This is a genomic window from Bradyrhizobium denitrificans, from assembly GCF_013179005.1.
Lineage (GTDB): Bacteria > Pseudomonadota > Alphaproteobacteria > Rhizobiales > Xanthobacteraceae > Bradyrhizobium > Bradyrhizobium denitrificans.
On sequence record NZ_JABFDP010000011.1, the window covers coordinates 168,394 to 226,064 of the forward strand.

General features: G+C 66.3%; 41 protein-coding genes (1 of these 41 running past the window's edge). 23 read left to right on the forward strand and 18 right to left on the reverse strand.

Annotated elements, in window-relative coordinates; translation table 11 throughout:
• The 9 genes from HL671_RS14105 to HL671_RS14145 all read right to left on the reverse strand — a co-directional run.
• Positions 1–308: the 5' portion of a GNAT family N-acetyltransferase gene (locus HL671_RS14105; RefSeq protein WP_172236741.1), read on the reverse strand. Its footprint begins 211 nt before the window's first position; the window shows 308 of its 519 coding nt (coding positions 1–308); it begins with the start codon at positions 306–308; its stop codon lies beyond the left edge, outside the window.
• A 209-nt stretch (positions 309–517) separates the two neighbouring features.
• Entirely contained in the window at positions 518–1,723 is a 1,206-nt protein-coding gene (locus HL671_RS14110; protein WP_172236742.1) for a M20/M25/M40 family metallo-hydrolase, read from the reverse strand.
• A gap of 241 nt (positions 1,724–1,964) precedes the next feature.
• Entirely contained in the window at positions 1,965–2,513 is a 549-nt protein-coding gene (locus HL671_RS14115) for a YcjF family protein (protein ID WP_148221462.1), read from the reverse strand.
• Positions 2,506–3,597, reverse strand: coding sequence for an iron-containing redox enzyme family protein (locus HL671_RS14120; RefSeq protein ID WP_172236743.1), 1,092 nt, complete (start codon positions 3,595–3,597; stop codon positions 2,506–2,508). Before HL671_RS14120 ends, HL671_RS14115 begins: the two co-directional genes overlap by 8 nt.
• Positions 3,594–15,443, reverse strand: a complete 11,850-nt coding sequence (locus HL671_RS14125; RefSeq protein WP_210263892.1) for an amino acid adenylation domain-containing protein — start codon at positions 15,441–15,443, stop codon at positions 3,594–3,596. The genes HL671_RS14120 and HL671_RS14125 overlap by 4 nt, the downstream gene beginning before the upstream one ends.
• Complete coding sequence (locus tag HL671_RS14130) at positions 15,443–18,847, reverse strand: amino acid adenylation domain-containing protein (RefSeq protein ID WP_172236745.1); 3,405 nt, start codon at positions 18,845–18,847, stop codon at positions 15,443–15,445. The genes HL671_RS14125 and HL671_RS14130 overlap by 1 nt, the downstream gene beginning before the upstream one ends.
• A 72-nt stretch (positions 18,848–18,919) precedes the next feature.
• Complete coding sequence (locus tag HL671_RS14135) at positions 18,920–19,885, reverse strand: diiron oxygenase (RefSeq protein ID WP_172236746.1); 966 nt, start codon at positions 19,883–19,885, stop codon at positions 18,920–18,922.
• 438 nt (positions 19,886–20,323) lie between these two features.
• Positions 20,324–22,267 carry an asparagine synthase (glutamine-hydrolyzing) gene (asnB, locus tag HL671_RS14140; RefSeq protein ID WP_172236747.1) on the reverse strand — a complete coding sequence of 648 codons (1,944 nt, stop codon included), beginning with the start codon at positions 22,265–22,267 and terminating at the stop codon, positions 20,324–20,326.
• Positions 22,268–22,273: 6 nt separating this feature from the next.
• Positions 22,274–22,453 carry a hypothetical protein gene (locus tag HL671_RS14145; protein ID WP_012043793.1) on the reverse strand — a complete coding sequence of 60 codons (180 nt, stop codon included), beginning with the start codon at positions 22,451–22,453 and terminating at the stop codon, positions 22,274–22,276.
• A gap of 325 nt (positions 22,454–22,778) precedes the next feature.
• On the opposite strand from HL671_RS14145, the gene HL671_RS14150 reads away from it, so the two are divergent.
• The 4 genes from HL671_RS14150 (at position 22,779) to HL671_RS14165 (ending at position 27,923) form a co-directional block, all read left to right on the forward strand.
• Positions 22,779–24,092, forward strand: a complete 1,314-nt coding sequence (locus tag HL671_RS14150; protein ID WP_172236748.1) for a KamA family radical SAM protein — start codon at positions 22,779–22,781, stop codon at positions 24,090–24,092.
• A gap of 30 nt (positions 24,093–24,122) precedes the next feature.
• Entirely contained in the window at positions 24,123–25,763 is a 1,641-nt protein-coding gene (locus tag HL671_RS14155) for a cyclic peptide export ABC transporter (protein ID WP_172236749.1), read from the forward strand.
• Complete coding sequence (locus HL671_RS14160; protein ID WP_172236750.1) at positions 25,760–27,070, forward strand: prohibitin family protein; 1,311 nt, start codon at positions 25,760–25,762, stop codon at positions 27,068–27,070. Before HL671_RS14155 ends, HL671_RS14160 begins: the two co-directional genes overlap by 4 nt.
• Positions 27,071–27,260: 190 nt before the next feature.
• A complete protein-coding gene (locus HL671_RS14165) occupies positions 27,261–27,923 on the forward strand; it encodes a 4'-phosphopantetheinyl transferase family protein (protein WP_246579707.1) in 663 nt (220 codons plus the stop codon).
• Positions 27,924–28,018: 95 nt separating this feature from the next.
• On the opposite strand, the gene HL671_RS14170 is transcribed toward HL671_RS14165, so the two are convergent.
• The gene (locus tag HL671_RS14170) at positions 28,019–28,795 is read right to left on the reverse strand and encodes a GntR family transcriptional regulator (RefSeq protein ID WP_168167899.1); all 777 of its coding nucleotides are present in this window, start codon (positions 28,793–28,795) and stop codon (positions 28,019–28,021) included.
• Positions 28,796–28,861: 66 nt separating this feature from the next.
• Here HL671_RS14170 and HL671_RS14175 point away from each other — a divergent pair, with 66 nt between their 5' ends.
• From HL671_RS14175 to HL671_RS14200, 6 genes are read left to right on the forward strand one after another with little or no spacing between them, the layout of a single operon-like run.
• Positions 28,862–30,163 carry a M20 family metallopeptidase gene (locus HL671_RS14175; RefSeq protein WP_172236752.1) on the forward strand — a complete coding sequence of 434 codons (1,302 nt, stop codon included), beginning with the start codon at positions 28,862–28,864 and terminating at the stop codon, positions 30,161–30,163.
• 15 nt (positions 30,164–30,178) lie between these two features.
• Positions 30,179–31,729, forward strand: a complete 1,551-nt coding sequence (locus HL671_RS14180) for an ABC transporter substrate-binding protein (protein WP_012043800.1) — start codon at positions 30,179–30,181, stop codon at positions 31,727–31,729.
• A 14-nt stretch (positions 31,730–31,743) separates the two neighbouring features.
• Entirely contained in the window at positions 31,744–32,691 is a 948-nt protein-coding gene (locus HL671_RS14185; RefSeq protein ID WP_172236753.1) for an ABC transporter permease, read from the forward strand.
• Entirely contained in the window at positions 32,684–33,514 is an 831-nt protein-coding gene (locus HL671_RS14190) for an ABC transporter permease (RefSeq protein WP_041750726.1), read from the forward strand. The genes HL671_RS14185 and HL671_RS14190 overlap by 8 nt, the downstream gene beginning before the upstream one ends.
• The gene (gene nikE / locus HL671_RS14195; RefSeq protein WP_172236754.1) at positions 33,511–35,085 is read left to right on the forward strand and encodes a nickel ABC transporter ATP-binding protein NikE; all 1,575 of its coding nucleotides are present in this window, start codon (positions 33,511–33,513) and stop codon (positions 35,083–35,085) included. Before HL671_RS14190 ends, nikE begins: the two co-directional genes overlap by 4 nt.
• 18 nt (positions 35,086–35,103) lie before the next feature.
• On the forward strand, positions 35,104–36,318 hold the full coding sequence (locus HL671_RS14200) for a M20 family metallopeptidase (RefSeq protein WP_172236755.1): 1,215 nt from the start codon (positions 35,104–35,106) through the stop codon (positions 36,316–36,318).
• A gap of 7 nt (positions 36,319–36,325) precedes the next feature.
• Here the strand turns inward: HL671_RS14200 and HL671_RS14205 are convergent, their stop codons facing one another.
• From HL671_RS14205 to HL671_RS14220, 4 genes are all read right to left on the reverse strand, one after another.
• The gene (locus HL671_RS14205; RefSeq protein ID WP_012043805.1) at positions 36,326–36,682 is read right to left on the reverse strand and encodes a carboxymuconolactone decarboxylase family protein; all 357 of its coding nucleotides are present in this window, start codon (positions 36,680–36,682) and stop codon (positions 36,326–36,328) included.
• A 9-nt stretch (positions 36,683–36,691) separates the two neighbouring features.
• Positions 36,692–39,916, reverse strand: coding sequence for an efflux RND transporter permease subunit (locus HL671_RS14210; RefSeq protein ID WP_172236756.1), 3,225 nt, complete (start codon positions 39,914–39,916; stop codon positions 36,692–36,694).
• Positions 39,913–40,914: an efflux RND transporter periplasmic adaptor subunit gene (locus HL671_RS14215; protein WP_172236757.1), complete on the reverse strand. Its 1,002-nt coding sequence runs from the start codon at positions 40,912–40,914 to the stop codon at positions 39,913–39,915. The genes HL671_RS14210 and HL671_RS14215 overlap by 4 nt, the downstream gene beginning before the upstream one ends.
• A 124-nt stretch (positions 40,915–41,038) precedes the next feature.
• Positions 41,039–41,374, reverse strand: coding sequence for an ArsR/SmtB family transcription factor (locus HL671_RS14220; protein WP_041750728.1), 336 nt, complete (start codon positions 41,372–41,374; stop codon positions 41,039–41,041).
• 96 nt (positions 41,375–41,470) lie between these two features.
• Here HL671_RS14220 and HL671_RS14225 point away from each other — a divergent pair, with 96 nt between their 5' ends.
• The 5 genes from HL671_RS14225 to HL671_RS14245 all read left to right on the forward strand — a co-directional run bounded on the left by HL671_RS14225 (position 41,471) and on the right by HL671_RS14245 (position 45,356).
• A complete protein-coding gene (locus tag HL671_RS14225; RefSeq protein ID WP_012043809.1) occupies positions 41,471–42,757 on the forward strand; it encodes an NAD(P)/FAD-dependent oxidoreductase in 1,287 nt (428 codons plus the stop codon).
• Positions 42,754–43,194 (forward strand): thioredoxin TrxC, encoded by a 441-nt coding sequence (gene trxC / locus HL671_RS14230; protein WP_012043810.1) that lies wholly within the window; start codon positions 42,754–42,756, stop codon positions 43,192–43,194. The genes HL671_RS14225 and trxC overlap by 4 nt, the downstream gene beginning before the upstream one ends.
• Positions 43,195–43,246: 52 nt before the next feature.
• Complete coding sequence (locus tag HL671_RS14235; protein ID WP_012043811.1) at positions 43,247–43,450, forward strand: YgaP family membrane protein; 204 nt, start codon at positions 43,247–43,249, stop codon at positions 43,448–43,450.
• A gap of 45 nt (positions 43,451–43,495) precedes the next feature.
• A complete protein-coding gene (ccoG, locus tag HL671_RS14240) occupies positions 43,496–44,941 on the forward strand; it encodes a cytochrome c oxidase accessory protein CcoG (RefSeq protein ID WP_012043812.1) in 1,446 nt (481 codons plus the stop codon).
• Positions 44,942–45,146: 205 nt separating this feature from the next.
• Positions 45,147–45,356, forward strand: coding sequence for a hypothetical protein (locus tag HL671_RS14245; RefSeq protein WP_012043813.1), 210 nt, complete (start codon positions 45,147–45,149; stop codon positions 45,354–45,356).
• A gap of 380 nt (positions 45,357–45,736) precedes the next feature.
• On the opposite strand, the gene HL671_RS14250 is transcribed toward HL671_RS14245, so the two are convergent.
• Both HL671_RS14250 and HL671_RS14255 read right to left on the reverse strand, forming a co-directional pair.
• Positions 45,737–45,994: a hypothetical protein gene (locus tag HL671_RS14250; RefSeq protein WP_041750729.1), complete on the reverse strand. Its 258-nt coding sequence runs from the start codon at positions 45,992–45,994 to the stop codon at positions 45,737–45,739.
• Positions 45,995–46,018: 24 nt separating this feature from the next.
• On the reverse strand, positions 46,019–46,657 hold the full coding sequence (locus HL671_RS14255) for a TetR/AcrR family transcriptional regulator (protein ID WP_012043815.1): 639 nt from the start codon (positions 46,655–46,657) through the stop codon (positions 46,019–46,021).
• Positions 46,658–46,925: 268 nt separating this feature from the next.
• Here HL671_RS14255 and HL671_RS14260 point away from each other — a divergent pair, with 268 nt between their 5' ends.
• The 8 genes from HL671_RS14260 to HL671_RS14295 are packed head-to-tail and all read left to right on the forward strand — an operon-like array spanning position 46,926 to position 55,314.
• On the forward strand, positions 46,926–47,786 hold the full coding sequence (locus HL671_RS14260) for an FAD binding domain-containing protein (RefSeq protein WP_012043817.1): 861 nt from the start codon (positions 46,926–46,928) through the stop codon (positions 47,784–47,786).
• A gap of 8 nt (positions 47,787–47,794) precedes the next feature.
• A complete protein-coding gene (locus HL671_RS14265) occupies positions 47,795–48,322 on the forward strand; it encodes a (2Fe-2S)-binding protein (protein WP_012043818.1) in 528 nt (175 codons plus the stop codon).
• Positions 48,319–50,694, forward strand: coding sequence for a xanthine dehydrogenase family protein molybdopterin-binding subunit (locus HL671_RS14270; RefSeq protein ID WP_172236758.1), 2,376 nt, complete (start codon positions 48,319–48,321; stop codon positions 50,692–50,694). Before HL671_RS14265 ends, HL671_RS14270 begins: the two co-directional genes overlap by 4 nt.
• A 24-nt stretch (positions 50,695–50,718) precedes the next feature.
• A complete protein-coding gene (locus HL671_RS14275; RefSeq protein ID WP_172236759.1) occupies positions 50,719–51,966 on the forward strand; it encodes an ABC transporter substrate-binding protein in 1,248 nt (415 codons plus the stop codon).
• Between the two features lie 10 nt (positions 51,967–51,976).
• Complete coding sequence (locus HL671_RS14280) at positions 51,977–52,849, forward strand: branched-chain amino acid ABC transporter permease (RefSeq protein ID WP_012043821.1); 873 nt, start codon at positions 51,977–51,979, stop codon at positions 52,847–52,849.
• On the forward strand, positions 52,849–53,850 hold the full coding sequence (locus HL671_RS14285) for a branched-chain amino acid ABC transporter permease (protein ID WP_172236760.1): 1,002 nt from the start codon (positions 52,849–52,851) through the stop codon (positions 53,848–53,850). The genes HL671_RS14280 and HL671_RS14285 overlap by 1 nt, the downstream gene beginning before the upstream one ends.
• Positions 53,847–54,602: an ABC transporter ATP-binding protein gene (locus HL671_RS14290; RefSeq protein ID WP_172236761.1), complete on the forward strand. Its 756-nt coding sequence runs from the start codon at positions 53,847–53,849 to the stop codon at positions 54,600–54,602. The genes HL671_RS14285 and HL671_RS14290 overlap by 4 nt, the downstream gene beginning before the upstream one ends.
• Positions 54,595–55,314, forward strand: a complete 720-nt coding sequence (locus HL671_RS14295) for an ABC transporter ATP-binding protein (protein WP_083780672.1) — start codon at positions 54,595–54,597, stop codon at positions 55,312–55,314. The genes HL671_RS14290 and HL671_RS14295 overlap by 8 nt, the downstream gene beginning before the upstream one ends.
• A 21-nt stretch (positions 55,315–55,335) precedes the next feature.
• Here HL671_RS14295 and eutC read toward each other — a convergent pair whose 3' ends face one another.
• Both eutC and HL671_RS14305 read right to left on the reverse strand, forming a co-directional pair.
• On the reverse strand, positions 55,336–56,115 hold the full coding sequence (gene eutC, locus HL671_RS14300; RefSeq protein ID WP_172236762.1) for an ethanolamine ammonia-lyase subunit EutC: 780 nt from the start codon (positions 56,113–56,115) through the stop codon (positions 55,336–55,338).
• On the reverse strand, positions 56,112–57,500 hold the full coding sequence (locus HL671_RS14305) for an ethanolamine ammonia-lyase subunit EutB (protein ID WP_172236763.1): 1,389 nt from the start codon (positions 57,498–57,500) through the stop codon (positions 56,112–56,114). The genes eutC and HL671_RS14305 overlap by 4 nt, the downstream gene beginning before the upstream one ends.
• Positions 57,501–57,671: the final 171 nt, after the last annotated feature.

Below are 57,671 nucleotides of genomic sequence, written 5' to 3' on the forward strand. Positions count from 1 at the left end.
ATGGCTCGCCATGCCGCGTGGCCGAGGCCGCACCCCTGGTGCCTGGGCGCGATGTAGAACAGGTCGAGCGCATTGCGCTGCGAGACGGGGTCGATCGACAAGACGGCGCCGCCGATGGCTTCCCCGTTCAGCAGGACGCGATGAGTCGCGCTCTCCGAGGCATTGACGGAGTCCTGAATGTCCGAATCGGAGGGAATGGGCAGGTCCCGGCTCGCGCCAGAGGCGTCGAGGATGGCGAAGGAGAACGCCTCCTGCAGCTCCCGCGCAAACTCCAGCACATCGATCTGTCCAGCCGGCGCGAGTGTCACGCCGCGCGCTCTGCTGTTCCTTGGCAAGGTTCGCCCCTTTGGCCCGATGACCCCAAACGCGGCGATATGGACAGCGCCAAGATTACCGTCGTGTGACCCCATGGGGCCGACGGTCGATCATCGATGGCCGGAGATCGGTCGCCGAAGCGAACGACCCCGGCCATCGCAGGGGAGAGAGAGGGAGACGAACTCGATGCGTCAGAGAGCTCTCATCCCATCGTTGCCAGCCGCAGCGCCAGCGCGCAGGCGCGGTCATATTCGTCCAGGCTGATCCATTCGTCGATCGTGTGCGGCTCGTTCTGGCCGGTGCCGAAGGTGACGGTGGGGATGCCGTGGCGGACCATCCAATTGGCGTCGAGGCCGCCATTGCCGGCGCGCAAGGTTGGCGTGGCGCCGATGTCGGCGACGGCGGCGGTGGCGCGCTTGACGACCGGCAGGGTCTCCTTGATCCGGAACGGCGGAAACTCCGTCACTGCCTTGAACTTGACGCGGCCGGACTTGCCATCGCTGTTGGTGACCTGCTTGGCGGCCTTCTCGAACGCGGCTTTGTAGGCGTTGCTGATCTCGCGAACGAATTTGGCGTCATGGCTGCGGCATTCGCCGCGCACATGGACGTAGTCGGTGACGACATTGGTGGCGTCGCCCGCAGGGCGGCCGTCGCCGCCGGTGACCGGGCCGACATTGCTGGTGCCCTGCCTGGCGTCCTTGCCCTTGCCCTTCACCACCTTGCCGAACCAGCCGCCGGCTCTGACGTCGGCGAGCGCGAGCGCCAGGATCATGGTGGCGCTGATGCCCCGCTCTGGCGCGACGCCGGCATGGGAGGCGCGGCCGAAGATCTCCGCCTCCCAATGGTCGGCGCCCACAGCGGCAATGGTGATGCTGGAAGCGGAGCTGCCGTCGAAATTGAAGGCCATTGCAGGCGCGCCGAGCGCGTTGAGGTCGACGTGGCGCGCGCCGTGCAGGCCGCTCTCCTCGCGTACGCAGAACAGCAGCGTGATCGGCGGATGATCGAGCTTTTGCCGGCTCAGCTCGGCCGCGAGCGACACCAGGATGCCGCAGCCGCAGCGGTTGTCGCCGCCGAGCGCGGTCTTCGCCTGGTTGACGATCTTCCGGCCGGAGATCTTCGGCTGCGCCCCGGCGCAGAGCGGCACCGTGTCCATGTGGGTCATGAACATCAGGCGCGGCTGATCGCGCATCGTGCCGCGGCCGGGCAGCTCCACGATGAGATTGCCGGTCTCGGTCGGCAGCGCAATGCGCGTATTGGCATCGTCGAAGCGCATCGCCTTGGCCGGCACGCCGGCCTGCTTCAGCGCCGCCATGATCTCACGCCCGATCGCCTTCTCCTGTCCGGTCACCCCCGGCACGGCGAGAAAACGCATCAGGCGATCGGTGGCGGCGGCGGTGTCGACGGACATGACGAATCCTTGATGAGCGCGATGCAGCAGCATCGCTTCCCGGACGTCGATGTGCAAGGTGAGCCCGTGCAGGACGGCAATGTGTCCCGATCCGGGCCCCCGGCGTCATCCGCCGGGACCATGTCCAGCCGATACCATGTCCACGTCGATCACGACCGCCGAACCCGTCGCGCGCGATTCCGCGAGACGGTCTGTCGACCGCAAAGGCTGCTCTGCAGGCCTGGCGTGATCGCGGCGCGTCTCAGCTCGCCTTCGGCGCGGCGGTGGCGGCCTGGTCCTTCATCGATGCCGCCTCCGTCTTGCCGCGCTTCAGCATCTTGTGCCAGAGGTCGCGATAGCGATCGGCGTTGAAGGTGAGGAGCGTGCCATTGTCCTCGAAATGCGCCTCGAACACCTTGCCGAGCGCGTAGGTGTAGGCGCCGAGCACGGTCGGCATCGCGATGACGCCGCAGGCCGTGCCGATGAAGGGAACGAATTTGACCAGCGTCAGCGACAGCGCCCCGCCGGCGAAGGTGCCGCCGGAGCTCGCCATCAGGCTGCCGACGACCGATTTTCCGAGGTTTTCGCTGTACGGCACGCCGTACAATTTGGTCAGCCGCGCCAGCAGCGCGAGCTGATTGGCCAGCGCAGCGCCGAGATCGATGCCCGGCGCGGGAATGAGCCCCGCCGCCATCGAGATCAGCACGTGGTCGCGGATGATCTCGTGCGCCCGCACCTGGCGCGCCTCCGGCGACAAAGCGGGATCGGCGATCGCGCTTTTGCCGTCGTCATTCTTCGGTTGGTCAAGCATGGCCGGCTCCTCCAGAGACATCGCTCAGCAAGCGGTCGAGATAACGTTGGGACGAATTGAGACGATACAGCGCGCCGCGCGCGATCAATGCCGCCGTGTCCGGCTGCGCATCGACGATCGGGGCAATCACGTGATCGAACCACGCATTGCCGTGCTCGGCGTCGATCTGATAGTGCACGTGATAATAGTCGAGGCCCGACGGATCGAGCCCGAGCCGTTCCCAGGCCTCGACCACATGGCCGAAGCGGAACGGCACCACATATTCTGTGACGCCGTAATAGCCGATCGCCTTATGGAAGTGGCAGCGCTGCAGCACCATGGTCATCGACAGGTTGCCGCAGGCGATCGACTCGGTGCGCAGCTGCGCGCGCACCGCCGAGGCCGTGATACCGAGCACGTCGAGCACCCGCTGGAACAGCTTGGTATGGATGCGCGGGATCTCGCCATTGCCCATCTCGTCCCAGTAGTTCTTGGCGATTTCCATCTTGGCGACGTCGGGCGTGCCGAGCTGCAGCAGCGCCATCGCGTCGTCGAAGCGGGGATCCAGCGTGGTTTCCTGGATCGAGTAATATTCAAGGTCGCGCTTGGTCGCGCGGCGCATGAAGTCGGTGTAGAACGGATGCGCCGTCGCCGGATGCTGCTCGACCAGCTCGCGCAGCCAGCTCGCCAGCGCTGCGCCGGTGCGCGGAGCGCTCGCCACCAGCCCGTGATCGATGGCGCGCTCCTCGAAGCCGAGCAGATAGGTCTCGATCAGCTCGGCGATGTCGTCGGCCTCCGCGCTCGGGCGCCGCTCGTCGCCGCTCGGCAGCCGCAGCCGCTCCGCATAGATCTGCGCCAGCAATCGATGCGCCGCGCGCAGCGCCTCGGCGTCGTCCTCGCGAAAGCCGCGACGACAGACCGCGTCGATGGTGTCGAGCCGGTGGGCGCGGTCCGCGAGCCGGCTGTAGATCGTGCCGGTCGCCGGTGTGGCGGGAAAACCGCCACCGCGCTCGATCAGATCGATGAGAGCAAGGACCTGGTTCTGGTCCTGGACGCGCTGATCGGCGCGGGCCGCAGCGGGCGTGGCAAGCGAAAGCTGGTTCATGGCGCTGATCCCATGATGGACGAATCCTCTATGTTTGATGGTTCAAGACAGGTCTGCGAAAGGATCGCGGCGATCTCGGCCACGGCAGCGCCGCTCATCAGCCCGCCATGCGTGCCGGCGACCGGCCGCACGATGAGCCGGCTGGCCACGCGTCCCCAGAAATTGTCGGGCGCCGCCTGAGTGGCTTGCAGCATGTCGAGAAAGCCGGAGGGATACGCCGCGACGCACGGCTCCGGCGGCGTCTCGGCTTCGTTGGCCTTCAGCAGCAGCACCGGGCCGTCATATCGCTGCGGGCGGAAGTCGGCGAGCATGGCGTTCTCCATGCGGATCACGCGCGCCATGCGGTCGCGAATCTCGTCCGGCATGTCGCGATAAAACGGCACGTCGAGAAAGGCCGCACGCGCGGCTGCGTCGAACGCGGCCACGAAGGCCTGGCGTCCGTCATGCGGGCCGAAGGAGTCGAGCAGGATCAATTGCTCGACGCGCTCGCCGGCGGCGGCGAGCTGGCAGCTGATCTCATAGGCGACGCTGCCGCCGAACGACCAGCCGCCGAGCAGATAAGGTCCCGTCGGCTGCACGGTCCTGATCGCTGCGAGATAGCGCCGCGCCAGCGCGGGAATGCCGGTGACGGGCTGATCGTTGCCATACAGGTTCCAGGACTCGACCGCGCAGATCGCAAGATCATCCTGCAGCAGCGGCGCCAGCGCCGAATAGGCCTCGGCGCCGGCATGCCCAGGATGGACGAGGAACAGGATGCGGCGGCCGCGCTTGAGCATTACGGTGGGCTCGAAATCGGCGCCGGCGCCGTCCTTGCGCAGCGCCGCGGCCTGCGCGGCGATGGTGCGCGTGCTGAATATCCACGCGACGGGGAAGCTGCGACGGAACGTCGTGTTGATGTGCGTAGCAAGGCGGACGGCGAGCAGGGAGTGACCGCCGACGGCGAAGAAGTCGTCCTCGACCCCGAAATGGTCGATGCCGATGACCTGGGCCCAGAGGTCATGCAGCCGGCGCTCGGTCGCGTCGCGTGGCAGCAGCGCATCGCTGTCGAGCGGGCCGATCTCGAGGTCGCGCGCGACCAGCGATTTGCGATCGACCTTGCCGTTGATGGTCAGCGGCAGCGCCGCGAGTTTCACGAACAGCGACGGCACCATGTAGGCCGGCAATTGCCCGGCCAAGTGGTTGCGCAATGCCTGCGGGCTCAGTGCGGTCCCGGCGTCGTCGGCCTCGGCGTAGAAGGCGACGAGCTGGCGGCTGCCGCCGATGTCGCGCACCACGGCTACGCAGTCGCGGATGCCGGCGAGGCGGCCGAGCGCGGTCTCGATCTCGCCCGGCTCGATGCGGTAGCCATGGATCGACAGCTGATTGTCGTCGCGGCCGAGCACCTCGATGCTGCCGTCGGCGCGCTGACGGGCGAGGTCGCCGGTGTAGTAGGCTCTCACCTCCTGCGTGATCAGCGGCAGCGTGACAAAGCGCTCAGCGGTGAGATCAGGACGGCCATGATAGCCGCGCGCGACGGCATCGCCGTAGACATAGAGCGATCCCGCGATGCCATGCGGCAGCGGCCGCCGTCGGCGGTCGAGGATGCAGATGCCGACGTTCTGCACCGGATGGCCGACCGGCACGTTGGCGCCATAGGCCTCGGTGTTCACGACCTCCTGCCACAGCACCGAGGTCGCCTCGGTCGAACCGTACCGGTTGAACAGCCGCACCGCAGGCATGGTCGCACGGAAGCGCCGGGCGAGCTCGACTGGCAGGATCTCGCCGGAGCAGATGCAATAGCGCAGATGCGGCAGCCGCTCGGCGATGTCAGGCACGTTGTCGAGCAGCGAGGCCAGCAGCGACGGCACCGGCTCGAGCCGGGTCACGCGATGGCGAGCGAGCGCGTCGACCATGCGCTGGGGATCGCGGACCACCTCGTCGGAGCACACGACGAAGGGAATGCCGCGCGCGAGCCGGCTGAAGACCTCCCAGACCGCGTCGACGAAGTTGATCGAGCTGATCTGCGAGCCGACCTCGTCGTCGGCGAGCGGCAAGGACCGCCACAGCCAGTGAAAGCGGTTGAGCACCGTCGATTGCTGGACCATCACGCCCTTCGGCCGTCCGGTCGAGCCGGACGTATAGGCGATGTAGAGCAGGGGATCCGCGACGGCCTCCCGCGTGGGATCGCATGCCGTCTCGCTGTCGAGCATGGGATCGTCGAGCGCGATCACCTCGCCCGTGAACTGCGGAAACTTGTTGGCCAGGGCCGCCGTGGTGACCAGCACCGGCGCCTGCGAATCCGCGAGCATGAATTGCAGCCGGTCATCGGGCACGTCGGGTTCGAGCGGCACATAGGCGCCCCCGGCCTTGAGGATGCCCATCAGGCCGACGATCAGCGGGATCGAGCGTTCGATGCTGATGCCGACCGCGGTCTCCGCGCGCACGCCGAGCTTGCGGAGACGGTGCGCGAGCCGATTGGCCTGGACGTTGAGTTCGCCGAACGCGATGGCGCTGTCGCCGTGCATCACGGCCGCGCGTTGCGGCTGGCGGCGCGCGACGGCCTCGAACATGTCCGCAAGCGAGATGTCGCGCGGATAGGGCACCGCCGTCACGGCCGCCGCAAGGGCCGCGCGCCGTTCCGCTTCGGTCAGCAGGGCGGCGTCCGCGAGCGGCCGCTCGGGATTGGCGGCCAGCCATCGCAGCGTCTCGGAGAGATGGCCGAGCAGTCGCGCGATCACCGTTTCGTCGAAACAGGCCGCGTCGTAGGAGGCCTGCACCAGAAGCTCGGCAGCGGGCACGACCACCAGCGTCAGCGGGAAGCTGGTCTTGATGTCGCCGCGCATGTCGAGATAGCCGCCGGCCGGCGCGGCGCCGATGCCGTCGTCGGGATAGTTTTCGAACACCAGCAATTGCTGGAACAACGGCGTGCCGTTCGGCACCGCGCTCTGCGCCTGGATCTCGGTCAGCGACAGATAGCCGTGCTGGATCACGCTGCGCGTGGCGGCTTGGACCGCATGCAGGTTCTCGAGCACGCTGCGTTCGGCATCGAGCGACAGCCGCAGCGGGACGGTGTTGATGAACAGGCCGATCATGCGCTCGACCTGCGGCAGCTCGCCTGGTCGCCCGGCGACGGCGATGCCGAGCACGACCTCATCCTGGCCGCTGTAACGGGACAACACGGCGGCCAGAGCGAGCTCGACCAGCGTGTTGAGCGTAACCTTGTGCTGCCGTGCGAATGTTGCAAGCGCCGCGCTGTCCGTGCGATCGAGCAGCAGCCGGCGTCGCTCCATGCGCTCGATCGGGCGTCGCATGTCGAGCGGCCGGTGATTGATCGCGAGCGGAGTCGGCGCCTCGATGCCGGCGAGATGGGCGCGCCAGAACGCCTGCGCCTGGTTGCGGTCCTGCCGGGCGAGCCAGGCGATGTGGCGCTCGAATGGCGGCGGCGCGGGCGGCAGCTCGATCGCCTCGCCACAGGCCTGGCGATAGCGCAGCGCGACCTCCTGCAGGATCAGCGGCAGGCACCAGCCGTCCATCAGCAGATGATGCGTCGTCCAAACCACCGCCCAGCCATCGTCCCGCAGCCGCATCAGCCNCACCGCCCAGCCATCGTCCCGCAGCCGCATCAGCCGCAACCGTGTCAGGCCGGGTCGGTCGAGCCTGAAGCCGCGGCGGCGGTCCTCGGCCAGATAGGCGTCGAGCTGATCGTCTGGGCCGCCGCGCCAGTCCGCTTCCTCCCAGTCGAGCGGAACGTTTGCATAGATCGCCTGCAGCGGCCGCGTCACGCCTTCCCAGATGAAGGCGGCGCGCAGGATGCCATGCCGATCGATGATCCCTTGCCAGGCGCGGCGCAGCGCAGCGGTGTCGAGTTGACCCTGATGGCGCCACGACAGTTGCACGCAATACTGATCGGAGTCCGGTGCGTAGAGTGCGTGGAACAACAAGCCTTCCTGCAATGGCGCGAGGCCGTAGACGGTGTCGATCCGGCCGGCGCGCGCGAGCCCGTCGAGCGTGGCCTGGCTCACATCCGGCGCGAGCGGGCAGTCGCTCGGCGTCAGGCCGCCAGCGCCGCTCACACAATGCGTGACGACATCGCCGAGGGCGGTCGCAAACGCATCCGCAAGGCGCTGGGCGCGGCTGCTTGCACAGCACCTGCCGCTGTATTCGATGGTCACTTTGAGCGCGCCATCGGACACATAGGCACTGATCTCGATCGGATGGATCAGCCTGTTGCGCGGCGAGACCGCGGTGCCGGCGGACTCCTCAGACAGGGTGATGTAGCGCCCGCTCAGCGCATCGAAGCGGCCGAGATAGTTGAAGCCGATGCGCGCCTTGGCACCGGCAGCGAGCGCCGCATGACGGGGATCGTCAGACAGAAAACGCAGCGCGCCATAGCCGACGCCCTTGTCGGGAACGGCGCGCAAGGTTTCCTTGATTGCCTTGATGGCCGCGTCGATGTCGCTGCCGGCCGGCAGGGTGAGATGGACGGGGAACATCGAGGTGAACCAGCCGACCGTGCGCGACACGTCGCGTGCGCTCACGCACTCCTCACGCCCGTGACCTTCGAGATCGACGATCACATCGGCGAGTCCGGTGGAGCTGCGCACTGCCAGCGCCAGTGCGGTCAGCAGCAGATCGTTGATCTGGGTGCGATAGGCTGGGCCGGCCCGGGTCAGCAGCCGTCCCGTGGTGTCGGTGTCGAGCGTGAAGCAGATGCGGTCAGCGTCTTCGCCACAGCCTGGATCGGCCTCGCTGCTGTCGAGCGGCAGCGCAGAGGCGTTGGCGCCGACGGCGAGCCAGTAATCCCATTGCGCGACCGCAGCGGTGCGGGCGTAACGGGCCAGCGCGCTGCGCCAGGATGTAAAGCGCACTGCAGGTCTGGCCGGCGTTCCGCCGGCCAACAGGCATTCAAGGTCTTCGAGCAGGATGCGCCAGGATACGCCGTCGATGATGAGATGGTGGACGGCGAGCAGCAGCCGCGGGCGCCGGTCGGGATGGCCGGTGAACAGCGTCGCGCGCGCCAGCGGCCCGTGGCTGATGTCGAGCCGCGCCTGAACGCGATCGGCTTCCGCCCGAAGTGCCGCCGCAGCGTCGGCGCAACCGGTGAGGTCGAACGCCTCGACCGGCCACGCCGCGGGGCCGGTCGTCTCGCGCCAACCCTTGTCGGCATGGCTGACGAAGCGGCTCGCGAACGCCGGGTGCAGTTCGCCAAGCTGGGACAGCGCGTGAGCGATGCGCGCGATTGTGACGCTGGCATCGACGTGGAACAGGAATGCCTGATTCCAATGGTTGAGGTCGGAATGGCCGATCGCGAAGAACCATTGCTGGATCGGCGCGAGCGGTGCGCGGCTGGCATCGGCGTCGTCGTCATCAATGACAACCAGGGCCTCCGGCGCCTCGCGCCGCAGGCTGGCGGCGAGCGCGCGGATGGTCGGGGCGGCAAACAGCTGACTGGCGCTCAGCTCCAATCCCATCTGGCGCGCCCGGGCGATCACCTGGATGGTGAGAATGGAGTCGCCGCCCAGCGCGAAGAAATCCTCGTCGATGCCGATCTGGTCGAGCTTCAGCACGGTGCGCCACACCGCGGCGAGGGCGGCCTCGGTGTCGTCGCGCGGTGCGCTGAGGTCGCGCTTGTCAGGCGTAGCGCTCGCGGGCAGCGGAAGCGCCCTGCGGTCGATCTTGCCGTTCGGCGACAGTTGGAGCCGGTCGAGTCGCATCAGAACCGCAGGCACCATATAGGGCGGCAGCAGCGCAGCGAGCCGCGCCCGCACCGTCTGCTCATCAGGCTGTCCGGACGGGGCCGCGTAATAGCCGACGAGCCGCCTTGCCGCGCCGCTGTCGACGACGATGACCGCGCTCTGTGTCACGCCGGGGCAGGCGGCGATGACCGCCTCGATTTCGCTGGGTTCGACCCGATAGCCGCGGATCTTGATCTGGGTATCGATGCGGCCGAGGCATTCGAGCTGGCGGTCGGGCAGCATCCGGCCGAGATCGCCGGTGCGATAGATCCTGGCGTTGCGCCCGGCCAGCCGGTCAGGGAGCGACTGGAATGGATTGTCCATGAACCGCTCGGCGGTGAGCTCCGGGCGGTTGAGGTAGCCGGCCGAGACACCGTCGCCGCCGATATAGATCTCGCCGATGGCGCCGAGCGGCACCGGCCGCAGCCGCTTATCGAGCAGATAGGCGGTCTGGTTCTGGAAGGGCACGCCGATCGGCGCGTTGCCGCTGCGCCCGGTGTCGCGCTCGACATAATAGGCGATCGAGCCGATCGTCGTCTCGGTGGTGCCGTATCCGTTCACGACGGCAGCTCCAGGCACGGCCTGCTTGATGCGCCACATCGCCTGTTCGAGCGGCGGCTCGACGCCGACCATCAGCCGCTTGAGGGCATAGTTCGTCCCGTCCGCCGCGACCAGCGACGCGACGGCGGTCAGCAGATGCGGCGGCAGATAGCAGTTCTGGATCCGCTGGTCGCGCAGATAGCGCGCGAAGCGATCAGCATCGAGGATGGTGTCCTTGTCGAGCAGATGGACCGCGGCGCCGAACAACAGGTTGGAAAAGATCTCATAGACGGACACGTCGAAGCTGAGGCTGCTGGTCAGCGTTCCCGCATCGCCTGGCGCGATCGCGCGCTTGTTCTGCCATTCGTGGCAGAAGTTGATGACGGCGCGGTGCACGCAGGCGACACCCTTGGGACGCCCGGTCGAGCCCGAGGTGTAGATCACGTAAGCCGCGTCAGCAGGTCCCGTTGTGGCGGGAGGCGGACGATCATCGCCGCTCCCATCGGTCGGCTCGACGATCAGCAGCAGGCGCTGCGGCGACTGCAGGACGGCGACGTCGCGGGCCGCCTTGGGGCTCGCCAGCACGAGCTCGGCGCCGCTGTCCTCGATCATGAATCTCAGCCGCTCGGCCGGATAATCCGGGTCGAGCGGCACCCAGGCGCCGCCGGCCTTGAGGATCGCGAGAATGGCGATCACCATCTCGATGGTGCGGCCACAGCACAGCGCGATTGGGCGGCCCGGCGCGATCCCACCGGATGGGGCGAGGCTCGCGACGATGCGGTGCGCCAAGCGGTTGGCAGCGCGATCGAGCGTGCCGAAGTCGATGTGGCGATGGCCTTCGACCACTGCGGTCGCCGACGGGTGGCGGCGCGCGATCTCGGCAAACAATCCATGCAAGGTGGCATCGCGCGGGTAGGGGACCCAGCGGTCGTTCCAGGCCATGAGCAAATCGTGGCGCTCGGCCGCGGAGAGGAAGTCGAGCTCGCCGAGCGGCCGGGCCGCATGCTGCGTCAGCCAGGCGATGGTGCGGTCGAGATGCGCGCACAATTGAGCGACCGCAGCGGCCGTAAAACTGTCGGCATCGTACAGCACGCGCAGCTCGATCGCGGTGCCCGGGAGCACGGCCAAAGTGAGCGGGTAGTTGGTCTTCTCGTCGATGCGCAGCTCGGTTACTTCGGCTGGAAGACCGCCGGGATAGCTTTCGAACACCAGCAGCGACTGGAACAAGGCGCTGCCGGATTCGAGCTCGCTCCAGCCTTGAATCGTGGCGAGTCCGACCGTCGCATGCGCCTCGGCACCGCGGGTCGCGGCCTGTACTGCATGCAGATGATCGAGGGTGCTGCGGTCCTGGTCGAGCGAAAGCCGCAACGGCACGGTATTGATGAACAGGCCGATCATCCGTTCGACCTGCGGCAGTTCGGGCGGCCGGCCCGACACGGCAATGCCGAACACGACATCGTCATGCCCGCTATAGCGCGACAGCAGGGCAGCCCAGGCCAGCTCGATCAGCGTGTTGAGCGTGATCCGGTGTTGGCGCGCGAACGCGGCCAGCGCCGCGCTGCGCGTCTTGTCGAGCAGCACGGACTCTCGCTGCAGCCGTTCGATCGGGCGACGGATGTCGAGCGGCCGGTGGTTGATCGCCAGCGGTGTCGGCGCCTCGATGCCGGCGAGATGCGCGCGCCAGAACGCCTGTGCAAGGTCGCGGTCCTGCCGCGCCAGCCAGGCGATATGGCGCTCGAACGGCGGCGGCGCTGGCGGCAGCGCGACGGCCTCGCCGCAGGCCTGGCGGTAGCGCAGCGCCACCTCCTGCAGGATCAGCGGCAGGCACCAGCCGTCCATCAGCAGATGATGCGTCGTCCAAACGATGGCCCAGCTGTCGTCAGTCAGCTGCATCAGCCGCAGCCGCATCAGCCCCGGCCGACCGAGTGCGAAACCGCAGCGACGATCTTCGGACAAGAACGTGTCCAGCCTGGCGGCATCGTCGCCGCGCCAATCGGCTTCGTCCCAATCGAGCGGAGCAGTTGCATAGACCACCTGCAACGGCCGACTCACGCCCTCCCACACGAAGGCGGTGCGCAGGATGCCGTGCCGCGCGATGACGCCTTCCCAAGCGAGACGCAGCGCCGCGGGATCCAGCGGTCCTTGATGGCGCCACGACAGCTGCACGCAATATTGGTCGGAGCCTGGCGCATAGAGCGCATGGAACAGCAGCCCCTCCTGCAGCGGCGACAGTCCGTAGACGGCTTCGACGCGCCCGACGCTCCACAAGGTGTCGAGCACGTCAGGGGGGATGTCGATCGACGCATCCGTCTGCTCGGGCTCAGCGGGCGGCACGACAATTGCTGCCGGCGTGCGCGAGACCGCCTCGGCCAGCCGGGCGATGGTGGGATTTTCAAACATCGCCTGCGCCGTCAGGGCGATGCCGACGGCGCGCGCGGCGGCGCACACCTGGATAGTCATGATGGAGTCGCCGCCGAGCGCGAAGAACTCGTCATCGATGCTGATACGTTCGAGCCGCAGCACGCGGCACCAGATGCTCGCCAACGTCGTCTCAAGCGGCGTACGCGGCGTCCGCCCCTCCGGCATCACCTCCGCCTGCGGGCGCGGCAGCGCGCGCGGGTCGAGCTTGCCATTGGGGCCGACCGGCAGCGCGTCGAGGCGCATCAGCAGCGACGGCACCATATAAGCGGGCAGCCTTGCCCGCAGATGATGTCGCAGCGCCGGTTCGTCGAACTCCGGGGCCGCGGCGTAGTAGCCGACCAAGCGCGACGAGCGGCCGTCCTGGTCAACCAGGACGTGGGCGGAGGAGACACCTTCGTGCTGCTCCATCACGCGCGCGATTTCACCGGGTTCGATCCGTAGACCGTTGAGCTTGATCTGCTCATCGACGCGGCCGAGCCATTCAAGGCGTCCATCGCTGCGCCAGCGCCCGATATCGCCGCTGCGATACAGCCGGCCTGGGCCCGTCGGGTCGGCCATGAACTGGCGCGCCGTCAGGTCCGGGCGTCCGAGATAGCCACGCGCCACGCCAGCGCCGCCAATGCAGATCTCGCCGGGCACGCCGATCGGACAAAGCCGATCGTCGCCGTCCAGGATCCGGACCTGCACATTCGCGATCGGCCGGCCGATCACATGCGGGGTGATCGGCTCGCAGATCGCGTCGGTGGTCGCGAGCACCGCGGCCTCGCTCGGTCCATACGCATTGATGACGCGGCACTGTCCGGACCAATAGGCCAGCACGTCCTGCGGACAGACTTCGCCGCCGATCACCAATGTCCGGGGCGCAGCATCCTGCCGCCTTGGAAGCTGCTGGGCAATGGTGGCCGGCAACTCGACGAGATCGATGGCGTGATCGCGGATCATGGCCGCGATCGCCTCGGGTTCGGCCATCAGCCGTTGTGGCACGAGGTGCAGCGTGGCACCGGCAGCAAGCGCGGTGGCGATGGCGCCGATCGAGACGTCGAAGCTCATCGCGACATAGAGCAGGACCCGGGCGCCCGGCTCGAGACCGAAGAGATCGCGCTGTGCGCGCGCCAGATTCGCCAGCGAGCCGTGCTCGATCAATGCCCCCTTCGGGCGCCCGGTTGTGCCCGACGTGTAGATGACATAAGCCAGATCGTGCCCGCGCGGCGGTCTGGCCGCCGCATCGGCGTGCGCGTCCTCTTGCTGCATGTCCACCAGCAGCTGAGGCACCGGCATGCCGTCGAAGAGGCCGGATGTCTGATCCGTGACGATGATCAGGCGTGGCGCGGCGTCCTCCACCATGAAGCGCAGGCGCTCGGACGGAAGATCGGGCGCGAGCGGCAGATAGGCAGCCCCTGCCTTAAGCACCGCGAGGAAGGCAACGATCAGGTCGGCGCTCTTCGGAACCGCGACCCCGATCACGCCATCGGCGATGGCGAGGCCAGATGCGGTCATGCCCGCCCTGATGCGAGCGGCCAACGCGTCGGATCGGCGGTCGAGCGCGGCATAGGTCAGGGCCTGATCGCCCGCAATCGCCAGGAGCTCGCCATGCGCAGCCACTGTCTGCGCAAACAGATCCACCAGCGTGCTCTCATCCGGAGCCGCGGTTTCCGACGCGCCGAAGGCGATGAGCGCCGCGCGCTCGCATGGCGGCAGGATCTCGAGCGTCTCGATCGCCGCGTCGCAATCCCGCGCCGCAATCTCTGCCAGATGCAGGAATTCCGCCGTCAGGCGCTCGATCGTCGACGAGTCGAACAGATCGGTGCTGTATTCGATCTCGGCGACCATGCCCTCGGCCGTCTCGGAGAGCGTGAGCGTGAGATCGAATTTGGCCGTGCCGGTATCGATGAAGGCGGTCTCGCAGGTCAGGCCGGGCAGGCGCAGATTGGCGAGGCCGTCGGCGAAGGTCTGGTACACGAAGGCGACCTGGAAGATCGGGTTTCGGCTGGGATCGCGCGCGCCAGCCATGCGGTTGACGATCAGGTCGAATGGCGCCTCCTGATGTGCGTCGGCGTCGAGCAATTCCGATGCGACTCGTGTCATCAGGGCCGCAAAGCTGGGATTCCCGGTGAGATCGACGCGCAGCGGCAGCGTGTTGGCGACATAGCCGATCAGATCGGCGACCGCGGGGTCGCGGCGATTGGCAAACGGCATGCCGACGACGATGTCGTCCTGGCCGCCGAGGCGCGACAGCAGCAGCGCGAAGATCGCAAGCCAACCGGCACAGGGGGTGACCGATTGGCCGAGCGCGGCGTCGCGGAGCGCATTGGTGAGCGCCGGCGGCAAGGCGAAGCGGTAAGTCTGGCCATGGCCACTCAGCCGCTGCGGCCGCGGGCGATCGGCCGGCAGATCGAACGGAGCGAATCCATCGAGCCGCCGCTGCCAATAGTCCAGCGCGGTCTCGATCACGGCCGGGAGCGCGCGGCGCTGCCACAGCGCGAACTCGGCAAATTGCAGCGGCGGGTCTGCGGCATCAGACGGCCGGCCCTGCCGCGCGCCATCATACAGGGCGGCGAGGTCACGCTGCATCACGACCAGCGACCAGCCGTCATTGATGATGTGGTGCTGATTGATCAGCAGCACATGATGGTCGTGCGACAGGGCGAATAGATTGACGCGCCAGCATGGGCCGGCCGAGAGGTCGAACGGCCGCCGCGCCTCGGCATCGAGCCGCTGCGGCAACGCGCTTTCACTGATCGGCTCGACGTGGAGCTGGACGGGAGCCGGGGCAACGATGCGCTGAGCCGATCCGCCCTCATGCTCGATGAAGGTGGTGCGCAGGATCGCGTGGCGTGCCGTCAGCATCGTCAGAGCCTGGCTGAGCGCGCCAACGTCGAGCGGACCTCGAATATGCGTCGCGAGCGGCAAGTTGTAGGCGACGCTGTGCCCGTGCTGCAGTCGGTCGATGAACCACATCCGCTGCTGGTTGAAGGACAGCGGCCACATCCGGTCGGCGAGATGCAGCATGATCGAATCGCGCTGCGAGCCGATCTCGCCACGCAGCGTGTCGGGCAGCGGCCGGTTCGCCAGATTGATCAGGCTGAGCTGTTCGCCGTTGCGGCGGAGCAGGAAGCCTTCCTTGGCCAGCCGGTCGACGAGCTCCGACGGATCGGATTCGATCAGGGACATTACAGCCGCTCCATCACGATCTGACGGCCGGCCGGGCGTGCCGCATCCGATTTGATGTGCTGCGCGAGATCGCACAACACCGCGTTCTCATAGACGGCGCGGAAGGTGAGGCCGACGCGCAGGCTCTGCTCGACGCGGAGCATCATCTCGCCGGCCATCAGCGAATTGCCGCCGAGCCGGAAGAAGTGATCGGTGCGCCCGATCTGCGGCCGCTTAAGTACTACGCTCCAGATAGAGGCCAGCTCGCGCTCCACCGGATCGGCGATCGATACAATGGCCGCAGCAGGGGCAGGGACAACGTCAGGCAATTGCTTGCGATCGAGCTTGCCGTTGGCAGAGAGCGGCAGCGCGTCCAGGACGATGATGTGGTCGGGCACCATGTAGTCCGGCAGCCGCTGCCTGAGCCTCTCGTGAGTGCGAGCGAGGTCCGGACGGCCGTTCCGTCCGACGAGATAGGCAACGGTGAGCTCACGGCCATCGGTCGCGCGCCGCGCGACGACCGCTTGCGCGACGTCGGATTGCTCCAGCAGCACCGCTTCGATCTCGCCGAGCTCGACGCGGAAACCGCGGATCTTGACCTGGAAATCACGCCGGCCGAGGAACTCGATGGCGCCGTCAGGCAGGCGGCGGGCGACGTCGCCGGTGCGGTAGAGCCGCGCCATGTGCGGGACGCCATCAGCAAAGGGATTGCCGACGAACCGCTCGCGGGTCAACTCCGGCCGACTGACGTAGCCGCGGGCGACGCCGATGCCGGCGATGCAGAGCTCGCCTGGCACGCCCAGCGGCATCGGGCGCAGTCGGCCGTCGAGAATATGGAGCTCCGTGTTGTCGACCGGCCATCCGAGCGGCGCCACCGCGTGGCGCTCGGCATCGCCGATATCGCAGCACCACGCGCTGACATCGATCGATGCTTCAGTCGGGCCGTAAAGATTGTGCAGCTCCGCATGCGCCAGCCGCGCGCGGCACTGCGCCGCGACCGCGGTCGGCAGCGCCTCGCCGCTGCAATAGATGCGCTTCAGCGACACCAGGTCGGCGAGGTCAGCGTTGCCCAGGAACACCGACAGCATTGCGGGCACGAAGTGAATATCGGTAATGCCGCGATCACGGATCAGCCCGGCGATGGCGCGCGGGTCCTTGTGCGCGTCCGGCGGCGCGACCACCAGCTCGGCGCCGGAGATCAACGGCAGCAGAAACTCCCATACCGAGACATCGAACGTGTAGGGTGTCTTTTGCAGGATGCGGTCCGTCGGCTGCAGCCCGTAGTGTTTCTGCATCCAGACGATCCGGTTGGCGACGCCGCCATGCGTGAGCATGGCGCCTTTCGGCCGCCCGGTCGAGCCCGAGGTGAAGATGATATAAGCGAGATCATCGGGTGCTACCGAGGGGCATTCGGCCTCGGGTCCCGCCGCCGCACCGAGCGGATCGACCGTCAGTTGGTCGATGCCGGCGCACAGGTGGTCCTCGAATTCGGCGCCGACAAGCACAAGCACAGGCGCGGCATCTTCGATCATCTGCGCGATGCGCGGACGTGGGTCGCGTGGATCGAGCGGCAGATAGGCCGCGCCCGCTTCCAGGGTCGCGAGCAGCGCGACGACCATGGCGATACCGCGCTCGAACATCAGCGCGACCGTCACGTGATCGCCATGCGCCCGCGTCCGCGCGCGGATCTGTCGTGCCAGAACGCGCACATGCGCATGCAGCGTGGTGTAGTCGAGGCCGATCGCATTGAACGACACGGCCGGCCGTTCGCCATAGGTCAGAGCGGCGGTGTGGAGCAGAGCGTTGAGCGTGAGATCGCGCGCCGTCGCGACATCGGACCCCTTGCTGCTCGCGCGGAGGGCCGCGTGGGCCTCGGCCGAGAGCAAAGGCAGGTCGCCGAGCTGGGTGTCGGGATCGGCGCAGCCGGCGTTCCAGACCGTCGCAATCGAGTCCGCGAGCTCGGCCACGAATGCAGGCTCCAAGCTGGCGGCGCTCCATTCGAGCGCAGCGGCTTGGACGGTATTCGTCTGGCCCGGAGCAAGCGTCACGCGCAGCCGCAACGGCGTTGACGGAGCGGAACCGTCGCCGGTCAGGATCGCGACCGGCACCTGCTCGCTCCAATCCGTTCGGCCGAGACGCTGCGGCAGATCGGCCGCCATCGGCTCCGACAAGGCGAGTGATAGAAGGACCTCGCTGTCGGCGCAGAGCTCGGCAAAGCCGCGATCGGCTGAAGCTGCAAGTGTCAACGGCACCAAGCGCGCCGCGAAGGGATCGGGTCGGATCGGCAGTCGGAGCGCGAGGCTGACGGTCGTGGCATCGAGTGCCCGTGCCGCGGTCGCGACGACGGCGGCCACGAGTGAGGAGAGAGCAGGGGGCTTGAAACGATCGTCGCCGATATTGGGGAGACCGACCGCAGTCTGTCGGATGCAAGAGTCTGCCGTGCCGTTTGCCGGCTGGATGTTGCGCGTGAGGGTCGCGAGGAAATCCAGGCGCGCCGGCTCGATCGCCGCGATGGCGGTGGTCCATTGCGCCTCCGCCGCCTGCATGCGCCGCAGGACCGTGGCATCGGGCGGAGCGCCATCGACCGTCTGGCCGACAGCAAACAATGCCGCGATCGCTGTCCGATCGAGCGCTCGGCCATCTGCGTCGTGCAGACCGCCGAGCCGGACGCTTCCGTTCCGGGCGGCGATCACGACACTATCCATGCTGACTGCGAGCACTTGCCCCGGAGTGGTCTCTGACGACTCGGCGATGTCGATCTGTCCAACGGTAAGGCCAACTCCTCCTGCGACCAGCCGCAGCGCGCAGCGTGCGCGGTGGGAGCCGAAATCGATAGCCCGGGGCAGCGCGCTGAGCGTCGCGGCGTCGATGTCGAAATGCAGGCGATGCACGGCTCGCAGCGTCGCTGTTTCGACCGGAGTCGTCACGGGCGGCGGCGTGTCGGCGAGCTCTTCCTCGCGCGCCAGCATGGTAACCAACTCGGTCAAGCCATCGAGCGCCGCGCGGTGGGCGCGCTCGACGACGGTGCCGGCCGTGTCGCGCGCCGAGAGCGGCACGGACGCGGTCCATAGCACTCGCTGGCCGTCCATCCAGGCGATCTCGAAGGACGAGCGCTGTGACGCAATCGCAGCTACGAGCACTGCCGGGCCATCGCCGTCGCGCTGCAGCGGCCGCAACACCAGCGTGCCCGGCGGCAGATCCGGAACACCATCGGCCAGGCCATCGGCATGGACGGCGAGATCGTAGCCGCCGAGCGCGGAGGGCCGCGATGGCGCGGACCTGATCCGCGCAGTGTGCGCGAAAGCGAGACAACGCGGATTTTGGGTGATCAAAACCGTGACAGCGTGCCCGCTCTCGTGCAGATGACGGACGATCTCCAGCGTCAGATCGTCATTGCCCTGAACAACGCAATCGAGGCTCCGCATGGTGGTCTCGTCCGTCTCCTATCAGCCGTTCTGCGCCAGACTTCGGCGAGAAAGCGTGGTCTCGCCGCGATCTCAACTGTCAACCAGACGCCGGTCCTCGAACGCCTTGCGGATCTCGGGATCGTCGAGCACGCCGCTTTCGGCCAGGAAGTTCACGACCTTGTCGACGATCGGGTTGACGGTGCGGTAAGTGGCGAGATCCTGGTCGAGATGGGTGGCGGCGATGACGGTCTCAATCTGGCGTGCGTCGAGCCCGACGTCGGCGAGAATGTCGATGTCGAACTGCTTCTGCAGAGAGAGACTAAGATAGTCGCCGAGAAAGTCGGGCAGAACGGCACCGATCGCACGGCGCTGCGCAAGCGTCAGGACGCCCCAGAGATGTCGGAGGACATCGCCGAAGATCAGGCAGTGGCGGACCTCGTCGATCATGTGATCGCCGTTTACGGCATGGAAGGTCTCATTGAGGCCGTCCTCGCGATGCACGTCGATCAGATCCTTGGTAACGGAGTTCTCCGCAATGCAGACGGAGATCGTCTTGAGCGCGATGTGCAGATCAGCCGGCAGCTTGGGAAGAGCGTTTCGGATCGCCTGTTCGACCGTGAGGGTCGTCGGCAATGACAGCGGCGTGACACCGGTCAGCCGCTGTACCTGCTCCATGAAGTCGATCGCGACATGGGCATGGAAGGCCTCGTCGATGACGACGGTGAGCACGTCGGCGCGCAGCTGCGCCGGAAACGGCCATGGCAGCTGATCATTGGCAATCGCGAGCGAGACCTCGCTGACGACCCGGGTTTCGACGAACGCGATATCATTCAGGAATTTGTAAAGTGATTGCAGCAGAATGCGCTGCCGAGCGGCGGTGCCGAGAGCCTTGACCAGCGGATGCAGCGCAATGGGCTGACGAGCTATGGGATAGAAGTGTTCATCGGGACTGACATTGCGCAGCACGCGCCGTGGCCGCGACCGGATCGACGACGATTTCTCCCAATGCGCCTGTCGTCGCGACAGCGACGCCGTCGTGTCCACATTGATGCCCATCCGCGGTCCCCCAGCCGTCGAAGTGTTTCAGTCGTTGATTGTCGTGCACGTCGCCGCCAAGCACCGCTCCGCTCGACGGAGCTCAAGATGCGCGTCGAGGCGCGTTCGGCCGAACCGGCCAGCGTGATGCAAAGCGAGCGCATGGATCATGCATCCTCAGCGCGCCGCCAACTCTGCGTATCTCCACACAAATTGCTGGCACGCTCACGACTCCCTCTTGATCAAGACGCAATAGACAACAGAACGTCTGCGCATCAGTCCGACGCGTGCGTTACCATGGAAGAACGAGCACAACAGAACGGGCGGTGAAAATGGTGAGCGTTACACAACAAACGGAACGCGACTTGACCGGAGAGCTGATCTACTCGCAAAGGACGAGTATCAGGATAGCTGCAAGAAGAGATATAGGTGGCGATGGTTGACGTCAACTGGAAGCTCTTACGCCAAGGCCTCTGTTGACGGCATCTGGATTGATAGCTGCGCGCTCGGATCGCTGGATGAACTCATTTTGAAAAGATCGTGGATAATGCATAGGCTGGCGATCTCGACGAGCAGCGGTTCGAGCCGCAGGCGATCCTCTGGAGGGAGTGACGTCAGACGGTCGATCAGCTTGCGCACCTTTCTCGGCTCAAAGAATGGGAGTGCGGCCAGAGCCGGCCCATGCAGCACATCGCGGATCATGGCACCGAACGGGTGTTTGGCATCGGTGGCGGTCGGCGGCGCAATGAAGGGATGCTTCTGCCGGTCGACGGCGTCTGCCGGCAGCAGGTTGCGCATCGCTTGCCGCAAAGCGAATTTTTCAACGCCGTCGCGAATCTTCAAGTGGCTGGGCAACCGCCATGCCAGCTCAACGACCTGGTGATCGAGGAACGGCAGGCGGCCCTCGATGGAATGGGCCATCTCCATCCGGTCGCCGAGCGTGACCAGGACATAATTGGGCAGGGTCGTCTTGAGCATCAGGGCGATCCCGAGATCGACCGTATCGAGCGCAGGAACGGTCCACGGCTCGAGATATTTCAGAAAGGCCGCCAACGGCCGGTCGGTCGACCATGCGGCGCGCAGATCATCGCGGAGCAGGTCGGCGACGCCCAGCAGGTGGGCCATCTGGTGTCGCAACCAGGTCGGCACCGTACCAAATCTCTGCGCGATGAGTGGGAGCTGGTCGGTCGCCGTGTGCTGCGGCGTCACCGCATAGGTCGCGCGGTCGCGTGTAGCGATCATCGCCTGCATGGCCGCACTGCCGCCGAGCGCATCGACACGCGAAGGTGCATAGCCGGCGAAGATCTCATCGGCCCCTTCACCGGTCAGAACGACTTTATAGCCAGCATCACGTACGGCCTTGCTGAGGATGAATTTGGCCGTGCCGTGCGGGTTGAAGCACGCGGTCTCGCTGTGCCAGAGCGAGGTTGCGAAATGGTCCGCCAGTGCCGCGCCGTTGACGGGTACGCGATGGAAGCGGGCACCCAATTGCGTCGCAAAGCTCTCTGCGCGATGGCTCTCGTCGTAGGCCGCGTCTTCATAGGCGATGGTGAATGCGTCCGGTGCCCGGTTCGTCGTGGCGGCTGCCAGCGCGAGTACGGACATCGAATCGATGCCGCCGCTGAGATAGGCCGCGACCGGTACGTCGGCGCGCATCCGCCATCGCGTCGCCCGCGACATTTGGGCGCGGATCTGATCGAGCGCGCCATGCTCGTCCTCGATCGGTGACAGCGCCGACGCGAAGGGAGCGTCCCAATAGCGTTGAATGGTAATGCCGTGCCGCGTGGCCGAGAGATAACAACCTGGCGGGACTTGGCGGATGCCGGAAAACAGCGTTCCGTCCTGCAGCACATGGGCTGCATCGAGAAAGCCCTCGACGTCCCATTGCGCCGGCACGCCCATCGCCAGCAGAGCCTTGATCTCCGACGCGAGCAGAATGCGTCCGGATTGGACGGCGTAGAACAGGGGCTTGATGCCGAACCTGTCCCGTGCAGCGATCAGGCGGCCGGCGCCGGCGTCCCAGAGAATGAAAGCAAACTCGCCGTTGAGATCGGCGAAGCAGCGCGTGCCGGAGTCGTTATATAGCCACAGGGCGATCTCGCTGTCGGAGCGGGTCCTGAATCGTGCGCCGCGGGCCGTCAAATCGTTGCGGATGCGTTCGTAATCATAGAACTCGCCGTTGACGACGAGTTGAAGCTTGCCGTTGGGATGCGACAGCGGCTGCTCGCCGGTGACAAGATCGATGATACTGAGCCTTGTATGGCCCAGCGCAACCTTGCCGTCCTCGGATATCCACAGCCCGTTTCCATCGGGGCCGCGATGGTCCAGCAAGCCGAGCGCCCGGGCAATGGCCGGGCGGTCGATCGGCGTATCCCAGCACCAGACGCCCGCCAGCCCGCACATCTGAAATCAGCTCGTGCGCTGCGGTCGCGATGGCTCACCAAACACGACCATCAGCAGCAGAATGACGAATGGCGTGAAGATGAGAGATAGAATGAAGATGATCCACGGTCCCGGACGCGTGTAACGCCCCAAAAATCCGACAAATAGACAGAGGAGAATATAGAAAGCGACCAGGATCAGAGGCATGTGTCACTCTCACATGAATCAACCAGATTAGTCTGGATGACGATACTCGGTCATGCAAGGCGCTTGATGTGTAGGACCCGTCCGATTGATTGACAACAATTCGGTGGCTACCTACAGTCGCGGTCGGGCAGTGTTCATGCTGAGAGAAGGGCGACGAGATCAGGGGCGGTCAGTCGCGAACTTGTCTTCCGGCGTTTCCGTTTAGTCATCAGCTTGCGTTCATCTGTCGTCGCTTCGACGACGGCTGTTTGTCGTCGTGGTTTCCGATCCGCGTGGATGATTGTCCGTGGGTCGAAGGGGCCGGATATTTGGTGCGAGGTCGCGCGTGGCGGGAAAGTCTCTCAAGCTGTACGGGCTGCAGCACCTCGACATTTTACGCCGCTACCGCGACATTCCGGACCGAGCCCTGCACGACATGAGAGTCGTCGGGCAGGTGCTGCCGTTCCGGGTCAACAATTATGTGCTCGATGAACTGATCGATTGGGCCGAGCCGGATGAGGATCCGTTCTACCGCCTGACGATGCTGGATCGTCATATGCTCGATTCGGCCGACTTCGACGCGTTGGAACGGGCAATGCGCGTCGGCGGTTCGGCTCCGGTCGAGGTGACGGCGGCGATTCACCGGCGCTTCAATCCCCATCCCGGGCGGCAGATGACGATGAACATGCCGGAACTCGGCGGTAGTGGGGTGTCGGGGCTGCAGCACAAATATGCCGAGACCTGCCTGGTCTTTCCAGCCAGCGGCCAGACTTGCGCGGCCTATTGCTCGTTCTGCTTCCGCTGGCCGCAATTCATCGGCAACCGGGATCTGCGGATGGCGACCGACGAGAGCCAGCGCTTCGTCGCGTATATTAAAGTGCACAAGGAGATCTCCGACGTGCTGCTGACCGGCGGTGACCCGCTGATCATGCGGGCGTCGGTCTTGCGCCGCTATCTCCTGCCGCTGCTTGGTGCTGATCTCGCCCATGTCACGACCATCCGCATCGGGACCAAGATGCTGGGCTTCTGGCCCTACCGTTTCACCACCGATGACGACGCCGACGATCTGATCGCGCTTCTCGAAGAGGTGGTCCGCTCCGGTCGTCATCTGGCGATCATGCTGCATATAAGCCATCCGCGCGAGCTCGAGACGGCGGCTGCGCGTCGTGCGGTGCAACGCCTGTTGTCGACCGGCGCGGTGCTGCGCAGCCAATCGCCTGTCGTCCGCGGCGTCAATGACGACGCCCGGATCTGGCAAGAGCTCTGGAGCCGCGAGGTCCGGCAGGGCATCGTGCCCTATTATATGTTCGTGCTCCGCGACACCGGGCCGCGCGCATTCTTCGAGGTGCCGCTGGCGCGCGCACTCGAGATCTACCGCGGTGGCATCAGGCAGGTCTCCGGCCTGGCGCGCTCGGCGCGCGGGCCGATCATGTCGACCGACATGGGCAAGGTCGCGGTCGACGGTGTTGCGGATGTGGGCGGCACCCGCAGCTTCGTCCTCAGCTACGTGCAGGCGCGGGTCTCGGATTGGGTCAAGCGACCGTTCTTTGCCCGTTTCGATGACAGCGCGACCTGGATCGACGGCTTGCAGCCGTTGTCGAGTTCGGACCGCATGTTCCTGGCGCGTCCCGAGCCGGTGGTGGCCCGGATTCATCATTGACCGCGTGAGACGCGCAGGAGCTGCTCCCGCATGGGGCCGATACCGAGCTACACCGCACTGATCCGCGACAAATCGGACGCCCCGCGTGAAGCGCTGAGTCTGGCGCTGATGACGGCGCTGTCCGGCATCGCCATGGGCGCCTCCATGGCGGTGGTCAATGCGGTGGTCGGAGGTGGGGAGGCCGGCGCGACGCTGCCGAATCTGCTGCTGTTCGCTCTGCTGGCGACAATCTTTCTTTGGACGCGCAATTATGCCCTGTCGCGGACGGCGATCATCGTCCAGGCGATGCTCACGCGCATACGCGAGAACATCGTGCGCAAGCTCCGCGACATCGACCTTCAGGCGCTCGATGCGATGAACCGCGAGCGCCTGATCGGGACGTTGTCGCATGATTGCTTCGTGATCTCGGAGGCCAGCGAGTCGATCGTGATCGGGGCGTCATCGGCGGTGATGCTGCTGTTCTCCGCCTTCTATGTCGCGACCCTGTCGATGTTCGCGTTCATCATGCTGTGCGTGCTGGTGTGTGCGGCGATCATCTACTACCGGCGCAGCCAACGCTCGAGCCGGACGATCCTGGACGCCGCGAGCGAGAGCGAGCGCCGGTTGTTCGACAGCATCCGCCATCTCGTCTATGGCTTCCGCGAGATCAAGATCGCGCCGGAGAAGGGCGATGATCTGCTCGACAATTACATTCTCGGCTACGGCGCACAGGCGCGGGAGCTGCGCATCCAGTCGCAGCGCCAGTTTCTCAAGGGCCTCGCCTCCAGCCAGACCTTCTTCTATATGCTGCTCGCGGCCATCATTTTCATTCTGCCGCAATACCAGGTCGATCGGCTGGTCATCGAGAAGATCACTTATATCATCCTGTTCATTGCCGGACCGATGGAGGTCTTCGTGCGGGCGCTGCCGGAGGCGATCAAGGCCAATGCCGCGGCGGAGCACATCTGGTCGGTCGAGGCGTGGCTGGACAGCGCCGAGCGCGACGCGCAGCCGACGTCATTGTTGGCTGATCCGGAATTCCACTCGATCGGGTTGCGCGAGTTGACGTTTGAGCATGGCGGCGCCGAGGCCGGGCAGGGCTTTCGCGTCGGCCCCATCGATCTGTCGCTACGGCCTGGTGAGATCGTGTTCATCGCCGGCGGCAATGGCAGCGGCAAGTCGACGCTGCTGCTACTGTTGCTCGCCTTGTACCGCCCGCTCGGCGGCCAGCTGGTATGGAACGGCGCCGCGGTCCGCCCGCATAATGCGGCGCGCTATCGTCAACTGTTCTCGGTGGTATTCGCTGATTTTCATTTGTTCGACCGGCTCTACGGCCTGCGTGATACCGACCCTGGGCGCGTCGACGACCTGCTGCGCCGGTTCGGTCTGGATCGCATGGTGAAGTTCGTTGACGGCGCGTTCTCGACGCTCGATCTGTCGACCGGCCAGCGCAAGCGGCTGGCGATGATCGGCGCGCTGCTCGAGAACAAGCCGATCATGGTGTTCGACGAATGGGCGGCGGACCAGGATGTCACGTCGCGCGACTATTATTATACGAAGCTGCTGCCGGAGTTGAAGGCGCAGGGCAAGACGATCGTGGCGGTGACGCATGACGATCGCTATTATGGCGTTGCCGACCGGGTGATCTACATGGAGCAGGGCAGCATCCGCTCGCAGGAGGCGCGCGTATGAAACATGTCCCGATGCCGGATCTGCAGATGGGCGGCGGCGGACGGCTGCGCGCTCGCCTCAGGACGGCGTTCCTGGTCACGCTCGCGATCGTCAGCTTCCTCGTCATCTATTCCTGGTGGCACATTTTCATCGTCATTCCGCCGGGCTTTGCCGGGGTCAGATATTCGCTGTTCTTCGGCGGCACCAGCGACAACGTGGTCTACAATGAGGGCCTGCACCTGCAATGGCCGTGGAATTCGGTGCGGATCTACGACACCCGGCTGATTTCACGCAGCTACAAGGTCGAGGCGCTGAGCCAGGGCGGATTGACGATCTCGGTCGATGTGACGGTGTTCGCGACACCCGCGCCCGGCAAGCTCGCCGAGCTCAACCGTCAACTGGGGCCGGACTATTTCGAGAAAATCGTCGAGCCGGCGATCAGCGGCGGGGTGCGCGACGTCGTCGGCAAGATCACCGGCGACCAGCTCTATCTGCTCTCCAATCAGGAACTGGAAAGCCGTGTCCTCAGCGAGGCCATCAGTGAATTTCCGGTTGATCTGGTGCGCCTCGTCAAGGTGATCATCAGGCGCGTGGAGTTGCCCCAGCAGATCAACGAGGCGATCGACCACAAGCTCGCCGAGGAGCAGCGGGCCCAGGCCTACATGTATATTCTGCAGTCGGTCGAGGGTGAGGCTGCGCGTCGCCGCATCGAGGCGGCCGGCATCCGCGATTTCCAGACCATCGTCGGCTCGAGTCTCACGCCCGCGCTGCTGACCTGGCAAGGCATCGAGGCGACCCTGCAGCTCGCCAAGTCGAACAATGCCAAGGTGGTGGTGATCGGGAATTCATCGAAGGAGCTGCCGCTGATCCTGGGCGCCGACATGTTCAAGACCAACGAGGCGCTCTCGGGTGAGAAACAGGACGCGGCCGTCGCGGCGGCGCAGCCGAAGCCGGCCGACGCCGCACAGTCCACCGCGCCGGCGCAGCCGGCTGCGTCGGCGCCGGCCTCGAGCTCCGCATCGCCGTCGCCCTCCACGGGCCCGCAGTCCGCCGTCTCGCCGCAACCGGCTGCGCCCGTGCAACCGGCATCGCCGCCGCAGAGTGCCGCGCCTGCGCAAGCTCCGCCGCAGACGCTGCTGTACCCGCAAGCGACGGCGCCGTCGCCGCCGGCCAGCCGTCAGTTCGGCGTGCCGCGAGCCCAGACGGGACGTGGCCAGCCATCCCCGTGGAGCGCGCCGCCGCGGCCGACCGTGTTGCCGTCCGACCCGTTCGGGCTGCCCATTCAGCGCAATCCGCTGGGATCGGAGCCGGGCCGAACCGCGCAATGATGGCTGCGAAGCTCTTGCTGTTGTCTCCACCCCCCAAGTTTGACGGGGTGAACCCGAGAGGCCCGGCGCAAGCTTGAATCCGCCGCATGCGCGTGCTCCAACGTGAAGAGCAGCCCGACGCGCGGCTGACGGCTTGATTTCGTGAAGCACCATGTGCGCGCGCGAGCCGGATGTGGTGGAGAGTTCTGTCATGGAAATCGCCGAGCTGTTTCGACGTCCGGTCGTGGTCGTCGCCTCGGAGATCTGTCACGGCGATGAGGAGCTGTTCCCGGAGGAACTGGCCCATGTCAGAGCTGCAGTCGCCAAGCGGCGCGCCGAATTCGCGACCGCGCGCATGTTGGCGCGCCGGGCGCTCGCCTCGCTCGGCGCGACCCCGATATCGCTCGTCCCAGGGGCCGACCGGGCGCCGGTCTGGCCCTCCGGCTATACGGGGAGCATCTCGCATTGCGCCGATTATTGCGCCGTGGTCGTCGCGCGCAGCCGCGATGTCCGGGCGCTCGGTCTCGACATCGAGGATGTGCGTGAGTTCGAGCCGTCGATGCACGACCTGGTCCTGACATCAGGGGAGCGGGCGTGGCTTCGTCGCCAGCCGCAGGAGCTGCAGCCGATCCTGCCGATCCTGTTCTTCAGCGCGAAGGAGGCTTACTACAAATGTCAGTATCCGATCACCCGCGGCTTCCTCGAATTCAGCGATGTGGAGTTGACGATCGACTGGCCGGCCGGAGCCTTCGAGGCGCGGGTTCTCAAGCGCGATTGGCCGGCCGACGTTGCGCGCCTGGCCGGTCGGTTCGTGATCGACGGCGGCCGCATCTGTTGCGGCGTCGAACTGGCGGCGGCACCAACCCAGGCGTGACCCTCGAGATCACGCTGCATCCTGCGGGCGTGAGGAGGCACTGCTGATCGCTGGCGATCGGCCGCGCTGCGGCACGTTGGACGAACATTCGCGTCTCAGCGGATCTCGTTGGAATAATAGTGCTGCGCCGTCGTCGCGCGGTGCTGGCTGAGGATCGCCAATGCGCCGGTCTGGTCGTAGGCCTCCTCGTCGATGACCAGCACGGCGCTCGGCGCCGCGAGGCCGAGGAGCTTGCGGTCCTCCTTGGTCGCGACCTCGGCGGTCACCTTCTCCCGCACGGCCGCGATGCGGATGCCGTAGGCCTCGAGCAGGTGGCGATAGATCAGGGCGGGAACCTTCTTCGTCTCGCGCGGAAACTGCGGCACGCGACTGGCGACCAGCGAGATGCGCGAATGCAGCACCGGCGCACCGCCGACGCGCCGGATGCGATGCAGGTGCAGCAGCTTCTCGCCGACCGCCACGGCGAACAGCGCCGCCTCGGTCGGGGCGGCCGGTCGTATGATCACCGACAGCACCTCGGCCTCGGATTGGAGCAGGCTGCCGTCGGCGCCGAGCAGGCGGAAATATTGGAAGAAGAAACTGAGCCCATGCTGTGATGCGCGACCGGTGACGACCGTGCCGGTCTTGCGCCGGCGCATCAGCATGCCGCCGGCGGTGAGATCGGCCAGCGCACGGCGGATGGTGCCGACAGCTACGCCATATTGATCGGCGAGCGCGACCTCGCCGGGCAGCACCGTCCCCGGGGGAAGGTCGCCGATCAGGATCGCCTCGGCGATCTGCCGTTTGACATGTTCGTACAACGGCACCGGCAGTCCGCCTGGACCTGCCCCCATGCCGTCTGCCGCTTTGCTGGCCACGCCTGCCTGTTTCATGGAATTGACAAGTGCCACGTCGTGTTCTCTATTTCTATATAGAATATAGGATTGGGTTAGCGGCAAATGATTTCTCTGGACATCCCGGATCGGGGCGCGGCCAGCCTGGCTGGCGCCTTCGCGGCGATCGAGCGGCTGTCCGAAACCGCGGTGGATGATTTGCGCAGCATGGTGGCGGTCGACACCAGCTTTCCGCCGGGCGCCGGCTATGAGGCCTTTGCCGATCTGATGGAGCAGCTCGCTGTCCCGCTGGCGCTGGATTGCGAGCGCGTGATCGTTCCCGAGGAGCTTTGGCGGGCGCCCGGCGCGCGCGGGCAGCGCACGAACCTGATTGCGCGGCGCCGCTCCGGCCGGCCGGTGCTCGGGCTGTATTTCCACGTCGACACCGTGCCGGCGGCGCACGGTTGGGCCGGTGATCCGCTGCAGCTCGCCCGCGAGGGTGATCGCCTGTTCGGCCTCGGCGCTGCGGACATGAAGGGATCGATAGCGGCTGCGCTGCTCGCATTGCGCGCCGCGCAGCAGACGGGCCTAGTGCTCGCTTATGATCCGATGCTGCTGCTGTGCACGGACGAGGAGGCCGGGCTCTATCCGGGCGTCCGCTATCTTGCAGAGCAGGGACGCCTCGAAGGGCACATTCTGAACTTCAACGGCAGCGCCATGCCGCGAATCTGGGCCGGCTGCTTCGGCCTGTTCACGCTGACGGTGCGCGTGCGCGGCAAGGCGGCCCATGCCGGCGAGCAGCGCAGCGCCGGCGCCAATGCGATCGAAGCGGCGCTGCCGATCCTCACTGCGCTCGCCGGCCTGAAGCCCGTGATCGCGCAGCGGACGTCGGCCTTGCCGCCACCGCCGCAGGCAACCGGGCCGCTCACCGCGAGCCTCGACATCTCGGCCGTTCATGGCGGGCAGTGTGGCGGACAGATCCCGTCGCAGTTCGAGATCCTGTTGTGCCGTCGCTACGCGCCCGAAGAGCAGTTTGCCGCCGCGCGCAGCGAGATCGAGACCGTGATCAGGCAGGCCGCAAGCGGCCTCGATCTCGACATCATCCTCACCGGTCATCTGGCGCCGACCGCCGACCCCGGCGGTCCCCACTGGCCGCGCTGGCAGCGGGCGCTTTCGGCCGGGTTCGGTTACGCCGCCGAGGACTTCGCACGCTGGGGCGCCTCCGGCTGCTCCGATTTCGGCTGGGTGCAGCAGGCCACCGGCATGCAGGAGGTGCTGCTCACCGGTCTCGGCAAGCCCGACAGCCGCATTCACGCGCCAGGCGAGTCGACCACGCTGACCGACATCGTCGCATTGGCGAAATCGGTGCTGGCCTATCTTTCAGTCGAGTTCTGTCCCGAACTCTCTCCCGAAACCATGACGCCCTAAGAGGACTCTGCCCTGATGCCGTCCGTCACCCGTCGCCATTTCCTCGCTGGCACCGCGCTCGCGTTGGGCGCCTTGCCGCAAATCTCCCTCGCCGCCGAGGCGCCGAAGCGCGGCGGCGTGCTGCGCATCTCCGTCGACCAGGGCGCTGCGGTCATCCATCCGCTGCTGGCGCGCGTCAATCCGGAATATCTCATCACCGAATTGCTCTATTCCAACCTGACCCGGCTGAAGCCGGATATGGCGGTCGAGCCGGATCTGGCGCTGTCCTGGCAACATGCGGCGGGGTTGACCGAGTGGACGTTCAAGCTGCGGCCCAATGTCAGCTTTCACGACGGCTCACCGCTGACGGCCGACGATGTCGTCGCGACCTTCAAGGCGATCCTCGATCCGAAGACGGCCTCGCCCGCGCGCACCAATGTCGGTCCCATCAGGGATGTTGCGGCCGTCGACGCCGCCACGGTGAAGTTCACGCTGTCCGGGTCCTTCGCCGACTTCCCGGTCGCGCTCGCCTACACCAATGCGCGCATCGTGCCGGCGAAAGTGATCGCCAGCGACCTTGCCAGCCTCGCGACGAAGGCGAACGGGTCGGGCCCCTTCAGGCTCGTGTCCTACGAGCCGGACCGCAAGATCGTGGTGGAGCGCAATCCGGCCTATTACGATCCGGCTCGGCCCGCGCTCGATCGGGTCGAGATTCTGGTCTATCCCGATCGCACCGCCGAAGCGTCGGCTCTGATCTCGGGCGACATCGATCTGATGCTGTCGACCACGCCCGGCGAATATGAGCGGCTCGGCAAGGCCGCCGGTGTCAAGGCGCTGCGGGTTCCCTCGGGGCAGTTCCTCAATGTCAACATGGGCTGCGATCAGAAGCCTTTCAACGACGTTCGCGTGCGCCAGGCGCTGGCGCTGACCATCGATCGCCAAGCCATGGCGGGGTTCGTCGCTGGCGGCTATGGCACGCCCGGGAACGACACGCCGCTCAGCCCGGCCTATCGCTTCTACAAGGATAGCGCGTTGAAGAAGCCGGATATCGCGAAGGCCAAGCAGCTGCTGGCCGCGGCTGGCTATCCGTCCGGCATCGACCTGACCATGGTTGCTTCCGACAAGCCCGACACGCGCACGCAACTCGGCGTCGCGATCCGCGAGATGGCCGCTCCGGCAGGATTCCGCATCAACGTGCAAACCATGCCGCATGCGACCTATCTCGATCAGGTCTGGAAGAAAGGCAATTTCTATGTCGGCTTCTACAATATGCAGCCGACGGCCGATGCGATCTTCAAGCTGCTCTACACCTCGGATGCCGCCTGGAACGAGACGCGCTGGAACAACCCGCGCTTCGACGAACTCATCACCGCCGCCCGCAGTGAGACCGATGACGCCAACCGCGCAGCGCTCTATGAGCGGGCGCAGGCGATGATGACCGAGGAGGTGCCGTCGGTCATCCCGGTGTTCTTCGACATTCTCGCGGCACAACGGGCTTATGTCGAAGGCTATCAGCTGCATCCGCGCGGATCGGTGTTCCGGCTCGATCTGGTCTCGCTCGGCGCCGGTGCGCCCAAGCGCGCCTGAGACGAGGTTCTCCGGTGTCGTTCGCCTGGCTGCTGCGGCGGCTCTTGCTCATGATCTATACGGTCGCCATCGTGTGCGTGCTGGTGTTCGCCATCACGCAGGCGCTGCCGGCCGATGCCGCGCAGACCTTGCTGGGCGAAAACGCCTCGCCCGAGGCGCTCGCCGCCGTCCGCACGCGGCTCGGGCTCGATGATCCGGTCTGGCTGCAGTTCGTGCATTGGGTCGCGCGCGCGGTGAGCGGCAATTTCGGCGTCTCGATGCGAACCGGCCTGCCGGTGGCGCCGGAGATGCTGACGGCGCTGTCGCGGTCGCTGCTGCTCGCGGCAGGCTCCCTTGCTCTGACCCTCCTGGTCGCGGTGCCGATGGGAATGTTTGCCGCGCTGCGCCAGGGCAGGGTGGCGGACACCGCCACCAGTGTGATCGCCTATCTCGGCGTGTCGCTGCCGGAGTTCGTGACCGCGACCGTGCTGGCGCTGCTGCTGACGGATATCGTGCCGTGGCTGCCGGCGACCGGCTACGTGTCGCCGCTGGAGAACATTGGGCTGGCGCTGCGTCATCTGGCGCTGCCGGTCCTGACCGTATCGGTGATTCTCGTCGCGCATGTCATGCGCATGATGCGCTCCGAAACGCTCGACGTGCTGCAATCCGACTACGTCCGTGCCGCTCGGCTGAAGGGCCTGCCGGAGCGCACGGTGCTGGTGCGGCACGTCATGGGCAACGCGCTGCTGCCGGTCATCACCATCGTTGCGCTCGATGTCGGCTATCTGCTCGGCGGCATCATCGTCATCGAAGAGATCTTCGCCATTCCCGGCATTGGCCGTGCGCTGATGATCGCGATCACCACCCGCGATCTGCCGTCGATCCAGGCCGGCGCCATGATCATGGCGACGACCTACGCGATCACCAACACGCTTGCCGACGTGGTCTACGCCCTGCTTGACCGGCGGATCCGCTATGACTGAGCTGCTGCAACGGATGATCCGCAAGCCGCAGGGCGTGATCGGGCTGACACTGCTCGTCGCGCTCGCCATCCTCTGTCTCCTCGGACCATGGCTTGCGCCCTACGGTCCGGAAAAGATGGACTTTCTCGGCCGCTTCCGGGCTCCGGGATGGCAGAACTGGCTCGGTGCCGATCAATTCGGCCGCGATGTTCTGAGCCGGCTGCTGTCCGGTGCGCGGGCGACCGTGCCGATGGCGCTTGCGGCCACGCTGGCCGGCAGCGCGATCGGCGCCGTGATCGGGATCGGCTCGGCCTATCTCGGCGGCAAGTCCGACGAGGCGATCATGCGCACCAACGATGCCGTGATGGCGATCCCCGGTCTGCTGATGGCGCTGCTGCTGGTCAGCACGCTCGGCAATGGCGCGGGCAATGCCGTGGTCGCAATTGCGCTGGCCTTTGCGCCGGGTATGGCCAGGGTGACGCGCTCGGTGGCGCTGGCCGTGCGCAATCAGGACTATGTCAAGGCGGCGGTCGCGCGCGGCGAGGCGGCGGCTCACGTCATCTTCCGTGAGATGCTGCCCAATGTGATGGGGCCGATCATCATCGAGGCTACCATCCGGGTGTCGTTCGCGGTCATGCTGTTCGCGACGCTCAGCTTCCTTGGCCTCGGCGCGCAGCCGCCCGCGTCGGAATGGGGCCTGATGGTCGCCGATGCACGCCAATACATGCACCGCGCCCCGTGGATCCTGATCGCGCCCTCGGCCGCGATCGCGCTGTCGGCGATTGCGTTCAATCTCGTCGGCGATGCCTTGCGCGATGCGCTCAACCCGAGAGATGATCGATGAGAGCTGCGCTCACGATCGACAATTACGGGCTCGACTATTTGACGGCTTCGGGCGTCGTCCCTGTGCTGCGCGACGTATCGCTCGCCATCGCGCCGGGCGAGGTGCTCGGCCTCGTCGGAGAATCCGGCTCCGGCAAGAGTTCGCTGGCCTGGGCCTTGATGCGCCATCTGCCGGCCAATGCGCGCGAAATCTCCGGGTCGCTGCAGCTCGGCGATATCGACCTGCAATCCCTGACGGCCAAGCAGCTCACCGCGGTCCGCGGCCGCCGGATCGGCATGGTGTTCCAGGATCCGTCGACGGCGCTCAACCCGACGCTCACGATCGGTCGCCAGATCACCGAGGCGCTGATGCGCCACCGCGATCTGAACGCCCGGGACGCCAAGGCGCTCGCGATCGAGCTGCTCGGTCATGTCGAGCTGCGCGACCCGGCCGCGGTGCTGCGTCGCTATCCGCACGAGATTTCCGGCGGTGAGAAGCAGCGCGTGATCATCGCCACCGCCTTCGGCTGCCGGCCGGACGTCATCCTGTTCGATGAGCCGACCACGGCGCTCGACGTCATCACCGGCGCCCGCATCATCGATCTGTTTGCGCGTCTGCGCGCCGAGACGGGCGTCGCGGCGCTTTATATCTCGCACGATCTGGCGATGATGACCCGTGTCGCCGATCGCGTCGCAGTCATCCGCCACGGCCGCATCGTCGAGCAGGCCAAGGCATCGGAGATCTTTTCCAGACCGCAGCACGACTATACCAGGTCGCTGATCGCTGCGGTGCCACGGCCGGAGCGGCGGCTGGTGCACGACATCCCCGGTACCGATGTGCTGCTTCAGGCCCGCGGCATCGAGGTCCAGTATGGCAGGGCCGGGCTGTTCCGCGCCGCGCCGCCGCCGGCGACAAAGGCCGTCGATATCGACATCCGCGCCGGAGAGATCGTCGGCGTGGTCGGGGAGTCCGGCTCGGGCAAATCCTCGATCGCGCGCGCCCTGACCGGTCTCGCCCGGTTCTCCGGCGCGATCAGTTTCGACGGCGGCACGTTGCGCGGCGCGGGCGACATGGGCGCCGGCTACCGCCGCGATGTCCAGATCGTGTTCCAGCATCCGGACTCCTCGCTCAATCCGCGCCATCGCATCGGTGAGATCCTGTCGCGCCCGTTGAAGCTGTATGGCGGCGATACCGCTGCCGTGCCGCGGCTCCTGGAGCAGGTCCGGTTGCCGGCCTCCTATGCCACACGCTGGCCGCACCAGCTGTCCGGCGGCGAGAAACAGCGCGTTGCGATCGCCCGCGCGTTTGCAGCGCGCCCGCGGCTCGTGATCTGCGACGAGATCACCGCGCCGCTCGACGTCTCCGTGCAAGCGCAGATCATCGATCTGTTGCTGGCGCTGCGGGCCGAGACCGGCGCGGCCTATCTGTTCATCACCCACGATCTCAATCTGATCCGCCAGATTGCGCACCGCATCGTCGTGATGCGTCATGGTCAGCTGGTCGACAGCCGCGCCATCGACGCGTTCGGGACCGATGACGTTCACCCTTACACCCGCGAATTGATGGCGGCGTCGCCGGCGCCTGTCGGCTGACCGCAAGGATTGCAACACATGGATCGCAACGAACTGCTCGCCCGCATCGACGTCCCCGGGGCGCTCGCGCTGCTGTCGCGCATGGTACAGCACAAGAGCTATTCGAAAACGGAGGGTGAGAAGCAGCTCGCGACCTTCATGGCGGAGCGGATGCGCGAAATCGGCCTGGACGCCGCCGTGGCTCCGTTCGGCACCGAAGGCCGGGTCAATGCCGTCGGACGCTGGAAGGGCAGCGGGGGTGGGAAGAGCCTGCTGTTCAACGGCCATGTCGACACCAACCCGGTGACCGAAGGCTGGACCGTCGATCCCTGGGAAGGGAAGGTCGACGACAAGTTCATCTACGGCATCGGCGTGTCCAACATGAAGGCTGGCGACGCGGCCTATTTCTGCGCGGTCAAGACGCTGATCGATGCGGGCGTGAAGCTCAGGGGCGATGTCATCCTGACCTATGTGGTCGGCGAGCTGCAGGGCGGCGTCGGCACCTATTCGCTGATCGAGCAGGGGCTGCGCGCCGACTATTTCATCAATTCCGAGCCGACCGACCTCCAGGCGATGACCATGCATGCGGCGGCGTTCATGTTCATCATCGAGCTCGTCGGCAATACGCGGCATTTGTCCAAGCGCGAGCAGGCGGTCGATGCCATCATGGCGGCCTGCGATCTCATTCCGCGCCTCAATACCATGACGTTCTCGGGTGCCCGCTCGCCCGCGCATGAGGCGATCAACCGTGTCCATGTCGGCGTCGTTCACGGCGCGCTCGGCCGCGAATTGCACGAGTGGCGGACGCCGCAGGTGGCGGATTTCGTCCGCATCAAGGGCTCCGGCCGCTATGCGCCCGGCCAGACCGAGCAGGGCGCGCTGGCCGACATGCGGCGCGAGCTCGATGCGCTCGAGGCGCGGTTTCCCGGCCTCAAGGCGCATCTGATGTCGGAGGACCGCGCCGGCGTGCCGACCATGCCGCCGTTCGAGGTGGCACCGGACAGCCCGATCGTGCGCGCGGTCAACGAAGCCTATCGTGCCGTGCGCGGCGCGGCGCAGCCGACGGGGCCGGTCGCACCGAGCTGCTTCTATGGCACAGACGCCGGCCATCTCTATACTTCCGGCGGGATGCAGGGCATCGTGTGTGGCCCTGGCGGCCGGTACAATACGATGCCGGATGAGCGCGTCGACGTTCCCGACTATCTCGACATGATCCGCATCTACATGCTGGCCATTCTCGACATTTGCAGCTGACGGGCGCTCAGGCGGCCGCCGTCTGCTGCTGGAACTGCTCGAACGCTGCAATGGCGTCGGCCGCATACATCAGCGACGGCCCGCCGCCCATGTAGATCGCCATGCCGAGCGTCTCCTCGACCTCCTGGCGGGTTGCGCCGAGACGGACCAGCGCCTCGGCGTGAAAGCCGATGCAGCCGTCGCAGCGGACCGCGACGCCGATGGCAAGCGCAATCAGCTCCTTGGTCTTCTTGTCGAGCGCGCCGTCGGCGCCGGCGGCCCGCGCCAGTGCGGAGAAGCCCTGCATCACGTCGGGAATGTCCTTGCGCAGCGTCTTCAAGTTGCCGGACAGGTCCTTGCAGATCTCGCTGTACAACTTGGTCATTCGTGTCTCCTACGACATCTTCGTGGTGGGGTTGCCGGGCTCGCGCAGTGCGATGTAGATCGCGGGGATCACGAGCACGGTGAGCAAAGTGGATGAGGCCAGGCCGAACAGCAGCGAGATCGCCAGGCCCTGGAAGATCGGGTCGAGCAGGATCGTGGCCGCACCGATCATCGCGGCCAGCGCCGTGAGCAGGATCGGCTTGAAGCGCACTGCGCCGGCTTCCAACACGACGTCGCGCAGCGTCTTGCCCTCGCCGCCGCTGTGCCGGATGAAGTCGACGAGCAGAATCGAGTTGCGGACGATGATGCCGGCCAGCGCGATGAAGCCGATCATCGAGGTCGCGGTGAACGGCGCGCCCAGCAGCCAATGGCCGAGCAGGATGCCGATCAGGGTCAGCGGGATCGGAGTCAGGATGACCAGCGGCAGGCGGAAGCTCTTGAACTGCGCCACCACCAGCACGTAGATGCCGAGGATCGCTGCGCCGAACGCCGCGCCCATGTCGCGGAAGGTCACATAGGTAATCTCCCATTCGCCATCCCACAGCAGCGTCGGACGGGACTCGTCCTTGGGCTGGCCGTGGAAGCCGATCACCGGCTTGGGCAGCTTGCCCCAGTCATGGGCGTCGATGCGGTCGGCGACCGCGAGCATGCCGTAGAGCGGTGCCTCGAAGCGGCCGGCGAGCTCGGCCATCACCATGTCGGCGAAGCGCCCGTCGCGGCGGAAGATCATCGGCGAACCGTCTTCCATCGTGGCCTTCACGACCTGGCCGAGCTCGACCACCGTCTTGCTGCCCGGCACCGTGTTGGCCGGCACCGGCGTCGAGGCCAAAGCCTCGCTCCACGATTTGTCGCGCTTGGGCAGCCGCACCGCGATCTCGATCGGATTGCGGTCCTCGCCGCGATGCGAGTAGCCGACCGAGACGCCGCCGAACAAGGTCTGGATGGTGTCGTAGACGTCGCGCTGCTCGACCCCGAAGAATTCCAGACTGTCCTGGTCGATCGACAGCCGCAGCCGCGGCCGGCGCTGGCCGATCGAATCGTCGATGTCGACGATGAAAGGAACGTCGGCGAACACCTTCTTCAGCTCGCTCGTGACGGCGCGCCTTGTCGCGGCATCCGGGCCGTAGATCTCGGCAAGCAGCGTCGCCAGCACTGGCGGCCCCGGCGGCACCTCGACCACCTTGATGCTGGTCCCTGACGGCACGGAAACGGCCTTGAGCCGCTGCCGCAGATCGAGCGCGATGTCATGGCTCGCCCGCTTGCGATCGCCGCGCGCTGCGAGATTGACCTGGAGCTCGCCGAGCTCCGGGCGCTCGCGCAAATAATAGTGCCGGACGAGGCCGTTGAAGTTGAACGGCGCGGCCGTGCCGGCATAGCTCTGCACAGTCGTGATCTCCGGCAGCTGGTGCGCGATGTCGGCTGCGGCAAACAGCGTCCGCTCGGTATCCTCCAGGCTCGCGCCCTCGGGCAGATCGACCATCACGGCGATCTCCGACTTGTTGTCGAACGGCAGCAGCTTGACCGTGACGGACTTGGTGGCGAACAAGGTCATCGAGAGCAGCGTCGCGATGCCGACGCCGAGCAGGAAGATCCAGGCGGAGCGCTTGCTGGCGACGATCGGGCGCGCGACGCTGCGGTAGATGCGCCCGAGGCGGCCTTCGCCATGCGCATCGTGATGCGCGCCGGCCGCGGCCGTGGTCTGCTTTGGCGCCAGCCGTAGCATCAGCCACGGGGCCACGACCATGGCGACGAAGAACGAGAATAGCATCGCGGCCGATGCGTTGGCGGGGATCGGCGCCATATAGGGGCCCATCAGTCCCGACACGAACAGCATCGGGAGCAGGGCGGCAACCACGGTCAGGGTGGCGACGACCGTGGGATTGCCGACCTCGGCCACCGCTTCAATCGTGGCCTGCAGGCGCGGCCGGCCGTCAGCCATGCCCCAGTGGCGGGCGATGTTCTCGACCACGACGATGGCGTCGTCGACCAGAATGCCGATCGAGAAGATCAGAGCAAACAGGCTGACGCGGTTGATCGTGTAGCCCATCAGATTGGCGGCGAACATCGTCAGCAGGATCGTGGTCGGAATCACCACGAATGTCACGAGCGCCTCGCGCCAGCCGATCGCAACCGCAATCAGCACGACGATCGAGATCGTGGCGAGGCCGAGATGGAACAAGAGCTCGTTGGCTTTCTCGTTCGCGGTCTCGCCATAGTCGCGGGTCACGGTGACGGCGACATCGCTCGGAATGAGGCTGGTCTTGAGTCCTTCGAGGCGCTGCGCGATGTCGTGCGACACCACGACCGCGTTGGCGCCGGCGCGCTTGGCGAGGGCCAGGCTCACCGCGGGCACGCGGTGCCAGTCGCCCTTGCCATTGCGCGCGTCGTCCCAGACGCGATGTTCGGCGAGATTGGGGCCGATGACGACGGTCGCGACGTCACGCACATAGACCGGGCGGCCGTCGCGGGTCGAGATCAGCAGCAGGCCGATATCGGGAATGCCCGTCAGCGTCTGCCCGGCTGTGACGTTGCGCACGATGCCACCGTCGCGGACGTCGCCAGCGAGGAACGAGCGGTTGGCATCCTTCACCTTGGCGACGAGCTGCTGCAAGGTCACGCCGAACAGCGACAGCTTCTCGGTATCAGGCTCGACGCGGATCTGCTGGGCGCCGCCGCCGGAGATGTAGGTCAGGCCGATATTGTCGACCTTGGTCAGCTCGGCGCGCAGCTTGTCCGCCAGCTCGTAGAGGTCCTTGTCGGACCAGCGCTCGGCGGCCTCCGGCTTCGGTGACAGGGTCAGCACCGTGACAGCGACGTCGTTGATCCCGCGGCCGACGATCATCGGCTCGGGGATGCCGACGGGGATGCGATCGAGATTGGCGCGGATCTTGTCGTGGACGCGCAGTATGGCGTCCTCGAACTTGGTGCCGACCAGGAACCGCGCGGTCACCATGACCCGGTCATCCTCGGTCTGGCTGTAGACGTGCTCCACACCGTCGATCGCCTTGACGATCGTCTCCAGCGGCTTGGTCACAAGCTCGACGCCGTCGGGCGCGCGCAGGCCGTCGGCGTTGACGCGGATGTCGACCATGGGCACGCTGATCTGCGGCTCTTCCTCACGCGGGATGACGACCACCGCGATGAGGCCGACCACGAGCGCGGCGAGCAGGAACAGTGGTGTCAGCGGCGAGGCAATGGTCGCCTGGGTCAGCTTGCCTGAGAGTCCAAGTTTCACGGCTGCACCAATTGGTCGCCGGCGCGCAGGCCGGACAGGATTTCGAGACCATCGGGAAGATCGGCGCTCGGCAGGGCGCGGCCCCGCTGCACCGGTACGCTCGCCTTCTGCGCTCCCTGCTGCAGCTGGACGTAGTCGATGCCGAAGCGGGTCGTGACGTAGCGGGCGGGGATCACATAGGCGTCGCGCTGGCCGCCGGAGATCCAGACGCGTAGCCGGTCGCCGACGAAGTACTGGCCGAGGCCGGGAACAATCGCATCGGCGACGACGCGGCCTTCCTCGATCTGCGGATAGACGAGGTCGATGACCCCCCATTTGTCGCCGCTTTCGCCGAACTCGGCACCATCCAGGCGGATCTTGTCACCGGCTTTCAGGAACAGCGCATGGCGTTCGGGCACGCGCAGCCGCAGCTTGAAGTTCTGCTGCGCCACCGTGACCACGGGATCGCCGGGTAGAACCACCGAGCCGACCGTCACCAGCTTCTTCAGCACGCGGCCGTCATCGGGCGCCAGCACCTGGCCTTCGCTCATCTGTTGATTGACCACCGCGCGCTCGGCGGTCTTGGCCCGCAGGCCGTTCTCGGCGACATTGAGCGCGGTGCGCGTCTCGTCAAGCTTGACACGGGGCAGGGTGCCGCGTTCGACGAGGCCTTCGGTACGCGTGAAGTCGATTTGCGCCTGGTTGGCCTGCGCCTGCAGCGCCTCGATCTGGGCGTCGAGCGATTTGAGCTGCAGAGCGAGCTTCTCATCGCCGATCAGAGCGATCGGCTGGCCGCGCTTCACGGGGTCGCCTTCGCGAACGGAGAGCTGCGCGATCGTGCCGCCGATGCGGCCGCGCGCCGGGACCACGCTGATGCTTTCCACCGTCGCGAACACCGCCTTCTCGTCGGCGACTTGGCGCGGTGTGACGGTCAGCGTCTCGGCATGCACCGGCGCGGCCTGCCAGCCCATCTGCCACGTCATCGCGGCGATCAAGCTCAGGAGCGATAATGTGCGCATCAGCCTTGTCCTGTCTCTTTTGAGTCAAATCGGGTGGTCAGGCGAAACCGTTGCGGCCGGTCCAGACATCCCACCGGAATACGGGTTCCCACTTGACGTTGCTCAAGTCGTGGGCTCGGCACTGTCATAGTCTTTGTCTTTGTGCGGGTTTCGGCGGCAGCGCTGCGCAATAGACCTGATAGAGGGTCTTCAGCACCTCGCGGGCCGGCTCGCTGGTGATCGAATAGTAGATCGTCTGCCCATCGCGCCGGGCGGTGACCAGACCGTCCTTGCGCAGCAGCGCAAGGTGCTGGGAGACGGTCGAGTCGCGCAGTCCGAGGAACGCCGCGAGCTCGCCGACCGACCGTTCAGTGTCGACCAGCTGGCAGATGATCAGGAGCCGATGCCGGTTTGACAGCGCCTTCAACAGGTCGCTGGCCTGGTCGGCCGCCGCTTCCATGATGTCTGCATAAAATTTCATAGTTGCGTATATACAGAGATACGAATATATAGTCAAGGCCGGCCGGGAGATCAGGGCTGAGCGAAACAAGAACGAAGCAAGGCGATGGAGGACCCAATGGCGGACGTTGTCGTGATCGGAGCGGGGCTGAGTGGCTCGCTGATGGCCTATGAATTGCTGCCCCAGATGCGAAAGGAGGACCGCGTGACCGTCATCTCGCAGGGATCCTCCTATCATTTCGTGCCGTCCAATCCGTGGGTGGCGGTGGGCTGGCGCAAGCGCGGCGACATCGAGATCGATCTCGTCGACGTCATGCAGCGCAAGGGCATCCGCCTGCTGACGCAGGGGGCCAAGCGCGTCCATCCGGCCGAGAACCAGGTCGAGCTGACGGACGGCACTATGGTCGCCTACGATTATCTCGTGGTGGCCACCGGCCCCGAGCTCGCCTTCGACGAGATTCCGGGGCTCGGCCCCGATGGCCATACCCAGTCGGTGTGCCATGTCGACCATGCCGCGCATGCCAAGGCGGCGTTCGACAGACTGGCCGAGAAGCCCGGCCCGGTCATCGTCGGCGCGGTGCAGGGCGCGTCCTGCTTCGGCCCGGCCTACGAATTTCTTTTCATCCTCGAGACCGAACTGCGCCGCCGCAAGATGCGTGATCAGGTGCCGATGACCTTCGTGACCTCCGAACCCTATATCGGCCATCTCGGTCTCGACGGTGTCGGCGACACCAAGGGGCTGCTGGAAAGCGAGATGCGCGAGAAGCACATCAAGTGGATCACCAGTGCGCGCGTCACCAAGGTCGAGGACGGCCGCATGGTCGTGGAGGAGGTGGCCGACGACGGTTCGGTCCGCAAGACGCATGAGTTGCCCTTCGCCTATTCCATGATGCTGCCGGCGTTCCGCGGCGTCGGCGCCGTGAGGGGCATCGAGAAGCTGACCAACCCGCGCGGCTTCGTGATCGTCGACAAGCATCAGCGCAATCCGGCCTTCGCCAACGTGTTCGCGATCGGCGTCTGCGTCGCGATCCCGCCGATCGGGCCGACGCCGGTGCCGGTCGGCGTGCCCAAGACCGGCTTCATGATCGAGTCGATGGTCACGGCGACCGCCCTCAACATCGGCGCGCTGCTGCGCGGTCAGGAGCCGAAGGCGCAGCCGACCTGGAATGCGATCTGCCTCGCCGATTTCGGTGATTCCGGCGTCGCCTTCCTGGCGCAGCCGCAAATCCCGCCGCGTAACGTCAACTGGTCGGCGAAGGGAGAGTGGGTGCATTACGCCAAGGTCGCCTTCGAGAAGTATTTCCTGCGCAAGATGCGGCGCGGCACGCCGGAGCCGTTCTATGAGAAGTTTCTGCTCGACCGGCTCAACATCGCCAAGATCAAGGAGGTCAGGACAGGCACATGAGCGGGACCTTTCAACTGGTGTGCGGCCATTGCGGACAGATCAACCGTCTGCCCGCCGGCCGCGCGCCCACCCAGGGCAAATGCGGCAAGTGTCACGCGCCGCTGTTCTCCGGCCATCCGATCGAGGTCGACCAGGCGGCGTTCGAGCGCCATGTTGCGCATAGCGACCTGCCGCTGCTGGTCGATGTCTGGGCGCCGTGGTGCGGCCCGTGCCGGGCGATGGCGCCGATGTTCGCGCGCGCCGCCGAGGCGCTCGAACCGCGCGTACAGCTTCTGAAGCTGAACTCCGACGAGGCGCCGGAGATCTCGGCGAAGTTCGGCATCTCTGGAATTCCCACCCTGCTGCTGCTGCAGAAGGGCCGGGAACTGGCGCGGATCTCGGGTGCGATGGACTCGCAACGAATCGTCGCCTGGACGCTGTCCGGCTTGCGGCAGTGATGCCGCGGCGCCGGCTTGATTACGCTCAAAGGCAACCATGAAGGACCATGTCATGAATATCGACAAAGCAGTTCTCTTCTTTGCCGGGGTCGTCGTTCTGCTCGGCCTTGCGCTCGGCTGGACCGTCAGTCCCTATTGGTTCCTGCTGACGGCCTTTGCAGGCGTCAACATGATCCAGGCCTCGTTCACGGGCTTCTGCCCGGCGGCGATCGTGTTCAGGAAGCTGGGCTTGCGAAGCGGCAACGCGTTCTCCTGAACCGGCCCGACATGGAAGGCAGGATGAAGATGAAGCGAGGATATCATGGCTGACTCGGACGAAACCTACATCGTCGGGCCGCTCTACAAGGCGCGCGACAAGGTCTATCCGGCGGCCGTGCATGGCCGCTTCCGGCGCATCAAGTGGACCATCCTCTGTATTACGCTGGGCATCTACTATCTGCTGCCCTTCGTGCGCTGGGATCGCGGTCCCGGGATGCCGAACCAGGCGGTGCTGGTCGATTTCCCGCACCGCCGCTTCTACTTCTTCTTCATCGAGCTGTGGCCGCAGGAGGTCTACTACTTCACCGGCCTGCTGATCATTGCCGCAGTGGCCCTGTTCCTGATGAACGCGGTCGCTGGCCGGCTGTGGTGCGGCTATCTCTGCCCGCAGACGGTATGGACGGACCTGTTCTATGCCGTCGAGCGCTGGGTCGAGGGCGACCGGCGCGAGCGCATGCTCAGCGACAAGCGCGGCTGGACTTTCACGCATATCCGCCAGGTCGCCCTCAAACACTTTCTCTGGATCATGATCGGCTGGTGGACCGGCGGCGCCTGGGTGCTGTATTTCGACGATGCGCCGACCCTGGTGAAGGACCTCGCCACCTTCCAGGCGCCGTTCACGGCCTATCTCTGGATCGGCATTCTGACGGCGACGACCTACGTGTTCGCTGGCCACGCCCGCGAGCAGGTCTGCATCTACATGTGCCCGTGGCCGCGCATCCAGGCCGCACTGACCGACGAATGGGCGCTCAACGTCACCTACAAGGGCGACCGCGGCGAGCCGCGCATGTCGGTCAAGAAGGCGGAGGCGGCGCGGCTGCAGGGCGCGCCGGCCGGCGACTGCGTCGACTGCCACCAATGCGTCAACGTCTGCCCGACCGGCGTCGACATCCGCAACGGCCTCCAGCTCGGCTGCATCCAGTGCAGCCTGTGCATCGACGCCTGCGATAGCGTGATGACCCAGATCGGCCGTCCCACCGGTCTGATCGGCTACGACACCGACATCAACGTGGCCAGGCGCAAAGAGGGCAAGCCGGAGATCTACCGCATCATCCGGCCGCGCACGATCATCTATGCGAGCTTCATCGCCATCGTCGGGGGTATCATGCTGTACACGCTGGCGACGCGCGGCACGATGGGCATCAATGTGCTGCATGAGCGCAATCCGCTGTTTGTGCAGCTGTCGGATGGCGGCGTGCGCAATGACTACACGGTGCGGCTGCTCAACAAGCGCGGCGCGCGTGACTTTGTGCTCGACGTCGTCGGCCCGCCGAATGCCAAGGTGACGGTCGCTGGCGAGAGCCGCGAAGCCGACGGCCGCATGCTGATCGACGTGGGACAGGACCAGACCCGCGAGATCCGGATGTCGGTCGAGGCGAAGGGCGCCGATCTTCCGCCGGTGCCGGTCGACATCGAGATCAGGATCACCGATCCTGCGACGGGCACGTCGGTCAGCAAGCACGACCACTTCGTGCCGGCGCCGCGTTGAAGCCGGCGTCGGCTGGATCCGTACGGAGCAGTCGCGCCAGCTTGCCTCTAACTGATAGGAACAGGAATTGATAGGAACAGGGAGGAGCATGTGCTTCTCCCTGTTTTGTCGTGTCCGGTTGTTCCAGATCAATGATGGACAAAGACCGCTGGCAGAGCATCGCCACGTCAAGGGATCGATGTTTCCTACTGACGGAGAATGGGAGATGTTCAAGGTCGCAATTCTGATCTGGGTCATGCTGGGCACGGTGCTGGCGGGCAGCGCGGTCACGGCGTTGTTGACGGTGCAGGGACCGGTCGGAAGTCCGATGAAGGATCTGCCGCTCGCGGCGCTGGTCGGCTTCATCGTCGCGATGCCGCTGTCCTATCTCGTCGCGGCGAAGATCAGCCGCAACGGCCGGGGCCGCGTCGCCTGAGGGGCGTGAGGCCGGACTGGAGACGTTCACGGAGTCAAACAGCGTATCGTCAAACCGTGCCTCAATGGGGACCGCAGCAGCGAGACGTCGTCAAGCGGCCCGCGGCGCCGATGCGTCCGAGTTGCTCCAGTCCGTTCCGCCCTGTCGAAGAAGAGGGCGCGGGGAATGCCGGGGGCTGGCCGCACCCATGGCCCGCCTGCAGAGAAAAAAGCAGGCGGCAGTCACCACAGGTTCAGCCGAACTCCGGCATTCCCCGCGCGATGGTTTTCACGCTTATCTCGCGCTCTCCCCGGTGTCCGGCCTGTTAGCCACCGTCGCCGTCCGGATTATCGTCACCAGACGGCTTGACGCCAGCATCGGGGCGCCAGGACCACGCGATTTCACGTCCGCCACCAGCCGTTCGTCCGCGCGCCATCGGAGCGCGCTGCGGCATGATCGCAGCCACCGCATCCCGCCTCGCGTGTCGTGACGATCGCGATCCGCCCCTCTTGCCGAAGCAGGATGCGCAGGAGTAGATCATGAATTCGGAAAAAATGAAATAGCAAAAATCGCGCTTGCCGATCGCGATACGCTCCGCGGCCCGGCGATGTGATCCAGCCGGGCAGCAGGGGCGGATCGGCGATGACGTCGAAGGACACTGTCGGGCCGGCGGCGATGGCCGTTCACGCGCCGCAGCCGCTCGCCGAGTCGTGCAGAATGCCGGGGAGCGTCGATCGCGCGCCGTCCAGGAACAGCTGGATCGCGTCGCGAACGGTCTGCTCGAGATCGGACGGGACCGGCGTCTCGTAGATGAACTTCCGGATCGCGAGGTAGAAGATGCGTCCGTGCAGGCCCCAGAACATTTCCGTTTCGCGGCTGCCGAGCGGGCAGATCTCGACATCAGGCAAGTTCATCTCATGTCGGAGCTCAAGCGCCGCCGGCTCGATGATCTCGCGCCGGACGAGGTCGAGGTAGCGCCCGGTGATGCCGAACGATCGCATTCCGGAGAACACGAAGATCCGCACCCAGTTATACTCGAACACGCGGGCCACATAGTCCAGATAGAAGCCCGTCAAGCGCGCCTGCAGCGGCTGGCTGCGATCGCGGATCAGGGGACCCCAATCCTGCGACCAGCGGCTCAGATAGACTTCCTGATAGACGCGTTCGATCAGCGCCTCCTTGCTGGGGAAATGCCGGTAGATCACCGAATGCGCGATGCCCATGCGCTTGGCGAGCTCCCGCGTCTGGCCCTCGAAGCCGCGCTCGGCGAAGAAGCGGATCGCCTCATCCACGATCAGCCTCTCACGGTCGGCGGCGCGCATGTTGCGGCGCCGCAGCCTCGGATGGCTTGCGCTCTTTCGCTGGCTGCCCGCACGGCTGGCGCCCTGTTTCTTTGCGCTTGCGGTTTTCGGAGGTCTGGCCATGGCCTTCATCGTTGTCGCGGCATCTCGGCTTGATAGCCGAAAGCATATTTGTGACCAATCGTTCGTTTCTGGTTGACCGGCTTGGCGGCAGTGTGCCAGTGTTTTGAGACCAGATGGTCACAAATCTGGGAATCCGGGCTGATGAGCCCTGGAAGCGAGGAAACGGATGAAAGCGAGGGCTTTCAGCTATTTTCGTGCAAGTACGGTCGAGGAGGCGCTTGACGCTCACGCGCAAGGCGGTGATGACGCGCGCTACATTGCCGGCGGCCAGAGCCTGGTTCCGGCGCTCGCGCTGCGGCTGCAGGCGCCGCGCCGTCTGGTCGATATCAACCACATCGATGAGCTGCGCGGGGTGCGGCGTGAGGGCGAGTGGCTGCGCATCGGCGCGCTGACGCGCCATTGCGAGATGCTGACCGAGCCGCTGATTGCGGAATTTGCGCCGCTGCTGCGGGCTGCTGCGCCCTTCGTTGCCCATCCCGCCATCCGCAATCGGGGCACTCTCGGCGGCAGCGTCGCGCTCGCGGATCCGGCGTCGGAATTCCCGGCGGTGGTGCTCGCGCTGGAGGCCGAGATCGAGGTCGCCGGGCCGGCCGGCCGGCGCCGGGTCAGGGCTGAGGACTTCTTCGTCGATCTGTTCGAGACGGCGCTTGCGCCGGGCGAGCTGCTCGTTGCGGTTCATGTGCCGCTGTTCAATCCGGGGCAGCGCATTGCATTCGATGAGTTGGCGCGTCGGCGCGGCGACTATGCCCTGGTCGGCTGCGGCATCAGCGCGACCTGCGCGGATGATCTGATCACGGACATTCGCATCGCGTTCTTCTCGGTCGGCAATGTCCCGACGCGCGCGCGCCGAGCCGAATCTGAGATCGCGGGATCACGCCTGAGTCCCGATGTGATTGCGGCGGCGCAGGCAGCGCTCGGCGAGGACCTTGCGCCTGATGACGGCGACGACGTTCCGGCCGCGATGCGGCTGCACCTGGCGCGTGTCCTGCTCGGCCGGCTGTTGGGCCAGATCGGAGGGGCCACGTGAGCTCGATCATGTCCGATCTGGACGAGGCTGACGCGACGGTCCGCGTCCGCTTCGTCGTCAACGGCCGCAAGACGGCTTGCGATGTCGCGCCGCGCGACACGCTGGTCGATTGCCTGCGCACTCAGCTCGAACTCACCGGCACGCATGCCGGCTGCGAGATGGGCGCTTGCGGCGCCTGTCTGGTCCAGCTCGATGGCCGCGCCGTCCATGCTTGCCTGATGTTCGCGGTGCAGGCCGATGGCGCGCGGATCGACACGATCGAGGGGCTGTCCGAGAGCGGTGTGATCGCCGATCTGCAGGCTGAGTTTCACCGGCGCAACGCGCTGCAATGCGGGTTCTGTACGCCGGGCATGCTGATCAACGCCCACGAGCTGCTCTCAAACGTCGCGCGGCCCAGCCGGGAGGCCATTCGTGACGCGCTGTCCGGCAATTTCTGCCGCTGCACCGGATATGAAGCGATCGTCGACGCGATCGCAGCGGTTGCCGAGGCACGTGCGGCCAAGGCCGCGCAAGGTGCGGAGGGCGCATCGTCATGACCGCGCCGCTCACTCCGCTTGATCGTCCGAACTCCTATATCGGCCGTTCGGTGCCGCGGCCGAACGCGAAGCGCCTGCTCGCCGGGCGCGGGCGCTACGTCACCGACATCCGCCTGCCGCGCATGCTGCATGCGGCGTTCCTGCGCAGCCCGCACGCGCATGCGCGGATCATCAGCATCGATGCCGACGCGGCGCGCGCGCTCGCCGGCGTGCATCTGATCGCAACCGGCGCTGACCTCGCCAGGATATGCACGCCATGGACCGGCACGCTCGATCATTTCAAGGGCATGACCTCCGAGCCGCAGCTGCCGCTGCCGCTCGACCGCGTCGTCTGGGCCGGGCAGGCGGTCGTCGCGGTCGTGGCGGACAGCCGGGCGCTGGCCGAGGATGCGCTTGAGCTGATCTCGGTCGACTATGAGGAATTGCCCGCGGTCGTCGATCTCGACGAGGCGCGCCAGCCGGGGACGCCAAGGGCCAATCCGGCCAGCCAGTCCAACATCTGCTTTCGGACCCAGCTTGACAGCGGTGGCGTGGACGAGGTCTTCGTAGCTGCGGCCCATGTGATCGAACAGCAGTTCAGCTTCGGGCGGCATACGCCGGTCACCTTGGAGCCGCGGGCCATCGTCGCGGATTACGAGCCTGACAGCGGCATGCTGACAGTGCATCACGCCACCCAGACGCCGTATCAGTTCCAGGACCTCTATTCCCGGCACTACAACATCCCGGAAGCGCGCGTCCGCGTCATCGCGCCGGATATTGGCGGCTCGTTCGGCATGAAGCTGCATGTCTATCACGAGGACATGGCGGTGGTCGGTCTGTCCATGATGCTGGGGCGTCCGGTGAAATATGTCGCGGACCGCATCGAATCCTTCGTCTCCGATATTCACGCCCGCGACCATCGCGTGCAGGCGCGCATGGCCATCGATGCCGATGGCAAGATCCTCGCGATGGACGTCCACGACGCCACGGCGATCGGCGCGTTCTCGACCTATCCGCGCACCAGCGTGGTCGAAGGCAACCAGGTCATCCGCCTGATCGGCGCGCCCTATGGTTTCACCTCCTACCGGGCGGCGCTGGAGGTCGTGTTCCAGAACAAGGTGCAGACCAGCCAGTATCGCGCCGTCGGACATCCGATCGCCTGCGCCGTCACCGAGCGCATGGTCGACATCGCCGCCGGCCGCGCCGGGCTCGATCCGCTGGCGATGCGCGACCGTAACGTGATTGCCGACGACGCCTATCCGCTGGTGTCGCCGACCGGCTACAAATTCGAGGCCCTGTCGCATCAGGCCTGTCTGCGGCGCCTGCGCGAGATCATGGACTATGACGCGCTGCGGGGCGAGCAGGCCGAGCTGCGCCGGCGCGGCGTGCATCGCGGCATCGGCATTGCGACCTTCGTCGAGATCACCAATCCGAGCCCGGCCTTTTACGGCGTCGGCGGTGCGCGCATCTCGTCGCAGGATGGCGCGACGATCAGCCTGACGCCGACCGGCGAGGTGCGCTGTGCGATCTCGGTCACCGAGCAGGGGCAGGGCACCGAGGCGATCATCGGCCAGATCGTCGCCGACCAGCTCGGCCTCGCCCAGGAGCACGTCAAGGTCATCACCGGCGACACCGAGGTGACGCCGCATGGTGGCGCGACCTGGGCCTGCCGCGGCGCCGGCATCGGCGGCGAGACCGCGCTGCAGGCTGCGCGCCGGCTCAAGGCCAACATCCTTGCGATCGCGGCCCTGGTCCTGCAGGAGCAGGCGGCGGCGCTCGATATCGTCGATGGCCAGGTCGTCAGTGCCGCGTCCCGGCAGCCGCGGCTGGACGTGGCGGAGATCGCGCGCATCGCCTATTTCCGCTCCGACACGCTGCCACCGGGGACGCAGGCGCAGCTGACCGTCAGCCACCACTTCGCGCCGCAGGGCTATCCCTTCGCGTTCACCAACGGCATCCAGGGCTGCTCTCTCGAGGTCGACGTCGACACCGGCTTCGTCAAGCTGCTGAAGCACTATGTCGTCGAGGATTGCGGGCGTATCATCAATCCCATGCTGGTCGACGAGCAGCTGCGTGGCGGCGTGGTCCAGGGTCTCGGCGCTGCGCTGTTCGAGGAATGCCGCTACGGTGAGACCGGCCAGCTGCTGAACGGATCGCTGGCCGATTATCTCGTGCCCATGGCGATGGAGATGCCCGATATCGTCATCGACCATGTCGAGACGCCGACGGCCGATACCATCCTGGGCGCCAAGGGCTGCGGCGAGGCCGGGACGGCGGCGGCGTCGGCCTGCGTGCTCAATGCCGTCAACGACGCGCTGACGCCGTTCGGCGCGTCGATCAACACGATTCCGATCACGCCGGCCCGCATATTGAAAGCGCTCAATCGCTACTAACAAGACAGGTCGAGGGAGGACATCATGCCAAGCTACAACAGGCCAGGACCAGGCGGCATATCCCGGCGCAACGCGCTGCTGGGAGCATCGGCCGGCATTGCCACGCTGGCGATGCCGCGGCTCGGTCGCGCCGCCGACGACACCATCCGCATCGGCTTTCCGACGCCGCTGACCGGCCCGTTCGCGGCCGAGGCGCGCGACCAGGTCAAATGCGCCGAGCTCGCGGTCAAGCTGGTCAACGACAAGGGCGGCATCGCCGGGCGCAAGGTCGAGCTGCTGGTGCGCGACGACAAGCTCAATGCGGGCGAGGCGGCGACGCGCACCCTGGAGCTGATCGAAAAGGACAAGGTGCATGCGGTGGTCGGCGCGCTCTCCAGCGCGGTGCAGCTCGCGGTCAACGAGGTGACCCGCGCGCGTGGCGTCATCTACGTGTCGATCAGTCAGTCCGATACGATCAACGAGGCCAAGGATTTCAGCAAGTTCACGTTCCACGAGGCGCTCAATCCGCACATGACGACGGCGGCCGTGGCGCGGCAGACCTTGAAGAAGGGCATGAAGGTCGCGCATCTCGTCGCCGACTATGCCTATGGCCACGAGATGCTGCGCGGCTTCAAGCGGGCGCAGGCGGCGATCGGGGCCGACACCGTCGGCGAGATCCTGCACCCGTTCGGCGCGGCGGACTATTCGACCTTCATGCCGCGGCTGATGTCGCTGCGCCCGGATGTGCTGTGCATCAGCAATTTCGGCCGCGACCAGGCCAATGCGATCAAGCAGGCGGTCGATTTCGGCATCAAGCAGCAGATGAAGATCGTCGTGCCAGTGATCCTGCACAACCAGCGTCTCGCGGTCGGGCCCGACGTGTTCGAGGGCGTGGTCGGCGGCGCCAATTATTATTGGGGACTCGAGACCCAGAACAAGACCGCGGCCGAATTCAACGCGGCGTTCCGCGCCGCCAATGGCGGTGCCATCCCGACGGATTACGGCGCCTATGGCTATTCGGGTGTCGGCTCGCTGCTGATGGCGATGCAGGCGGCCGGCGGCACCGAGACCGACAAGGTCGTCGCGGGGCTGGAGGCCCTGCAATATGACCTGACCAAGGGCCCGCAGCATTACCGCAAATGCGACCACCAATCGGTGCAGTCGGTGCTTGTGCTGGAATCGAAGAAGAAGTCGGCCATGGCCAATGACAGCGACCTGTTCGCGATCGTGGCCAGCGATCCCGGCGCCGACGAGATGCTGCGCAGCTGCAGCGAACTCGGCCACGCGACCTGATCCGGACCGCATGGATCTCTCCCTGATCATCATGCAGCTGTTCTCCGGCATCGCCCTTGGGGCGGTGCTGGTGATCACGGCGCTCGGCCTGACCATCGTGTTCGGCATGCTGGGCGTGGTCAATTTCGCCCATGGCGCGCTGTTCATGATCGGCGCCTATGCCGGGCTCTATCTGGCGTCGCTGACCGGCAGTTTCTGGTGGGGGCTGCTGCTCGCGCCGCTGCTGGTCGGCGCCTTCGGCATGCTGATCGAGCGCGTCCTGGTCCGGCGCCTCTATGGCCGGTCGGTCGATGATCCCTTGCTGCTGACCTTCGGGCTCAGCTACATCCTGGTCGAGGGCGTGCGCATCGTGTTCGGCAGCGACGGCATTCCGTTTCCGACGCCGTCGCAACTGATCGGCGTCGTCGATCTCGGCTTCGGCTTCTTTCCGAAGTACCGGCTGTTCGTGATCGCCTTGGTGGCCGTCGTGCTGCTGGCGCTGTGGCTGATGCTGGAGAAAACCCGGGTTGGCCTGATCGTGCGGGCCGGCGCCCGCGATCCGCAGATCATGCGCGTGCTCGGCGTCGACATCGGCAGGGTCTGGCTCGCGATCTTCGGCCTCGGCGTCGGCCTGGCGGCGCTGGGCGGGGTCCTGGCGGGGCCGATGCGCAGCGTCAATCCGGAAATGGGAACGCTGGTGCTCGCGGAGGCCTTCGTCGTCACGGTGATCGGCGGCCTCGGTTCGATCGTCGGCGCGGTGGTCGCGGGGCTGATGGTCGGCGTCTGCATCAGCATGGTGGCGCTGTTCGCGCCGGAAATGGCGACCATCGTGATGTTCGCGCTGATGGCGGCGGTGCTGCTGGTCCGGCCGCAGGGCCTGTTCGGCCTCAAGGGGAGAGCGTGATGGCGATGCAGTCGAGCGGCGCGGCACCGGCGCTTCCGCAGGCGCAGCGCGTCATGGCGGCGATCGCCGATCATCGCGTCCTGGTGTCGCTGGTGGCGCTGGCCCTGTTGCCCTGGCTGCTGCCGTCGAAGGCGCTGGCCGTGAACGTGCTGATCTATGGCGTCGTGGTGATGGGGTATAATCTCCTGTTCGGCTATACCGGGCTGCTGTCGTTCGGTCATGCCGCCTTCTTCGGAACGGGCGCGTATCTCACTGGCATCGCCATCGGCCGCTTCGGACTGCCGTGGTTCGCCGCGGTGCCGTTGGCGATTGCGGCCAGCACCGTGCTCGCCGCCGCGATCGGCACCATCTCAACGCGGACCCGTGGCATCTATTTCTCGATGGTGACGCTGGCGTTGGCGCAGCTGGTCTATTACGTCGCCTTGCAGGCGTCGTCATGGACGGGGGGCGAGAACGGGCTGCGCGGCTTCACCGTCGATCACGTCAATCTGCTCGGCCTGCAGATCAATTTTCTCGATCCGGTCAACAAATATTACGTCCTGATGGCGTTTGCGGCGCTGGCGATCTGGGCCCAGTCGCGCATTCTCAATTCGCCGTTCGGCGCGGTGATCGAGGCGATCCGGGAGAATGAGCAGCGCGCACGGGCGTGCGGCTACGACGTCGAACGCTGCAAGCTGATCGTGTTCATGCTGTCGGGCGCGATCTCCGCGATCGGCGGCTGCATGTCGGCATTGCACCTGTCGATCGTGCCGCTCGACATCCTGCATTATCAGACATCCGGCATGATCGTGATGATGGTGCTGCTCGGCGGCGCCCGCAGCTTCTTCGGGCCGTTCATCGGCGCCGCGGTGTTCCTGATCCTGGAAGACGTCGTCTCGATCTGGACGCCGCATTGGCAGATCGTCGTCGGCGCGATCTTTGTCGGCTTCGTTCTGTTCCTGCCGAAGGGCATCTGGGGCACGTTGCTGGACCTGCTGCCGGCGGCGAGGGAGCGGCGATGAGCACCGAGCTGTTGCGCGCCGACGGCATCGGCCGTCGCTTCGGCGGCTTCACAGCCCTCGAAGGCATTACCGTCTCTTTCGCGGCAGGCGAACTGACCTCGATCATCGGCCCGAACGGCGCCGGCAAGAGCACGTTCTTCAACATTCTGTCCGGCACGCTGTCGCCGAGCACGGGCACGCTGCGCTTCAAGGGGCAGGCGCTGAATGGCCTGCCGCAGCACCGCTTCGTGCATCGCGGCATCTCGCGCTCCTACCAGATCACCAACATCTTCCCCGACCTGTCGGTGCACGAGAATGTCCGGGTCGCCGCGCAGGCGATGAGCGTCAGCTATGACATCTGGCGCAGGCGCGCCGACCTTGTCGAGCTGAGCGAGCGCGCCGATGCGGCGCTGACGGCAGTCGGGCTGATCGGCAAGCGCGGCCAGCAGGCCAAATTCCTTGCCCACGGCCAGCAGCGTGCGCTGGAGATCGCGATCGCGCTGGTCTCCGAGCCGGAGCTGTTGCTGCTGGATGAGCCGACCGCCGGCATGGGGCCCGAGGAGACCAAGGACATGGTCGCGCTGCTCGAGCGGCTGGCCGAGCGGCGCACCGTGCTGCTGGTCGAGCACAAGATGAAGATGGTGCTGGGGCTGAGCCAGCGCGTGCTGGTGCTGCACCACGGCCGGCTGCTCGCCGACGGCCGGCCGGACGACATCAGGAGCAATCCCGACGTGCGCCGGGTCTATCTGGGACAGAGTGAAGGCTATGGCTGAGACCGCATTGCTCGAACTCGACGGCGTCCAGGCCTGGTATGGCGCGAGCCACGTGCTGCACGGTATCTCGCTGCGCGTCAACGCGGGCGAGGTGGTTGCGCTGGTCGGGCGCAACGGCGCCGGCAAGACCACGACCTTGCGCACCATCATGGGACTGATGCCGCGCGCCGCGGGGCAGGTGCGTTTCGCGGGCGTGGACCTGCTGCCGCTGGCCGCGCATCGGCGCTTCCACCTTGGCCTCGCTTATGTGCCGGAGGAGCGCCGCATCGTGCCCGGATTGTCGGTGCGCGAGAACCTGCGGCTCGGGCTGGTGGCGGCCAAGGCGGACATCGAGGAGCGCGCGGCGTTTGCGGAGATCGCCGAGACCTTTCCGCGGCTGCGCGAGCGGCTCGATCAGGAGGGCGTGACCTTGTCGGGCGGCGAGCAGCAGATGCTGGCGATCGCCCGGGCCTTGATCGCGCGGCCGCGCATGGTGCTGCTCGACGAGCCGTCGGAAGGCATCATGCCGGTGCTGGTCGAAGAGATGGGTGTGCTGTTTCGTCGCCTGCGCGACCAGGGCAAGACCTTGCTGCTGGTCGAGCAGAATGTCGAATGGGCGCTGCGGCTCGCCGACCGCGCCGTGATCATCGACCAGGGCGAGGTCGTGCATGAGAGCAGCGCCGCCGCTTTGTTGGCCGACAAGGACATCCAGGATCGCTATTGCGCGGTGTGATTGTTGCGCGACGCGCCGGCGTCACGATCCGTCCGGCGCGGGGAGCTGCGGCAGGCGGGCGAGGCGGACGCCGGCGGCACGATGCCGGAACATCCGCGCGATCAGCTCGGCGGCCTGCTTGGCCGCGTCCTCCGGCGCGAGCCCGCCGTGCCGGACATTGGAGATGCAGTTGCGCTCGGAATCGACGCGGCCGCGGCGCGGCATCCAGGTGAGATAGAGGCCGAGCGAATCCGCCGCGCTCAGGCCCGGACGTTCGCCGATCAGGATGATCGAGGCCGAGGCATCAAACAGCTCGCCGACATGATCGGCTAGCGCGACACGGCCTTGTGAGGCGACGATGATGGGCGACAGCCGCCGCCCGGTCGCGGCGAGCAGTGGCATCAACGTATCGAGCACAGGCAGAGCATTGACCTGCACGGCGCGGCTGCTCAGTCCATCGGCCACGACCAGCGCGATGTCGGCCGGCGCGCGGGGCTCCGACAGCAGCGCTTCCGAGTCCGGCGCCAGCAGGCGACCGGCATCGGGGCGCTGCAGGTAGGTGGCGCGGTCGGCAGCGCGGCTGCGCACGACAATCGCCGGCCAGCCGCGCGCGGTGACGTCGGCGGCGCAGCCGGCGGCATCGAACGGCTTCAGCACCGCATCGCGCGCTTCGGCATGCGCGGCCTGGAAGCCGAGATGGGCCGAGGTCGGCAGTCCCGGCCCGCAACGGCCCAGCGCGATCCGCGCCGCGGTGTAGCGCGACAGCCAGCTCCAATCGTCGGATGACGACGTGGCCGGCGCCTGATCGTCTGTCTCGCTCACCCTTCGGCTCCCAGCAGCGGCAGCGACGGCATCAGCCGGGCCGGATCGAAGCGCAGTTCGCCCTTGCCGTCGCTGATGCCGGTGGCCGCCAGCCAGGCCTCGAACTCCGGCGCGGCGCGTTTGCCCAGCACCTTTCGGATGTAGAGCGCGTCGTGAAACGAGGTGCTCTGGTAGTTCAGCATGATGTCGTCGGCGCCGGGCACGCCCATGATGTAGGTGCAGCCGGCGACGCCGAGCAGGGTCAGCAGCGCGTCCATGTCGTCCTGGTCGGCTTCGGCGTGGTTGGTGTAGCAGACGTCGCAGCCCATCGGCAGGCCGAGCAGCTTGCCGCAGAAATGATCCTCCAGCCCCGCCCGCATGATCTGCTTGCCGTCATAGAGATATTCCGGCCCGATGAAGCCGACCACGGTGTTGACCAGCAGCGGCCGGTAGCGCCGCGCCACCGCGTAACAGCGTGCCTCCAGGGTCTGCTGATCGACGCCGCAATGTCCTGATGAGGACAGCTCGCTGCCTTGTCCGGTCTCGAAATACATCAGGTTGGCGCCGGCAGGACCGCGCGCCAGGCTTTCGGCCGCATCGAGCGCCTCGTCGAGCAGCGCCAGCGTGATGCCGAAGCCGCGATTGGCTTCCTCGGTGCCGGCCAGCGACTGGAACACGAGATCGACCGGCGCGCGGCGTTCGATGGCCTTGAGGGCGGTGGTGACATGGGCGAGCACGCAGGACTGGATCGGCGCGTGCGAGGCGAGCCGCAGGGTCTCGATCATGTCGAGCAACCGCAGCATCGTGTCGAGATCATCGCTCGCCGGATTGATGCCGATGGTGGCGTCGCCGACGCCATACATCAGCCCGTCGAGGATCGAGGCCGCGACGCCCTTGGGATCGTCAAGCGGATGGTTGGGCTGCAGCCGCGTCGACATCCGGCCGGGCAGGCCGATGGTGCAGCGGAAGCGCGTCACCACCTCGCATTTGGCGGCGACGGTGACGAGATCCTGCAGCCGCATGATCTTGCAGACCGCGGCGACCATCTCCGGCGTCAGGCCCGGCGACACCGCCGAAAGCCTCCGGGCATCGGTCGCATCCGACAGCAGCCATTCGCGGAACGCTCCGACGGTCAGGCTCGCGATCTCGGCAAAGGCGCTGCCGTCATGCTGATCGACGATCAGCCGCGTCACCTCGTCGCTCTCATAGGGGATGACGGCCTCGTCGAGGAAGTGGCGCAGCGGCAGGTCGGCGAGCGCCATGCGCGCGGCGACGCGCTCGGCCGCATCCTGCGCGGCGAGGCCGGCGAGCACGTCGCCCGAACGTGGCGGCGTCGCCTTGGCCAGCAGCGTCCTGAGATCGTCGAAGCGATAGGTCGTGCCGCCCAGGCTGTGTGAAAAACCCATGGATCCTGCTCCGCAAGCATTTCGCGGTCATTCAGGGCCGCATCATGCACGACCTATGCCGATATTTGATGACCTTTTTGCCGCGACCTCGCGTCGATCCGCAACAGGTTGCGCCCGCTGCGGCGCGCGCTAAGGTCGCACGCTGCACAGGCTGAGCGAACGAGGGAACTC

Bases quoted from the DNA above. Each gene is read 5' to 3' on its own strand.
- nikE (WP_172236754.1), top strand. From the start codon at position 33,511: ATGAGAGCTGCGCTCACGATCGACAATTACGGGCTCGACTATTTGACG.
- HL671_RS14155 (WP_172236749.1), top strand. From the start codon at position 24,123: ATGGGGCCGATACCGAGCTACACCGCACTGATCCGCGACAAATCGGAC.
- ccoG (WP_012043812.1), top strand. From the start codon at position 43,496: ATGGCTGACTCGGACGAAACCTACATCGTCGGGCCGCTCTACAAGGCG.
- HL671_RS14265 (WP_012043818.1), top strand. From the start codon at position 47,795: ATGTCCGATCTGGACGAGGCTGACGCGACGGTCCGCGTCCGCTTCGTC.
- asnB (WP_172236747.1), bottom strand. From the start codon at position 22,267: ATGTGCGGGCTGGCGGGCGTCTGGTGCTGGGATACGCCGATCGACCGC.
- HL671_RS14135 (WP_172236746.1), bottom strand. From the start codon at position 19,885: ATGGGCATCAATGTGGACACGACGGCGTCGCTGTCGCGACGACAGGCG.
- HL671_RS14120 (WP_172236743.1), bottom strand. From the start codon at position 3,597: ATGAACCAGCTTTCGCTTGCCACGCCCGCTGCGGCCCGCGCCGATCAG.
- HL671_RS14245 (WP_012043813.1), top strand. From the start codon at position 45,147: ATGTTCAAGGTCGCAATTCTGATCTGGGTCATGCTGGGCACGGTGCTG.
- HL671_RS14180 (WP_012043800.1), top strand. From the start codon at position 30,179: ATGCCGTCCGTCACCCGTCGCCATTTCCTCGCTGGCACCGCGCTCGCG.
- HL671_RS14190 (WP_041750726.1), top strand. From the start codon at position 32,684: ATGACTGAGCTGCTGCAACGGATGATCCGCAAGCCGCAGGGCGTGATC.
- HL671_RS14280 (WP_012043821.1), top strand. From the start codon at position 51,977: ATGGATCTCTCCCTGATCATCATGCAGCTGTTCTCCGGCATCGCCCTT.
- HL671_RS14115 (WP_148221462.1), bottom strand. From the start codon at position 2,513: ATGCTTGACCAACCGAAGAATGACGACGGCAAAAGCGCGATCGCCGAT.
- HL671_RS14205 (WP_012043805.1), bottom strand. From the start codon at position 36,682: ATGACCAAGTTGTACAGCGAGATCTGCAAGGACCTGTCCGGCAACTTG.
- HL671_RS14290 (WP_172236761.1), top strand. From the start codon at position 53,847: ATGAGCACCGAGCTGTTGCGCGCCGACGGCATCGGCCGTCGCTTCGGC.
- HL671_RS14175 (WP_172236752.1), top strand. From the start codon at position 28,862: ATGATTTCTCTGGACATCCCGGATCGGGGCGCGGCCAGCCTGGCTGGC.
- HL671_RS14145 (WP_012043793.1), bottom strand. From the start codon at position 22,453: ATGCCTCTGATCCTGGTCGCTTTCTATATTCTCCTCTGTCTATTTGTC.
- HL671_RS14165 (WP_246579707.1), top strand. From the start codon at position 27,261: ATGGAAATCGCCGAGCTGTTTCGACGTCCGGTCGTGGTCGTCGCCTCG.
- HL671_RS14225 (WP_012043809.1), top strand. From the start codon at position 41,471: ATGGCGGACGTTGTCGTGATCGGAGCGGGGCTGAGTGGCTCGCTGATG.
- HL671_RS14305 (WP_172236763.1), bottom strand. From the start codon at position 57,500: ATGGGTTTTTCACACAGCCTGGGCGGCACGACCTATCGCTTCGACGAT.
- HL671_RS14270 (WP_172236758.1), top strand. From the start codon at position 48,319: ATGACCGCGCCGCTCACTCCGCTTGATCGTCCGAACTCCTATATCGGC.
- HL671_RS14130 (WP_172236745.1), bottom strand. From the start codon at position 18,847: ATGCGGAGCCTCGATTGCGTTGTTCAGGGCAATGACGATCTGACGCTG.
- HL671_RS14215 (WP_172236757.1), bottom strand. From the start codon at position 40,914: ATGCGCACATTATCGCTCCTGAGCTTGATCGCCGCGATGACGTGGCAG.
- HL671_RS14260 (WP_012043817.1), top strand. From the start codon at position 46,926: ATGAAAGCGAGGGCTTTCAGCTATTTTCGTGCAAGTACGGTCGAGGAG.
- HL671_RS14170 (WP_168167899.1), bottom strand. From the start codon at position 28,795: ATGAAACAGGCAGGCGTGGCCAGCAAAGCGGCAGACGGCATGGGGGCA.
- HL671_RS14255 (WP_012043815.1), bottom strand. From the start codon at position 46,657: ATGCGCGCCGCCGACCGTGAGAGGCTGATCGTGGATGAGGCGATCCGC.
- HL671_RS14295 (WP_083780672.1), top strand. From the start codon at position 54,595: ATGGCTGAGACCGCATTGCTCGAACTCGACGGCGTCCAGGCCTGGTAT.
- HL671_RS14110 (WP_172236742.1), bottom strand. From the start codon at position 1,723: ATGTCCGTCGACACCGCCGCCGCCACCGATCGCCTGATGCGTTTTCTC.
- HL671_RS14160 (WP_172236750.1), top strand. From the start codon at position 25,760: ATGAAACATGTCCCGATGCCGGATCTGCAGATGGGCGGCGGCGGACGG.
- HL671_RS14200 (WP_172236755.1), top strand. From the start codon at position 35,104: ATGGATCGCAACGAACTGCTCGCCCGCATCGACGTCCCCGGGGCGCTC.
- HL671_RS14220 (WP_041750728.1), bottom strand. From the start codon at position 41,374: ATGAAATTTTATGCAGACATCATGGAAGCGGCGGCCGACCAGGCCAGC.
- HL671_RS14275 (WP_172236759.1), top strand. From the start codon at position 50,719: ATGCCAAGCTACAACAGGCCAGGACCAGGCGGCATATCCCGGCGCAAC.
- HL671_RS14235 (WP_012043811.1), top strand. From the start codon at position 43,247: ATGAATATCGACAAAGCAGTTCTCTTCTTTGCCGGGGTCGTCGTTCTG.
- trxC (WP_012043810.1), top strand. From the start codon at position 42,754: ATGAGCGGGACCTTTCAACTGGTGTGCGGCCATTGCGGACAGATCAAC.
- HL671_RS14285 (WP_172236760.1), top strand. From the start codon at position 52,849: ATGGCGATGCAGTCGAGCGGCGCGGCACCGGCGCTTCCGCAGGCGCAG.